Source organism: Nostoc flagelliforme FACHB-838 (assembly GCF_014698065.1).
Classification (GTDB): Bacteria; Cyanobacteriota; Cyanobacteriia; order Cyanobacteriales; family Nostocaceae; genus Nostoc; species Nostoc flagelliforme_B.
Window position 1 is genome coordinate 1 of record NZ_JACJSI010000047.1, and the last position, 51,187, is coordinate 51,187.

35 protein-coding genes and 2 pseudogenes are annotated in these 51,187 nt (G+C 42.3%); 16 read left to right on the forward strand and 21 right to left on the reverse strand.

The genetic code is table 11. From position 1 onward, the window contains the following. Positions 1–100: 100 nt before the first annotated feature. Positions 101–4,162: a calcium-binding protein gene (locus tag H6G97_RS54825; RefSeq protein WP_277883313.1), complete on the reverse strand. Its 4,062-nt coding sequence runs from the start codon at positions 4,160–4,162 to the stop codon at positions 101–103. Positions 4,163–4,268: 106 nt separating this feature from the next. Continuing rightward, positions 4,269–4,421, reverse strand: a complete 153-nt coding sequence (locus tag H6G97_RS51375) for a hypothetical protein (protein ID WP_199349521.1) — start codon at positions 4,419–4,421, stop codon at positions 4,269–4,271. A 513-nt stretch (positions 4,422–4,934) separates the two neighbouring features. Here H6G97_RS51375 and H6G97_RS21315 point away from each other — a divergent pair. Continuing rightward, positions 4,935–8,477 (forward strand): WD40 repeat domain-containing protein, encoded by a 3,543-nt coding sequence (locus tag H6G97_RS21315; protein WP_190942680.1) that lies wholly within the window; start codon positions 4,935–4,937, stop codon positions 8,475–8,477. Between the two features lie 152 nt (positions 8,478–8,629). Here H6G97_RS21315 and H6G97_RS21320 read toward each other — a convergent pair whose 3' ends face one another. The 3 genes from H6G97_RS21320 to H6G97_RS21330 form a co-directional block, all read right to left on the reverse strand. Further along, a complete protein-coding gene (locus H6G97_RS21320; protein ID WP_190942681.1) occupies positions 8,630–9,265 on the reverse strand; it encodes an acetoacetate decarboxylase family protein in 636 nt (211 codons plus the stop codon). A 373-nt stretch (positions 9,266–9,638) separates the two neighbouring features. Further along, positions 9,639–11,549 carry a molecular chaperone DnaK gene (dnaK, locus tag H6G97_RS21325; protein WP_190942682.1) on the reverse strand — a complete coding sequence of 637 codons (1,911 nt, stop codon included), beginning with the start codon at positions 11,547–11,549 and terminating at the stop codon, positions 9,639–9,641. Between the two features lie 422 nt (positions 11,550–11,971). Then, positions 11,972–12,790: an SDR family oxidoreductase gene (locus H6G97_RS21330; RefSeq protein ID WP_190942683.1), complete on the reverse strand. Its 819-nt coding sequence runs from the start codon at positions 12,788–12,790 to the stop codon at positions 11,972–11,974. Between the two features lie 381 nt (positions 12,791–13,171). Between H6G97_RS21330 and H6G97_RS21335 the strand changes: the two genes are divergently transcribed. Beyond that, the gene (locus tag H6G97_RS21335) at positions 13,172–14,659 is read left to right on the forward strand and encodes a histidine kinase dimerization/phospho-acceptor domain-containing protein (protein WP_190942684.1); all 1,488 of its coding nucleotides are present in this window, start codon (positions 13,172–13,174) and stop codon (positions 14,657–14,659) included. Positions 14,660–14,786: 127 nt separating this feature from the next. Beyond that, positions 14,787–15,056: an SAM-dependent methyltransferase gene (locus H6G97_RS21340; RefSeq protein WP_190942685.1), complete on the forward strand. Its 270-nt coding sequence runs from the start codon at positions 14,787–14,789 to the stop codon at positions 15,054–15,056. Here the strand turns inward: H6G97_RS21340 and H6G97_RS21345 are convergent, their stop codons facing one another. Continuing rightward, positions 15,057–15,284, reverse strand: coding sequence for a hypothetical protein (locus H6G97_RS21345; RefSeq protein WP_190942686.1), 228 nt, complete (start codon positions 15,282–15,284; stop codon positions 15,057–15,059). It lies immediately after the preceding gene. A gap of 120 nt (positions 15,285–15,404) precedes the next feature. Here H6G97_RS21345 and H6G97_RS21350 point away from each other — a divergent pair, with 120 nt between their 5' ends. Continuing rightward, positions 15,405–17,678, forward strand: coding sequence for a glycoside hydrolase family 10-like protein (locus H6G97_RS21350; RefSeq protein ID WP_190942687.1), 2,274 nt, complete (start codon positions 15,405–15,407; stop codon positions 17,676–17,678). A gap of 279 nt (positions 17,679–17,957) precedes the next feature. On the opposite strand, the gene H6G97_RS21355 is transcribed toward H6G97_RS21350, so the two are convergent. Then, positions 17,958–19,040 carry a peptidoglycan-binding domain-containing protein gene (locus H6G97_RS21355; RefSeq protein WP_190942688.1) on the reverse strand — a complete coding sequence of 361 codons (1,083 nt, stop codon included), beginning with the start codon at positions 19,038–19,040 and terminating at the stop codon, positions 17,958–17,960. Positions 19,041–19,341: 301 nt separating this feature from the next. Between H6G97_RS21355 and H6G97_RS21360 the strand changes: the two genes are divergently transcribed. Beyond that, a complete protein-coding gene (locus H6G97_RS21360) occupies positions 19,342–20,571 on the forward strand; it encodes a glutathione S-transferase family protein (RefSeq protein ID WP_190942689.1) in 1,230 nt (409 codons plus the stop codon). A gap of 193 nt (positions 20,572–20,764) precedes the next feature. On the opposite strand, the gene H6G97_RS21365 is transcribed toward H6G97_RS21360, so the two are convergent. Beyond that, positions 20,765–21,550: a DUF3598 family protein gene (locus H6G97_RS21365; protein ID WP_190942690.1), complete on the reverse strand. Its 786-nt coding sequence runs from the start codon at positions 21,548–21,550 to the stop codon at positions 20,765–20,767. 715 nt (positions 21,551–22,265) lie between these two features. On the opposite strand from H6G97_RS21365, the gene H6G97_RS21370 reads away from it, so the two are divergent. Together H6G97_RS21370 and H6G97_RS21375 are read left to right on the forward strand one after the other, a co-directional pair. Then, entirely contained in the window at positions 22,266–23,501 is a 1,236-nt protein-coding gene (locus H6G97_RS21370; protein WP_190942691.1) for a hypothetical protein, read from the forward strand. 100 nt (positions 23,502–23,601) lie between these two features. Further along, positions 23,602–28,293, forward strand: coding sequence for a response regulator (locus H6G97_RS21375; RefSeq protein ID WP_190942692.1), 4,692 nt, complete (start codon positions 23,602–23,604; stop codon positions 28,291–28,293). A 14-nt stretch (positions 28,294–28,307) separates the two neighbouring features. Here the strand turns inward: H6G97_RS21375 and H6G97_RS21380 are convergent, their stop codons facing one another. Beyond that, on the reverse strand, positions 28,308–28,724 hold the full coding sequence (locus H6G97_RS21380) for an ATP-binding protein (protein ID WP_190942693.1): 417 nt from the start codon (positions 28,722–28,724) through the stop codon (positions 28,308–28,310). 150 nt (positions 28,725–28,874) lie between these two features. Between H6G97_RS21380 and H6G97_RS21385 the strand changes: the two genes are divergently transcribed. Beyond that, positions 28,875–30,065, forward strand: coding sequence for a PP2C family protein-serine/threonine phosphatase (locus tag H6G97_RS21385; RefSeq protein WP_190942694.1), 1,191 nt, complete (start codon positions 28,875–28,877; stop codon positions 30,063–30,065). 43 nt (positions 30,066–30,108) lie between these two features. Here the strand turns inward: H6G97_RS21385 and H6G97_RS21390 are convergent, their stop codons facing one another. The 6 genes from H6G97_RS21390 to H6G97_RS21415 all read right to left on the reverse strand — a co-directional run bounded on the left by H6G97_RS21390 (position 30,109) and on the right by H6G97_RS21415 (position 39,135). Beyond that, a complete protein-coding gene (locus H6G97_RS21390; RefSeq protein WP_190942695.1) occupies positions 30,109–30,435 on the reverse strand; it encodes an STAS domain-containing protein in 327 nt (108 codons plus the stop codon). A 241-nt stretch (positions 30,436–30,676) separates the two neighbouring features. Then, positions 30,677–31,246, reverse strand: a complete 570-nt coding sequence (locus tag H6G97_RS21395; protein WP_242055052.1) for a PIG-L deacetylase family protein — start codon at positions 31,244–31,246, stop codon at positions 30,677–30,679. Between the two features lie 55 nt (positions 31,247–31,301). Then, a complete protein-coding gene (locus tag H6G97_RS21400; protein ID WP_190942696.1) occupies positions 31,302–33,281 on the reverse strand; it encodes a glycosyltransferase in 1,980 nt (659 codons plus the stop codon). Positions 33,282–33,348: 67 nt separating this feature from the next. After that, positions 33,349–34,950, reverse strand: coding sequence for a DUF3131 domain-containing protein (locus tag H6G97_RS21405; protein ID WP_199349522.1), 1,602 nt, complete (start codon positions 34,948–34,950; stop codon positions 33,349–33,351). After that, positions 34,951–36,009 carry a glycoside hydrolase family 26 protein gene (locus H6G97_RS21410; protein WP_190942697.1) on the reverse strand — a complete coding sequence of 353 codons (1,059 nt, stop codon included), beginning with the start codon at positions 36,007–36,009 and terminating at the stop codon, positions 34,951–34,953. 246 nt (positions 36,010–36,255) lie between these two features. After that, the gene (locus H6G97_RS21415) at positions 36,256–39,135 is read right to left on the reverse strand and encodes a DUF3131 domain-containing protein (RefSeq protein ID WP_338421808.1); all 2,880 of its coding nucleotides are present in this window, start codon (positions 39,133–39,135) and stop codon (positions 36,256–36,258) included. Positions 39,136–39,486: 351 nt separating this feature from the next. Between H6G97_RS21415 and H6G97_RS21420 the strand changes: the two genes are divergently transcribed. The 4 genes from H6G97_RS21420 (at position 39,487) to H6G97_RS21435 (ending at position 41,291) form a co-directional block, all read left to right on the forward strand. Further along, positions 39,487–39,777 (forward strand): hypothetical protein, encoded by a 291-nt coding sequence (locus tag H6G97_RS21420; RefSeq protein WP_190942698.1) that lies wholly within the window; start codon positions 39,487–39,489, stop codon positions 39,775–39,777. 208 nt (positions 39,778–39,985) lie between these two features. After that, positions 39,986–40,213: a hypothetical protein gene (locus tag H6G97_RS21425; RefSeq protein ID WP_190942699.1), complete on the forward strand. Its 228-nt coding sequence runs from the start codon at positions 39,986–39,988 to the stop codon at positions 40,211–40,213. Continuing rightward, entirely contained in the window at positions 40,213–40,641 is a 429-nt protein-coding gene (locus tag H6G97_RS21430; RefSeq protein WP_190942700.1) for a type II toxin-antitoxin system VapC family toxin, read from the forward strand. The genes H6G97_RS21425 and H6G97_RS21430 overlap by 1 nt, the downstream gene beginning before the upstream one ends. A 107-nt stretch (positions 40,642–40,748) precedes the next feature. Next, positions 40,749–41,291, forward strand: a complete 543-nt coding sequence (locus tag H6G97_RS21435) for a Uma2 family endonuclease (protein WP_190942701.1) — start codon at positions 40,749–40,751, stop codon at positions 41,289–41,291. Positions 41,292–41,390: 99 nt separating this feature from the next. On the opposite strand, the gene H6G97_RS21440 is transcribed toward H6G97_RS21435, so the two are convergent. The 4 genes from H6G97_RS21440 to H6G97_RS21455 form a co-directional block, all read right to left on the reverse strand. Continuing rightward, entirely contained in the window at positions 41,391–42,908 is a 1,518-nt protein-coding gene (locus H6G97_RS21440) for a DUF3131 domain-containing protein (protein ID WP_190942711.1), read from the reverse strand. A 142-nt stretch (positions 42,909–43,050) separates the two neighbouring features. Then, positions 43,051–43,845: an ABC transporter ATP-binding protein gene (locus tag H6G97_RS21445; protein WP_190942702.1), complete on the reverse strand. Its 795-nt coding sequence runs from the start codon at positions 43,843–43,845 to the stop codon at positions 43,051–43,053. A gap of 65 nt (positions 43,846–43,910) precedes the next feature. Continuing rightward, entirely contained in the window at positions 43,911–44,705 is a 795-nt protein-coding gene (locus tag H6G97_RS21450; protein WP_190942703.1) for an ABC transporter permease, read from the reverse strand. A 50-nt stretch (positions 44,706–44,755) separates the two neighbouring features. After that, entirely contained in the window at positions 44,756–45,793 is a 1,038-nt protein-coding gene (locus H6G97_RS21455) for an ABC transporter substrate-binding protein (protein ID WP_190942704.1), read from the reverse strand. Between the two features lie 592 nt (positions 45,794–46,385). Between H6G97_RS21455 and H6G97_RS21460 the strand changes: the two genes are divergently transcribed. From H6G97_RS21460 to H6G97_RS21470, 3 genes are read left to right on the forward strand one after another with little or no spacing between them, the layout of a single operon-like run. After that, complete coding sequence (locus H6G97_RS21460; protein WP_190942705.1) at positions 46,386–47,933, forward strand: FAD-dependent monooxygenase family protein; 1,548 nt, start codon at positions 46,386–46,388, stop codon at positions 47,931–47,933. Positions 47,934–47,954: 21 nt separating this feature from the next. Beyond that, complete coding sequence (locus H6G97_RS21465; RefSeq protein WP_190942706.1) at positions 47,955–48,659, forward strand: actin-binding WH2 domain-containing protein; 705 nt, start codon at positions 47,955–47,957, stop codon at positions 48,657–48,659. A gap of 42 nt (positions 48,660–48,701) precedes the next feature. Continuing rightward, complete coding sequence (locus H6G97_RS21470; protein ID WP_190942707.1) at positions 48,702–49,409, forward strand: actin-binding WH2 domain-containing protein; 708 nt, start codon at positions 48,702–48,704, stop codon at positions 49,407–49,409. A gap of 32 nt (positions 49,410–49,441) precedes the next feature. Here the strand turns inward: H6G97_RS21470 and H6G97_RS52755 are convergent. Next, positions 49,442–49,587, reverse strand: a pseudogene (locus tag H6G97_RS52755) (L,D-transpeptidase); the annotation flags it as partial. Between the two features lie 332 nt (positions 49,588–49,919). Here H6G97_RS52755 and acsF point away from each other — a divergent pair. After that, complete coding sequence (acsF, locus tag H6G97_RS21475) at positions 49,920–50,975, forward strand: magnesium-protoporphyrin IX monomethyl ester (oxidative) cyclase (protein ID WP_190942708.1); 1,056 nt, start codon at positions 49,920–49,922, stop codon at positions 50,973–50,975. Between the two features lie 99 nt (positions 50,976–51,074). Here acsF and H6G97_RS52760 read toward each other — a convergent pair. Beyond that, positions 51,075–51,187, reverse strand: a pseudogene (locus H6G97_RS52760) (IS630 family transposase); the annotation flags it as partial.

A 51,187-nucleotide genomic window follows, 5' to 3' on the forward strand; every position in this document is an offset into this window, starting at 1 on the left:
TTATGAGTTATTGCCCGAAACCTCTGAGACTTTTATCTACCTTTCCATGATCCGTATTATGGTGAGGCGACTTGCTTAAATTTTGACTCCCTAAAACTTTTCAAACACCCTCTAAGAGTTCACCATCCTGTTTACTGACTAGAGTATTGCTGGTATCAGTGCCAATGCCTTGGGTAATAGTGATCTGTTCAAAGGTCAGACCGTTCAATAGACCTAAATAATCGCTACCGACTGTAAAGTTGAAAATAGTGTCACTTCCAGACTCGCTCGCCAGTACAAACATATCACGACCGCTACAGCCGTACAATGTATCTTCACCTGTTCCACCATTTAGGACGTTGTCACCGCCACCTGTAAAATAGTCGTTGCCATCCCTGTCGTTGATTGGTTCCTCACCGTCATTACCGAAGAGATAATTATCTTCGTCCTGCGCTTGCGCGATATCAGCATAAAGCACGTCGTTGCCAGCACCACCCTCTAATGAGTTATTACCAGCGCCGCCGTAGATATAGTCGTCGCCGTCATTACCAAAGAGATAATCATCTCCTTCCTCTCCTTTTAGGATATCGGCATTGTCACCACCCTGAAGATTGTCATTACCACTACCTCCATAAAGAGTGTCGTTACCTTCTTGACCAAAAAGTTGGTCGTCACCCTCGCCTATGAGTTGGTCATCGCCCAATCCACTCTCTAGGTAGTCATTATCAGCGCCACCATCAAGAATATCGTTGTCTGCGCCGCCGTAGAGTTGGTCGTTACCCGATCCTGCTAAAAGTTGGTCATTGCCTAACCCGCCTTCTAGGTAATCATCGCTAGCACCCGCATTAAGGATGTCGTTCCCTTCTTGACCAGAGAGCAGATCGTTGCCATCGCCTCCTAAGAGATTGTCATCACCGACTCCACCATATATGTTGTCATTATCAGCACCGCCATTGAGGGTATCGCTACCGTCTTGACCGTAAAGGTAATCATTACCTATGCCACCAATCAGTTGGTCATCACCGTTTCCACCTTCAAGGTAATCATTGCCAACACTGCCATCAAGGATATCGTCGCCATCTCGACCATATAGTTGGTCATTGCCGTCGCCACCATATAATTGATCAGCGCCAGAACCACCATCTAAGTAGTCATTGCCAGTCTGCCCTAGCAGCTTATCAGCATCATCACCCCCATAAAGGAAGTCCTCGCCGATGCCGCCATCGAGGTAGTCGCGCCCTTGCTGCCCGAAGAGCTGGTCATCACCCGTACCCCCTTCAAGACGGTCATCGTCATTGCCGCCATCAAGATAGTCCTGACCGGCTTGACCGTAAAGGCGATCACTACCATCTCTGCCATAGAGATAGTCATCTTCGGTACCGCCATCCAGGAAGTCAGCTCCAATGCCACCATCTAGGATATCGTAGCCTTGCTGACCGTAGAGGCGATCGTTACCTTCATTACCATTGAGTTCATCATTGTCTAACCCGCCATCAAGGTAGTCATCGCCAGTGTTGCCGTTAAGTAGGTCGTCACCAGCTTGACCGTAAAGGCGATCGCTGCCTTCGTTGCCATTGAGTAGGTCATCGCCCGTTCCACCATCGAGGTAGTCATCACCCGCTTGCCCTAAAAGGGTATCTATACCAGTACCTCCATAGAGAGCGTCATTTCCGGCTCCACCATCGAGGTTATCATCACCAGCTTGACCGTAGAGGCGATCGTTACCATCGTCACCATAAAGTCGGTCGTTACTGTCACCTCCATCTACGAGGTCATTACCTAACCCACCCTCTAGAGTGTCTTTATCAGCCTGTCCATAAAGTTGATCGTCCCCGTCTCCTCCAGTGAGGTAGTCCTTGCCTATGCCACCATCGAGGAGGTCATCGCCTGTGCCACCTTGGAGATAATCATTGCCTTCCTGACCATAAAGTTGGTCATTGCCATTACTGCCATAAAGGTTGTCATCGCCTGTGCCGCCTTCTAGATAGTCATTGCCAGCATCGCCATTTAAGGTGTCTCTGCCGTCTTGACCGTAGAGCTGATCGTTGCCGTCTCCTCCATTAAGGTTGTCATTACCAGCTTCACCTTTGAGGAGGTCTTCATCGGCTTGACCGTAGAGTTCGTCGTTGCCGTCTCCACCGTAAAGGCGATCGCTTCCTGTGCCACCATCGAGCCAGTCGTCACCTGCTTCACCGTAAATTAAATCATTGCCACCCAAGCCACTGATGATATTTTTTCCAGCATCGCCGATGAGCAAATCCTCAAATTCTGAACCTTCTAGGTTTTCGATGGCTTCGAGGCGATCGCCTTTGGCATCTCCAGCCCAGCCTTTACCCGTTGTGAGACTAACAGATACACGCGTCGCTGAGGTGAAATAAGAAGCTGTATCATTGCCTTCTCCACCATTGAGGCGATCGGCATCCGTACCCCCAACTAGGAAATCGTCACCGTTTTCGCCAGAGAGAGTGTCTTTACCACCTTCGCCAAAAATGATGTCGTTGCCATTTCTGGCGTTAACAACGTCATCGCCATCTCCGGCGTGGATAATATTGGCTTTGGCATCGCCGATGATTTCATCATTGAAGGCAGAACCGATGACGTTTTCAACATTAAAGATTTGGTCAGTACCGCCAAAGCCGTCTTTAGCGTAGTTTTGCTCTAAGTTAACTATGACTTGGCTAGGATCGCGGCGATAACTAATAGTATCAATGCCATCGTTTCCGTCAAGGGAGTCATTGCCAGCATTGCCAACTAACAGATCATTTCCGACTAAGCCTGAGATGCGGTTATTTAAGTTGTCGCCAATTAAAACATCATCAAATCCAGAGCCGATGATATTTTCTAGATTTCGTAGGGTATCTATAGTGCCAAAGCCATCTTTAGCTGTGCCTGCGTTGATAGTAAAGTTTGGTTCTGTGTCTGTGGAGATAACAATGCTTGTAACTATGGTTGTATGGAGAAAGCCGCCGGGATTTTGATAGTTCAGTACTTCATCAATATTAACGACGACACTACTGGGGGAGTTGTCGTAACTGACGGTATCAATTTCGGTGCCTCCGTCAATTAGATCGCTGCCTGCTTCTCCTAAGAGTAAGTCATTGCCCGCATCTCCAGACAGGCGATCATTGTCATCACCACCTGCTAAAGCATCATTGCCAGCATCACCATAGAGTGTGTCATCGCCGCCTTCACCTAAGAGTTTGTCATTTCCTGTACCACCTGCTAGCTCATCATTGCCAGCATCACCTTTGAGAATGTCATCACCATCATCGCCGAAGAGTTTATCATTTGCTGCACCGCCATTGAGTATGTCATTCCCTGTACCACCTGCTAGCTCATCATTGCCAGTATCACCATAGAGTATGTCATCGCCGCCTTCACCATAGAGGGTGTCATTCCCCGCATCACCATTAAGGATGTCATTGTCCGCACCTCCGTAGAGTTGGTCACTGTCATCACCACCTGCTAGCTCATCATTGCCAGTATCACCATAGAGTCTGTCATCGCCGCCTTCACCATAGAGTAGTATGTCATCCCCTGTACCACCATTAAGGGTGTCATTGTCCGCACCTCCGTAGAGTTGGTCGCTGTCATCACCACCTGCTAGTTCATCATTACCAGCATCACCATAGAGTATGTCATCGCCGCCTTCACCGAAGAGTTTATCATTAGCTGCACCACCATTAAGGGTGTCATTGTCCGCACCGCCGTAGAGTTGGTCGCTGTCATCACCACCTTCTAGCTCATCATTGCCTAGACCACCATTAAGAGTGTCATTGTCTATACCTCCATCAAGTTGGTCGTTGTTATCACCACCTGCTAGTTTGTCATTGCCAGCATCACCTTTGAGAGTGTCATCGCCGCCTTCACCATAGAGGGTGTCATCCCCTGTACCACCATAAAGGATGTCACTGTCCGCACCTCCGTAGAGTTGGTCGCTGTCATCACCACCTTGTAACACATCATTGCCAACATCACCATAGAGTATGTCATCGTCGCCTTCACCGAAGAGTATGTCATTGCCAGCTTTACCTCTCAGAACATCATTACCACCCAAACCATTGAAGAAATTGTTGTATGCGTTACCAGTCAAATTATCCGCAAAGGCTGAACCATCGACGTTTTCAATAGACTGAAGTATATCTCCCTTAGCATCTCCTCCAGCGCCCGTACCCTTGGTCAAGTCTACTGACACTCCTGCACTGGAGTTGGAGTAAGAAGCTTTGTCTAAACCATTTCCTCCATTTAAGGTATCGGCTCCAGCCGCACCAACAAGGTAATCATTTCCATCACCACCTCCAAATAATTGGAGATGCTTTTGTGTAAGCGATCGGCAAAGAGGGCATGAAGTTGTAAGTAATCGTATTTGAAATCCAACGTGGTTTTCCTTGAGGAATTAACGCTTGGATATCTGCTTTATCTGCTTTGGGTGAATTTGGCATTTCTTTGATTCCTTATTAATTTGTGTTGTAGGATTTTGACTGTGATTAATAATTTGCCACTTGCTAACTTGTGACGCTCAAACTTCTAGAACTTCCATTGCAATCATAGAAATCAAGGCGATCGCACCCTTTCAAACCCCGATAACTTAAGTGCGTAGGCGCAGCCCGCCGTAGGCATCGCATCCCAATTCCAAACCATTAGTCAGAAAAAAGCAGCAAACGAATCAGCATCGTCGCTCACAACTGCTATAGCTCAACTAGATGCAAAATTTATCGCACTCGAAAATTTTCAGTATTTGGATAAACACTTTACCTGTGTCTAAATCATTGGGCAGATTCCTGTACTACAACTGAATCACGTCAATACTCTACAGCCTTGTATAAAGTTTGAAGGTCGGAAAAGGTCGGGAAAAAGTCGGATCTTCTTGATAGATTCACGTAAACTTTATAGAAAAAATGAAGTTTATGGTGCGAATATCGTAGTTAACCTGGTATTTCTACGTGGAAAGATAAATGACGGTTGAAGAAGCGATCGCACTAATCGAACAATTATTGCCACAGGGACGCTTAACAAAAGTTCAAGAGATTGTGTTTCGTCAGTCTTGGGCAGGACAGACGTATATAGACATGGCTGTAGAGTCCGATTACGATCCTGGTCACATCAAAGACGTTGGTTGTGAACTGTGGCGATCGCTCTCTCAAGCTTTAGGAGAAAAAGTTACCAAAAATAACCTGCACGGAGTACTGAAGCGAACCGCACAGCGACAAAACACAAATGCCTCCTCCAGGAACTACACAAACTGGGGGGAAGCAATCGACGTTTCCCAATTCTACGGACGTACTACTGAATTAGAAACTCTCAGCCGATGGATTGTGCGCGATCGTACTCGTGTAGTGACATTGCTAGGTATGGGTGGGATGGGCAAAACTGCACTCTCGGTGAAGCTAGCAGAACAGCTACAAGTCGAATTCGAGTATGTCATCTGGCGATCGCTCCGGCACGCACCTTTTTTTTCTGACAAGGTGACGGACTGCATCAAAATTCTTTCTCATCAGCAAGTTACCACATTGCCTGCTTCCCTTCATGAGCAAATTACTTGTTTAATCGAATACCTCCGCAAATTTCGATGCTTGCTGATTCTGGATAATTTCGACACATTATTGCAGCAAGGGACAGGCTGTTACCGTGAGGGCTACAAACCTTACGGTGAAATTTTGTGGCGATTGGGAGAAACTGGGCATCAAAGCTGTGTCCTGCTCACCAGCCGGGAAAAACCTACTGAAGTCGCCGCTTTGGAAGGTGATGGTTTGCCAGTTCGTACCCTTGCTTTATCAGGATTAGAAGTTGCAGCAGGACAAACAATTCTGACACTCAAAGGGCTATCAGGCTCCGAAGACGAAACCCGCCAACTAGTTGAGTGTTACCGTGGTAATCCCCTAGCTTTGAAAATTGCCGCCACCTCCATTCGGGACTTATATGAAGGCAACATCGCCAGCTTCTTTGCCGAAGGCACAACCGTATTTAAGGGCATTGGCAATCTCCTAGAGCAGCAATTCAAAAGACTCTCTACCTTAGAGCAGCAAGTGATGTATTGGCTGGCAATTAATCGGGAGAAAGTTTCCCTGACAGAATTGCAAACAGCCTTCACACTGACATTGCCTAAGCCTAAGTTAATGTCAGTACTAGAATCTTTACGCTGGTGTAGCTTAATAGAAAGCAATACTGGAGGATTCACACAGCAACCTGTCGTCATGGAATACGTGACAGGCTGCTTGATTGAACAAGTCTGCCAGGAAATAATCACAGAATCACCACAATATTTGCTGACTCATGCTTTGATGCAAGCCCAGGCAAAAGACTACATCCGCGATAGTCAAATTCATCTGATTGTGCGGCCTATCTTAAATCAACTACAAATAACCCTTGGCTCTGCTCATCAGCTTGAGCATAAACTTGGCAGGCTAATTATAAAGCTCCAAAATGAAGTTATAGATCCAGTTGGGTATGGTGGCGGTAATCTGCTGAATTTACTGGCACAATTAGAAACCGATTTAACTGGTTATGACTTTTCTCGTCTCACCATCCGTAACTGCGATTTACGCTTGCTCAACTTACATCGGGTCAACTTTACCCAAACAACGTTTCGAGAGTGTGTTTTTGCTGCGACCTTTGGCGGTATTACTAGCGTCGCCTTTAGTCCAGATGGCCGCTGCCTTGCTACCAGTGATACAAATGGTGAAATTCATGTTTGGGATGTTAGCAATAGTAAACAACTTTTTAGCTGTAAAGAACATAACAGTTGGGTTTGGAATATTGCTTTTAGCCCTGTGTATCCAGTTTTAGCTAGCTGTGGTCAAGATCATACAATTAAACTTTGGGACACTACCACCGGAGAATGTCTCAAAACGCTGTATGGACACACTAGTATTGTCACAGCGATCGTCTTTAATCCTGACGCAAAACTTCTAGCTAGTACTAGCTATGACCACACAGTTAAAGTCTGGCATCTAGCTACAGGAGAATGTGTGCAAACTCTCCAAGGACATAATGCTTGTGTGTGGAGTGTAGCGTTTCATCCCACAGGTCAAATCTTAGCAACGGCTGGTGAAGATAACACAATCAAGCTGTGGGATTTAGAAACTGGATGCTGTGTGCAAACCCTAGAAGGGCATCAGCACTGGGTAAAAGCGATCGCATGGAGTCCAGAAGGGCAAATATTAGCAAGTGGCAGTTTTGATCAAACTGTAAAACTGTGGGATTTACACACTAAGGTGTGTTTGATGACCTTGCAGGGACACGCAGGAGTTGTTACCTCAGTAGCGTTCAGCTCTCAGGGTAAACAGCTAGCCAGTGGCAGCTACGATCAAACCGTGAAGATTTGGGACATAGACACTGGGAAATGTCTCGATACCCTGGAAAAGCATACAAATCGGATTTGGTCAATTGCTTTCCACCCTCAAGGACACTTAATTGCTAGTGGTGGAGATGACCACGCGGCTAGAGTCTGGGAACTTCAGACTGGAAAGTGTACCAAAAGCTTCCAAGGACACAGCAATGCTGTTTATGGAATCGCCCACAGTTGGCAGCAAAACTTACTTGCTAGTGGACATGAAGACCAGACAATTAAACTCTGGGATGTAAATCTCAATGCCCCGCAACCCTTAAAGGCTGACCTCCAGCCTTTTCGTGTACTACATGGACACAAAAATCGTATTTTCTCTGTTGCCTTCAGTCCCAACGGAGAGTTTCTCGCCAGCGCCAGCGCAGATCGTACTATTAAACTTTGGAGTCCGCATACAGGGCAATGCCTGAAAACCTTGCATGGTCACGGTAGTTGGGTGTGGGCAATTGCTTTTAGTCCAGACAGTAACTTCCTTGCTAGTGGCAGCTACGACCATACAATCAAGATATGGGATGTGGCTTCTGGTGAATGTTTGCAAACATTGCAGGGGCATCCTGGCTCCGTGTTAGCGATCACATGGAGTCCTGACGGAAAGACTCTCTTCAGCAGTGGCTATGAAAAGATAGTTAAACGCTGGGATATTGAAACAGGAACCTGTCTTCATAGTTGGGAGGCAGACTCAAACCGTGTTTGGGCAGTTGCGGTGAGTCCAGATACTCAATACGTTGCTACTGGTGGTGATGACTCCTTGGTACGGCTGTGGGACATCCACACAGGGGTTTGTCTGCGTACATTTTCTGGGCATACCAGCCAGGTACTCAGTATTCTGTTCACCGCCGATGGCGATCGCATGATTAGCAGTAGTAGCGATCGTACCATCAAAATTTGGAATGTAGTTACTGGAGACTGCCTCGCTACACTACAGAATCATCTCAATTGGGTATGGTCGCTTAATCTGAGCCACGACGCTCAAACTCTTCTCAGTGGTAGCTGGGATGAAACAATCAACTGTTGGGATATTACTACGGGGCAATGTCGGCAAACTTTCAGACCAGTCCGCCCGTATGAAGGCATGATTATTACTGAAGTGATAGGGTTGACTGAAGCAGAGGTAGGAACTTTAAAAGCTTTGGGGGCGTTAAAAGTAAATTGATGCACAACTAGGCGCATTCTTTTTGCGCTGTCGTACCTATCCCCAACCTAGATATATCAAGCTTTTGGGTTTGGGTATAAAAATTTTTCTAACTTTTTTCTTATTTAGGAACTTCCAAATAATAAAAGTAGGCAAACTTCCGCCACAGTGGACTAGATAGCCATCTGCCCTACAACGTTTGGCGCATCAATCCGCAAACTCATCTGCTCACAACGCACAGTTAACCAAGGCTGACCTAAATCTATTCCAGAAAAAGGACTTTCGGCGGGAATTTCTAACTTAGAACTAATCAAACCCAACACAGACTCAAATTCAGCAGGGAATATCAACAAATCAGCACCCTTGACGCCAAAAGCAGAAGCACTTAACCACTGTCTCCATGCCAAGCTTTGCTGATTATAGTTAAGACTACACAATTTCCGGTTTCCCTGATGCACAGTAACATATTTTCCTTGTTTCCAACTAAACTCAGCTAATTCCTTTGGTAGTCCCCAAATTTCTCGACCGCCAGCCACCGAATCAGCATTATCTACATAAATGTGGGAAACCCAACCACCGATTTTGCTCTGGTAATTAACCACAGCTGGGGCAATAATTAACTCGCTGTACTCCAGTACCGAGCCTGACCCATAATGAGATAAATATACGCTAGCGAGAGTCTTACCAGGCCATACAGAAATAATTTTTAACTCTAACGGAATCAAAGGGCGCACTTGGTCAATATTTACCAAATGCAGAGTTTGGATAGCGTAGCCTTGAAGTGTCCAAGGTGCTTGTGGATATGGCATAAGGCAATACAACAGTTCAGTTAAACATTTCTTTCTTCTCTCGGTGTTCTCTGCGCCTCTGTGGTAGACTGCGGCAAGCCGCTGACGCTCCTTCTCTGCGAGACGCTACGACGCGAACGTCGCTACCGCTTCTCTACGAGAGGCTTGTCTGCGACACGCTCCGCGAACGCCAACGCTAATGCGTCTACGTTAAAAAAATTGACTTGGATAAAAAGTTTTAGCCTTAACCCAAGCGTATTGTGGCATAAGAGATTAACCAGACTTAATACAATTCCTAACTCATAAGTCTTAAAAAAAAATCCCCACTCAGGCATTTGTCTGAGTGGGTAATATGAGGTGGGACAAAACAATCTTCCCAAAAGAAGTAAGGGAATTATTTGCTCTCTGTAAAATCAGCATCAATCACATCGTCGCCACTTCCAGAGCTAGATGTGGAACCGCCATCGCCATCTTGAGGTTCAGCACCTGGTGCAGCACCGCCACCGGCTTGTTGATAGATATTGCTACCAACGGCAAATAATGCTTGTTGTAATTCTGGGGTGAGCTTCTTGATTTGCTCATCGTCTTCTTTAGCAACTGCTTCGCGCAGTTCTTTCACTAAACCTTCGACTTTAGTCTTGTCAGCATCGGGAACTTTATCGCCCAATTCTTGTAACTGCTTTTCAGCTTGGTATGCCAAAGAATCGGCTTGGTTCTTGCGTTCAATCTTTTCACGCCGCTCTTTGTCAGATGAAGCGTTTTGTTCAGCTTCTCTTACCATCCTGTCAACGTCATTTTTATCCAGGGTGGAAGCGCCGGTGATGCTGATAGACTGTTCTTTACCAGTGCCTTTGTCCTTAGCGGTGACGTTAAGGATACCGTTAGCGTCAATATCAAAAACCACTTCAATTTGAGGAACGCCGCGTGGTGCAGGAGGAATACCATCAAGGCGGAAGGTTCCCAAACTCTTGTTATCGTTAGAGAATTCGCGTTCACCTTGGAGAACGTGAATTTCTACGTTGGTTTGTCCATCCACAGCAGTAGAGAAAACTTCCGATTTCTTGGTGGGAATTGTAGTGTTGCGGGGGATAATTTTAGTCATCACGCCGCCCAATGTTTCCACACCCAAAGATAGCGGTGTCACGTCTAACAGCAAGATGCCAGTTACATCACCAGCCAGTACCCCGGCTTGAATAGCTGCACCAACTGCTACGACTTCATCAGGGTTAACGGTTTGGTTGGGGTCTTTACCCAATACCTGCTTCACAATTTGTTGCACAGCAGGAATGCGGGTAGAACCACCAACTAACACTACTTCATCAATATCGCCTTTGTTTAACTTGGCATCCCGGAGAGCGTTTTCCACAGGAATACGACAACGGTCGATTAAGTCAGAGCAAAGTTCTTCAAATTGAGCGCGAGTCAGGGTTGTATCCAGGTGCTTAGGCCCATCCTGGGTAGCGGTGATAAATGGCAAGTTAATTTCTGCTTGGCTGACGCTAGAAAGCTCAATCTTGGCTTTTTCTGCGGCTTCAGTCAGACGTTGTAAAGCTTGCTTGTCTTTCCGTAGGTCAATGCCTTCGGCTTTTCTGAACTTCTCAGCTAAGAAGTCAACTATTTTTTTATCGAAGTCGTCACCACCAAGGTGGGTATCACCAGATGTGGCTAGTACTTCAAAAACTCCGTCTCCTACTTCCAGCACGGATACGTCGAAGGTACCACCACCAAGGTCAAATACGAGGATGGTTTCGTTACTCTTCTTGTCAAATCCATAAGCCAAAGACGCAGCTGTCGGCTCGTTGATAATCCGTAGAACTTCAATCCCGGCAATTTTACCAGCGTCTTTTGTCGCTTGGCGTTGCGAGTCGTTGAAGTATGCGGGAACAGTGATTACAGCTTGGGTTACAGTTTCACCCAGGTATTTGCTGGCATCTTCAACTAGTTTGCGAAGAACTTTTGCAGAAATTTCTTCAGGAGCAAACGGTTTACCAGCTATCGGACAATCTAATTTGACATTGCCGTTGCTGCTGAGAACTTTGTAAGAAACTTCTGTAGCTTCGTTACTCACTTCATCGTAGCGGCGACCGATAAAGCGTTTGACTGAGTAAAACGTATTTTCGGGGTTCATCACCGCTTGGCGTTTGGCAATTTGGCCAACCAAGTTATCGCCATTTTTCGCAAATGCGACTACTGATGGTGTTGTCCGAAAACCTTCAGCATTAGCAATTACTGTAGGTTTACCACCTTCCATCACTGCCACGCAGGAGTTCGTTGTTCCTAAGTCAATTCCAACTACTTTTGCCATTTTAGGTGCTGGCTCCGTATAACTACAAATGAATGAATGAGAATATAAAGGACTAAATTTTGAACCAATAGGGTCAATAAATCAGCCAGTTCAGCATGAATACCTTTGTTTTGGCTTTTCTGGGGTTAAAACTCCAGATATGCTGATATATATACTGAAGCTTAGTGTTAGCCAGTCCATGAAGGGTGGTTTCCCGAACCTTACTTAGGACGGTTAAACTAACTAAACAGTTTTTTTAGTTATTTCATGGATTTATTGCCTTCACTCTGTCTAATGTATGGGAATTAATACTTTCAGTAATTAGGGTGAACCGTAACGTCCGAGTGGTGTTTGCCGTCTTTAGAGGCAATAAATTAGAGAAACACTGAGATTAGGGACTGGGAATTGAGGATTAGGATAAAATATGACTCAGCACTTAGCAGTTACTCAAGCGTAGAGAAAAGAGTTTGCCAGTCAATTACAGGTGGTCTTTGTCCCTGGTTGACTATTTCAAAAATTTTTCTAGAACTACTTGGCTGAAAAAGGCATTCTACACAAGTGTTTGCTACATCAATCCGGCTGGTATCACCCGAAAGTGTATCCCCAGTGCCGATGACGACACCGTATTTACCTCCTGTTTTTGCCTTCAAAAGCGTGTTGAGGTCGTATGAGGTATAGGGGCCGTCTATAAGCCGTCCTGGGCGGATGATGGTGTAGGGTAATCCTGAATTAATAATGGACTCCTCACCTTTTTGTTTGGCATCCAACACGCCAAAGGCATTAAGGATACTAAAAGGAAACTGATTTTTACGGAGAATTCCGCAGGAAGAGACGAAAATGAATCGCTTTAAATTCTGGGGTGCTGCTGCTACTAGATTCCTAACACCTTGAGCATCGACCTTTGCCGGACTGTTCTTTGCTTTTGCTTCACTAGATTTGGGGTTAAGGAAAGTGATTCCCCATTCAAGCAAGTTCGGGGTTTCGTCAAACTCCCATCGCGCAGAGGGAAAGGCAGTGGTTCCAGTACAATTTATGATGTGGGTGACATTCTGTGTTGCGGCTGGCAGTGTAGCTGGCTGGCGGATGTCACCAACGGCGATTTCCACTCTTCGGTTAAACATCTCTTCGGCTTTTGCGGCATTGCGTGTCAAGACACGAACTTTCAAACCCTTTTCTAGCAGTTTGCCTACCACCAGTTGCCCCACTCCACCAGTAGCACCAGCAACTAGTACCAAATCTTCAGCTGAATCAAAAGAAGTCATAAATTGCCTTTAAGATAGTCTATTGCTAATCTACTCAAAAAAATGCGTAGGCGTAGCCAGCCGTAGGCATCGCCTACGTCGAGGCGTAGCCCATCGCCAAAATAAACTCAGACTAAAGATTTGGCTAATGGCTGTACTGACAAGCATGGTGGATCTTTGCAATGTATTTCATCACCGGGACAAGGTAAAAAGTTTGTAATTACAATCCCGATTCGAGTAGCACAATCATTAATTTGTGATCGCACTTAGAGGGGAAATTGCGCCCGAATTGTTCGGTTCTACCACTGTTACAAGAACACAAATGGCTATAACCTCTTAGGTAGTAGTGAAATGTCTACCCTAGACGCTGTTAGTCGCTCTTGAATTAAGGGGTGAAAGCCTGTGTACCAATGGATATTGCCAAGTCTGAGCGAAATCTTGGCTGAAAATGAATCAAGTGTGGCAGAATGTTCACCTGCTAAAGCGGAGCAGCAGTGGCGTGTTAGCCTCGCAGCGACAGAACATTTGCTATTAAATACTTTAGCAGTTACTTCAGTTGACACAACCCAAGGATTAGTTTTAGCTGCACCAGCACCCTTATTTAGTCAGCCAAGACTGACTCAAAGTTTACAAACAGTAACTTTTACAGCTAAACCATTTAATCCATTGGCGCTAATGCCGTTTCAGATGCCTACGGCGGATTACATCAACGCATCTGTCAACGAAGAAATTGCTCCCCACGAATCGGTACTTCCCTTACTACCTGCCGATCCCCTCGGTGCAGAACAGTTTTGCTTAGTTTTTACAGATAAATTTAGATTAGTATTGGTTTTAGCAAGCCACAAAAACGGTAAAAAAACTTTTGCTTTTTCTTTTGAGCCAGAAGTAGTGCAGCAGGCTTGGCGATCGCTAGGGGCACGGGTAATGCTGGCTAATCCAGAATTTTTCGCCCGCTTGGACGCATTAGTAGAAGAGTATTCCCCGGTAGCACCAGACTACCGCATGATGATTCAGTTTAGTCAGTTGTTGCTTCAGAAATTAACAGAACCACAAGAAACTAGAGACTCTTCACTGGGAACTGCGGAAGAAGCAGGGGAGCAGGGGAGAAAAGTTCTTCCCAATCCCCAATGCCCAATCCCCAATGCCCAATCCTTAAATCCTGATGTAGAATTGCTCCAAGCTTTTGCTCACGAAGTTCGCACACCTTTAACAACTATTCGCACCATGACTCGTCTGCTATTGAAGCGGCGAGACTTGGATGCAAGTGTGATCAATCGCTTAAAAGTTATCGATCATGAGTGTACCGAGCAAATTGACCGCATGGAGTTGCTGTTTAAAGCGGCAGAACTGGAAACTACTGCTTCAGCAAAATCTTCAAAAACTCAACTCACACCGATGTCTTTAGATCAAGTGTTGCAGCAAAGTATTCCCCGTTGGGAACAAGCAGCGCATCGACGGAATTTAACTTTAAATGTTGTTTTACCCCAGCAACTACCAACAGTGGTGAGCAATCCCACCATGCTGGATCAGGTTTTGACTGGTTTGATGGAAAATTTTACTCGCAGTTTACCTGCTGGCAGCCATATTCAAGTACAAGTTATCCCGGCTGGAGATCAACTAAAGTTACAATTATCGCCTCAATTCGGGTGTAAAGATGCAAATAAAGCCGCTATCCCGGCAACGCCACCTATTCGCAAAGCCCTTGGACAGCTACTAATGTTCCAACCAGAAACAGGTACTATTAGTTTGAATATCGCCGCAACCAAGCATTTGTTTCAGGCGATCGGTGGCAAACTGATTGTGCGCCAACGTCCGCACTATGGGGAAGTTTTAACGATTTTTCTGCCTTTAGAAGTTAGCAATAAACAGAAACCAGCAGTTATCAGTTAGGAGTCATAGAGCAGTTTTATTTTACATCAAGTACTGACTATTTTCAAATTCAGAAATGATGGGAAATAGTAATGTCAAGATAAATTTGACTCGCTAGGATGGCATTAGAAATTTATCGCATTTGAGTATGACCAAGCAAGATACTCCACTTACAGGAGACGCGCTGATTAAAGAAGTTTGTCGGCGGATTCGAGTAGCCCGCAGTTATTGGGATGCTCACAAGAATGCTGCTTGTCGGGGTGAACGCGATCGCGCCTTAGCCCTTTACAATACCCTGAGTAAGGAACAAAAAGAACAGATTCCGCAAGTTTTGCGGGTATGGTTGCGTTACCGCAGTGAGAAATATTTTGGCGCACACCGAACGCCGCCAAAGTCAGCGCGAAAATCAAATTTATAGTCACTCACCTGAAGACCAGGTATAGGTTTGCTGATTGTTCGTACTGCTGCGATCGCGGCGGCTGACGCTATCCACGGCTCTACTCCGTGTTTCGTTTAGCGTTGCACTTTCGTGCGCGACTATGTTACGCACCCAAAAACCGCCCCCAATAAACAACAATCCCATTATCAGCCCAATATCTGCGCTTAGTTTTTCGTCAAAAGTGCTTTGGTGAGGTTTGAAATTCATCTGGCACTACTAACCTTATAACTGCGTCAACTATCTTGCAGTTAAATTACTTTACCAATTTTCCTGGTGTAGCAATTTAACGTTTATATGAAATGAAATATAACTAATTAAGCAGAAGTAATGAAAACTCAGTTTTGGGAAAGAAGCAAAGAAATTAATCCGACTCTAAATAACTTACTATTCAAATTTATGCGTAGACGGGTATTACTAGGTCTAAGTAAGATACATACAGAGACATCACCTTTGATTCATCAAGCTTGGTGGCTTTTGAGGAAACGTCTGCTGCCATTATTATGTCTGGTATCATTCTTGGCGGTAGTGCAACTCAACAGCTTTGCCCCTGTCGTTGCCCAACTACCTCCTCAACCTCGTCAGGAAATTCGGGGAGTATGGTTAAGTGGTAACGATTTTAGCGTTTTTAGAAATCGTTCACAAGTGCAAGCAGCTATGAGCCAACTACGGCAGTTAAACTTTAATACTGTTTATCCCGTAGTCTGGAATGATGGTTATACCCAATACCCCAGCGCCGTAATGCAAAAAAAGGGTGTTCCCTTTTTCTTCAAGGGAGTAGATGGACAAGATGTAATTGCAGACATTATTACCCAAGCTCGCAGACAAGGGTTACTTGCAATACCCTGGTTTGAATTTGGTTTCATGGTTCCTCTAACTTCAGAACTCGCATCGCAGCATCCAAATTGGCTAACACAAAAGGGGGATGGGACTCAAACTTCAATTAGCGCTGCGGGTGAAGTAGCGTGGTTAAATCCTTTTCACCCCGAAGTGCAAAACTTTATCCGCGAACTCGTCATGGAAGTTATCACTAAATACGATGCTGATGGCGTTCAATTTGATGATCATACGAGTTTACCCGTAGATTTTGGTTACGATAAATACACAATTGGTCTATATACTCAAGAAACTGGCAATCCTCCACCATCTAATCCCCAAGCCCAAGCATGGATAAAATGGCGGGCAGATAAAATTACTGCATTCATGGTAGACCTCCAGCAAACTGTGAAAGCTAGAAAACCGAATGCTATCTTCTCAGTTTCTCCCAATTACTATGATTTCGCTTACAAGCTGCAACTGCAAGATTGGCTCAACTGGGTACGCTTGGGTATTGTTGATGAGTTGGTTATGCAGGTATACCGTAATGATTTGGAAAGTTTTATCGCTCAAATTACCCGTCCAGAAATTTTAGAAACACAACAAGTTATCCCAACTGGTATTGGTATTATGGCGGGGTTACGAAATCGCCCAGTTTCCCTACCACAAATTCAATCTCAGGTACAAGCGTCGCAACAACGCGGTTTAGGTATCGGCTTTTTCTACTACGAAAGCCTTTGGAATGTTGCGCCTGAACCAGCAGCGCAACGCCAGGAGGCATTTGCGGCACTTTTCCCAAATTCAGCCTTGCGCGATATCTCTCAAAATACACCCCGCCAGCCAACTTTTAACACCATATCTTTACCTTTATATCCAAAACCTTCCCTCGGTCAACGTGTTCGCGGTTATTTTCTGGAAATGGCAATCGCAAATGGTCAGCCAAGACGTATTTTATTAGATACAGGGTCAGCAGGGCTAAGAGTTCCTAAAGAGTTTTTAGGTAATGCTCCGATTCAAAGAACAGGTCAAAATATCAAGGAAGTATTAGGTGATGGTACTATCCTGGAGGGAGAATTAGTTTATGCTAATGTCCGGTTTGGTTTAATTCCCGCCGCCGAACCTATTCCCATACAGATTGTTACTAGTCGCCAATGTACTCCCCAAAAACCTAATTGTTCAGCAAAAAGTGGTGCGCCATTTTCTGGTATTGTTGGTGTCAACTATTCGGAAAAATCACTTCTCTATAACCCATTAAGAAAATTACCAGGCAATCTAAGTAACGGATTTATCGTCACTGGAAATGGTGGTAGTAACAAGAATGGGAGCCTAATTCTCGGTTTAACTGCCGAAAATCAAGTGGGTTTCAAAATGGCTTCTTGGAATCAGCAACCGGAAATAAATGGTGTACCCGGTAAAAGGTGGGATTCTCGACTGAGCAAAGTTTGTTTAACTCTGGCTGGGAGTTCTGCTAAAAATTCTTGTAATAGCGCAATGATTGCTGATACTGGAACTATTAATGGTTTGACTGAATTTAAGTCAGCTTCTACAGCAGGTAAACTCAAACCAGGAGTATTAGGTTCAGCAAATGCTGTAAAAGTTGCAATAAATGGCATTTTTGATTACAGTCTGGTTCCAGGAAAGCGCGACGGATTTAATCGCTGGAATTTGGCTATCTCGCCACAGGCAGAACAAACTATATTTGTAAATCCGGGAATCGCATTTTTTGATAAATACGATGTACTCTTTGACCAAGTTAATGGAAGACAGGGTTTTCGCAGCCGACGATAAATCATAGAACGATAAACAGAATTCAGGAGTCAGGAGCCAGAATTCAGAATTAAATTCTGTGCGAGTGGCGGATAGCGCCGGCGGCAAGCGAGTCCACGATAGCGTAGCGGTAGCGAGTCTGCGAGCGTCGCGTCTGAATAAACGGCGTTTTTGCTCCCCCACTAAATCGTTCGCGCAGCGTCTCTGAAAGAGAAGATTTAGTGGTGCAATAATCAAGTGGTGGGTCTGAATCCCCACTCATTAATTCTGACTTCTGAATTCTGACTTCTGAATTCTTCTTCAATGTCCATCATTAGACCAATGGGGGCGATCGCTAGATAATTTAATTACACCGTAAAAACGGCCTACCTGCCATAAAGTAGAATTTTCATAGCTGGTTCGTGGCTGATTGATACTAACTACAGTTCCACTCGCGTTTTTGATATTTAAGGTTCCTGACCAAGTAATTTCCCAATCAATTGCTAATCTTTGAGTATGACGAGAGGTAAGAACGGGTCGAAAAGCGATATTATAAGCAGACACCATTTCTTTAGCAGCTTGGACAGAGGCGGCTTGAGTATAATGTAGCCAATTAACATCTACATTAGACATAGGTGGAACATCTTTGGCGGCAATTTCATTATTACTAATACGAAAAGAATAATGCATTAAATAAGCCCGTTCTGAAGGACGAAATACTGAAGTAATACTGATATTAGCTCCAGCATTTTTTAAGGCTTGCTCAAAAGCTTGTACTTTTTGACGGAAAGGAGAAGCCAAATCATCAATTGAGTCGCTATTTGGGAAAAAATTAACCCAGGCTTTTCCACTTAATCGTTGTCTTAATCTTTTGGCATATTCGGTGATGGTGTCTAGAGCCAAGTCCAAATCAATGCCAAGCTTGGTTTTTGTTGCATTAGAAAGCTGTTGAATTAACTCGGCTCGAAAATTGATGTCTCTTTTCTTATAAGTTTCGGTTAGTCCCCTGGTACTGTTGGGGCCAAAATCCCCATCAACCGCTAACGGAGGATTTAAAGGAGCGATCGCTGTTAAACTTTTTTGTAAGTCTTTGACCTCATTCTCGTCAAAGTTAAGATAAGCTAATAATTTTTTCGCAGAATCGGTATAAATAGCAAAATAAATGACAAAATCTTGCTCTAGCGCTTTTTTATAAGTAGCAGTATCTACAATTCCCGTTACCGTTAAAGCATTACGACTCTGAAATTCACGAGTTGCTCGATCTGTAATATTACCAAAATCTCCATCAACAGCAGCAATGGGGAAGTCATTATCTAAAAGAAATTTTTGCCAAGCGGTTACAATCAGCCCTTCAGATTGTTTCTTGAGAGTAGGAAGTTGCAAAGCTTGAAAGTTAAGGCTCATAGTTTTTATTTAATAAAACAATTGTTTTCAGCTTCAGAAGTGCTAAGTGACCCCATACTTAAAACTACAAGATTAATTGCTGAGTATATATGGGTATATTATCAATGAATATTACGCTCACTTAAAATCTATGCTACTTTAAGCACGTTTATACTTACAAAATAGTAAGCATTTATATCTGTTTGCTCTACCCAGATTTCTCACAAGTGAGAAAAAAACGCTGAGGTTAGCCAAACTTAAGATGATTTAATTAATACATTATCAAAATACATCCAGAACATTGCCCTACGCCATTCCCCCTATGACTACTGCACCCTTAAGCTGGGAAGAACTAGAAACCCTCACGGACTATCAAATAGATACCGTTAATGGTCTCACCAACGCTAGAGCCAGGTTGCGCTTGTTTGGTCAGCCAGAATCTGATGTGCGGGTAACGCTGTACCGCGATAACCACGCTTGGTGTCCTTACTGTCAAAAAGTTTGGTTATGGCTAGAGGAAAAACAGATCCCCTACCGCATCGAAAAAGTGACAATGTTCTGCTATGGGGAAAAAGAAAGTTGGTACAAACGTAAGGTACCATCAGGAATGCTCCCCGCGATCGAGCTAGATGGACGGATTATTAAGGAAAGCGATGACATTTTGATCGCTTTGGAAAAGGTTTTTGCTCCATTGAGCCAAGGGATGGAAGACTATACAGTGCTTCCTCTACGTCAATTAGAACGACTTTTATTTAGAGCCTGGTGCGTTTGGCTATGCTCTAAAACAGGTTCCTCTCAACAAGAACAACGCAACCGAGAACAATTTATCGGAGTGGTGGCTAGAGTCGAGGAGGCTCTTGGTCGCACCCCAAGCCCTTACTTTCTAGATAGGTTCGGCATCGTCGATGTCATTTTTACGCCATATCTTGAACGGATGAATGCGAGCCTTTACTACTACAAGGGCTACTCGCTGCGATCATCGCAAAACCCCCGCTTGAGCGCATGGTTTGCGGCAATGGAAAGCCGACCGACTTATTGCGGTACCCAGAGCGACTTTCACACCCACGTACATGATTTGCCGCCACAGATGGGGGGCTGTTGGGAAAACGGCGAAACCCAGATGCTTCTCAATAAAGCGCGGGTGGATAACGGCCCTTGGTTCGGGCTACCAGATGTTACTTATCCAGAACCCGAAAACTCCCGCATGGAAGCTCTTCAACGAACTATCGAACACCGCGTTAATATTATCCGAGTCAACCCCTTAGATGATAAATTGTTTGATCAAGCGCTACGTTGTGCTTTAACACACATGATGACAGGTGAGGACTGTGTACCTCCATCGGGATCTGATGTTGCTCTCCGATATTTGCGCGATCGCATTAATGTACCACGAGATATGTCCATCTACGCAGCCAAGCGATTGAGGGAATCCCTAGAGAAAACCGCAGCCCTTGCAGGTGATGGGCAGCCAGCCCCCATTCCCACTAAGCATCGACGAGATCAAGACCCGTCTAACTTTGTCAACAAACCGACAAACACACTCCCAGTTTGACCTTTAACCCAATCGACCCATCATGTAAATTTGGCTATTTCTTCAGGAGAAATAATTTTTTAGGGAGAGTTGAGGAAATGCTTGCTTGAAAAATTCTTCAAGTTTTTCTTTGGTTTCTAATTTCCATAAAATGCTCCCCTAATTAAAGCAAATTTATTAAGCTCTACTAATTAAATGTTAGTGGAGCTTAATATTAAACATTGGAGAGCAGGAATGTTTCTAGGGTCAGCGAAGAAAAGACTCCCATTTCATCATAATTAGCAATTAGTTGATGCATTTCGTAATTATTAATTAACCAATTAGCGATTATAGAAAATGGAGCGCCTATACTGATTGAACTAGGACAATTAACAGAAACACCGTCAGGTAAGTAGTAATATTTATGCCCTTCTCTATGCCAATTAAATTGAGTTACTATTGGCTCGGAAATCTTCAAATTGGGAGTAATAGTCATAGATATCCCTTGCCAATTACCACTGAAGTCCCGTTCTGGTAATTGATTTAATTCATCTGACCAATATTTACTAGGTAATTCATTAGAATCTTCACGAATATTTGCTATATGAAATAAGTTTCCCTTCTCGTCATAAACAATACCTACACTATGGCGTAAATCTTCATATCGAAAGAACAATTCTATCCCAAAATACGAGCTAGGTTGTAATTTCACTGCTGCCCAACTAGCATGACCGGAAGCAAAGAAATATCCTCGCATCGTCTCGCGTGATGGGTGAAAAAGTCCATTATATAAGCTATTTGACAGAAAATTAAATTCCCAGCTTTCTTGCTTGTTTTCGCCATTTGCATAAATATAAGTATTGGTATGGACGATTTCAGTCTTATCTGGATTGCTTTTAAAACTTCTCAGACTTTGAAAGGATTCTTTGACATCACCTTCTGGTGTATATCGCGTCCAAATTCCATGCCAATTAAGCAAATGGTTAGTAAAGTAATTCCAATTTCGTTCTTTTACATCCATAATATTTGTGTCCTTTGTATATTTAAAATTTCTTTGTTAAAAATAGTATTATGAAGTATATCAAATTACCAACGGCAATGAAATAATAGAATGAATGCATCAAAGTAAACTTTTTGACATTCACATTTGACAGCGAGACGGCGGGATTTGCGCTGATATCAAGCAAAACAACGCTTTTGCTGAAATCTCGCCACGGAAATTTTGATAGGTTACACCAGGGTTTTTCTTGGTAGGATCTGCGATTTTTAATGAATAATTAACTATTTGATTTTATTCTTTTTTACTCTTTGTTTTCCGTAGTTCCCCATTGTGATCACTATTGACTGCGGAATGGAAAATTAAGCTATTTTATACTATTGAATAATTTAACTTACAAAGAAAGGCAGGGGGCAGAAGGCAGGAGACAGAAGGAAAAAAATTTAGCTCTGGGTATAAAGCCCAGTCAAAAAAATAATTAGCTCAATACGCGTAGCACAAGATACAAAGTATCTTTACTATAATCCCATGTTTTGAAACATGGGTTCCTCCTGCCTCCTGAATTAAAACAGTCATACTTCCCTATCTCCTCCATTTCTGCCTTTTTTCCTTCGCTATGTCTTAACAACCATATATTTTGGGCATCATAATTCCAAGCCGAATAGATCAGCTAGCAGCCAGAAAACTTTTTGGCAGCAAGTTTTTTTATTTACAACTATAGTATCGACAGTATCGACCTATGGCAGATAGTTTTATACTTTATCTCTTTATTTCTCGACATAGTTTTTACACTCGGTTGATTTGGGGATGCCTACAGATTCAATTGGGATTAATCTCGAGCGTAGGGATTTGGACATTTTCAGAAGCTAAGTTACAAGCTGCCCAAGCACATCAGACCTGGCAATCACCTTCAGAATTGACTGAGGGTATACCCAAGGTAAATCCTAAGCCAACACCTATTTTGATGGCGGCACCTGAAAACTTCAATCCTGATTTGCGATTACCGCCACCGCCAGTGCTACCCGAACCACCCCAAAATTCTAGCCCACCAAAAACTTCCACCGAACTAAGAACCCCGGATGCAGTTTTGGAAAGCATTCATACAAACTATCGCTATGACACAGATAACTTTGGCCAAACCAACTTCTTTTTTGAACCAACGGTTCAGTTTCGATTGAGTAATGGCAATAAAATATTTTTCAAGACAGGTTATAACTTCTTTGAGCAACGCGGTGTTGAATCAGTAACGAATTTTCCCTTACAAGTTGGATGGCAGGGAAAAATTGGGCAAGTAACTCTGCAAACAGCAGCCGGAGTAGATGTGTTCAATCGTTTACCTACAGCTATCAATCTCAATGCTAAGGTCGATGTTCCCATTTCGCCGCCGCAAGTTTCGTCATCTGGTCAATTGCTATCGGCAGTAGTACTGTCAGGTAATTTAGAACAAGGGCCTTATAAATCTAATGCCCGAACTTTAGACAATCAAATTACTGCTTGGCGATTTGGGCCTGATTTATACTGGCAGATTGACCGTAACACCAGTTTGTTTTCATCATTGCGTTTGGGTAGTTACAACGATAATAATTCCGAGGTGCAATCATTTAGTAGGTTAGAGCGCAAGTTCGGACAGTTTTCTCTGGCAGCTAACTTATTCAGTTGGAGTTTCGATCGCGATTTAGAACGCACAAGTGGCTATTTTTCCCCACCAGATTTTCTAGTTTACAACGCTGAGGTGGCTTGGGAAGGAGATATTGCTAATTTTTTACGTTGTCGCCTCGCTGCTAACTTAGGACAGCAGCGACTTAAAGGAGAATTTGACAACGCCTATACCTATCAAACGCGGTGTACAGCAAAGGTTTCACCAAATATAGAGGCAGACCTTGGCTATAGCTTTAGTAATGTCCGAAATCAAGAAACGGGGGGAAGTGCCTATGGTGGTAATTCTTTGACAGGACAGTTACGGGTCAAATTTTAGGAGGCAGGGGGCAGGAGGCAGGAGGCAGGGGGCAGAAGGTAAACCCTATAAATAATCCAAAATCCAAAATCTAAAATCTAAAATTGTATAAGCCTGAAGAATGAAAGCACCATTACCTGATAACGAAACACAGCGAATCGAATCTCTTTTGGAGTATAAGATCCTCGATACTCCTTCGGAAGCTGCCTTTGACGATCTCACCCGTTTAGCCTCATATATTTGTGGAACTCCCATTTCCTTAATCAGTTTAGTTGATAGCGATCGCCAGTGGTTCAAGTCTAAAGTTGGTTTGGATGCTCTAGAAACCCCCCGAAATGTGGCATTCTGCGCCCATGCTATTATGCAACCTGAAGTTTTTATTGTGCCTGATGCCACAGTAGACGAAAGGTTTGCTACAAATCCGCTAGTTACCTCTGGCCCGAATGTTCGGTTTTATGCTGGTATCCCATTGACTAACCCTGAAGGATATGCACTAGGAACACTTTGCGTAATTGACCATGTACCAAGAAACCTTTCTCCCGAACAAGTTGAAGCATTACGAATTCTAGTCCGTCAAGTAATCAAGCAACTAGAAATGCGGCGCACTTTAGCAAGTTTAGTATTGGCGAGTGATACAGGCAAACAGGCACAGAAGGGACGTAAACAATTTTTTAAAAAAATAGCCGGAGGGTTTGGGTTAGCATCGGCAATTTTAGTTTTGATTGGCGTGATTTCTTATCAAAATACACGTATATTGATTAATACAAGTAATCAGGTACGAGAAACCCAAGAGAAAATCAATAAACTGGAAGAATTACTGTCCGAGATGAAGGATGCTGAGACTGGACAGCGCGGTTATATCCTCACTGGACAAGAAACTTATCTGGAACCTTATCAAGCAGTAGTTGGAAGCATCGATCCAAAAATTGCAGAATTGAAGAATTTAATTGCAGATCAACCTAGTCAACAAAAGCAGTTTGCCACCCTTGAATCTCTGATAGCTGCAAGACTTGCCATACTCAAGCAGACTATATACCTGCGTCAAAATCAGGGGTTCGAGGCGGCGTTGCAGGTAATCCAGACAAATCAGGGAAAACATCTCATGGATGATATCCGCAAGATCATTTATGAGATAGAGAATGAGGATAAAAGGTTGCTTCAACAGCAGTCACAAGCTGCAAATGCCAGTGCTAAAAACACGATTTTGACACTTGCGCTCGCTATTTGTCTAAGTTTTCTCATTCTGGCTATAGTCTACTATTTCATTTCTCGTGAGGTCAGCGAGCGTAAATTAACAGAGGAAACACTAAACACAGAACGCAACTTTATCTCCGCAGTCGTTAATACAGCCAGTGCTTTGGTAATAGTTCTTGACACACAAGGGCAAATTGTTCGCTTCAATCAAGCTTGTGAACAAACAACTGGTTACTCATTTGATGAGGTAAGAGGAAGGCATTTCTGGAACCTGTTTTTACTTCCTGAACAGGTTGAGCAAGTTAAAGCAATTTTTGAGCAGTTGCGCTCTGGTGAAGCGCCCCAAGAATACGAAAACTATTGGGTAAGCAAGGATGGCAGTCGGCGGCTGATTGCCTGGACTAACACTACCTTGCAAAATTATGAGGGTTCTGTTGAGTACATTGTTGCCACGGGTATTGACATTAGTGATGTTCACCAAGAGCTTCGTTTACGCAAACGAACTGAACAACATTTGAAAGCACAGTATTCTACAACCCGCGTCTTAGCAGAGTCAACTACAATCAATGAAGCCATGCCCCAAATCCTGCAAGGAATCTGCGAAAGTTTGGGATGGAATTTTAGTGAATTTTGGATAGTAGATCAGCAAGCCAATCTACTACGTTTGCTAAATACATGGTATGAAATTTCCTACGAAATGCAAGAATTTGACATCTTGAGTCGGCAGACTACGTTTGCACCAGGAATTGGGCTGCCTGGTCGGATCTGGGCTAGTGCCGAACCTGTGTGGATCGCTGATGTTGTTAAAGAACAGTATTTTATGCGCTCTCAAATCGCTGCCCAAGCAAAACTGCATGGAGCTTTCGGCTTTCCAATCCGTGCAGGTAAAAAAATTCTTGGTGTCATTACCTGCTTTAGCCATGAGATTCAGCAAGCTGATCCAGATTTAGCAACAGTCATGAATTCTATTGGTGAGCAAGTAGGGCAATTTATTGAGCGCAAGCAGGCAGAAGAAGAACTCCAACGCCAAAACTTGCGATCGCAACTATTTACGGAAATCACCCTCAAGATTCGTCAGTCTTTGCAAATCAAAGAAATTCTCCAAATCACTGTTACGGAGGTACAAAAAATTCTCCATAGCGACCGAGTTTTGATTTATCAACCTTTGGCAGACGCTTCTGGAGCCACCATCGTTGAGGCAGTAGTTTCTGGCTGGCTGGCAATCAAAGAGAAAAAGCTAGTCGATACTTACTTTCAAGCAGAATATACACAACAGTACTATCTACAGCAGTATCGTCAAAAACGGAATCTGGAGTTTGCTGACTTAGATATGGTTGAACTCCAAAAAAGCCACATAGAATTACTGCAACAATTTGGAGTTAAGTCCAATTTGGTCATACCCATTCTTGTCAAAGAAGAACTCTGCGGTTTGCTGATTGTCCATCAGTGCGGCAGTTCTCGCCAATGGTCTAGCTTTGAAACTCATCTTTTACAGCAAATCGCTGACCAAGTAGGTATTGCCTTAGCCCAAGCCCAAATGTTATACGCCGAAACTCAACAGCGACGAGAACTTGAAGTAGCCCGTCATCAAGCTGAATTAGCTTCTAAAACCAAAAGTGCTTTTCTGGCGAACATGAGCCATGAAATCCGAACTCCGATGAATGCTGTGTTGGGCATGACAGGATTAATGTTAGAAACTCCTCTAAACCCGGAGCAACAGGATTTCATTGAAACAATTCGCATTAGTGGAGACGCTCTCTTAAGCTTAATCAACGAAATTTTGGATCTATCCAAACTTGAAGCTGGGGAAATGGCACTAGAAACTCTAGATTTTGACTTATCTACCTGTGTGGAAGAGGTATTGGAATTGTTGGCTCCCCCAGCCCATAATAAAGGATTAGAAATTGCCGCGTTAATCTATCCCAATGTCCCCACCCATCTGCAAGGTGATGCTGGCCGCCTGCGGCAAATTCTCATGAATTTAATCAGCAATGCGATCAAGTTCACCAGTAATGGAGAGGTAGTATTACGAGCAGAATTGCGATCGCAAAGCTCGACTACAACCACCATTTGTTTTGCCATCACAGATACCGGTCTTGGCATTACTTCTGAAGACCAATGCAAACTCTTTACGCCATTTACCCAAGTAGATGCTTCCACCACCCGCAAATATGGCGGCACAGGTTTGGGATTAGCCATCTGCAAGCAACTGGTGAGCTTAATGGGAGGAGAAATCGGTGTAGAAAGTCGGTTAGGCAAAGGATCTAAGTTTTGGTTTGAAGTAACTTTTGCCAAGCAACTTCACCCTATTTCCTTAGAAAGCGAAGGCGGACTTCTGACTAATCGGCGCTTGTTAGTAGTGGATGATAATACTACTAATCGCAAAATCATCTACCATCAAGCTACTCGTTGGGGAATGCTGGTAGATCAGGCTGCTTCGGCTGCTACTGCCCTCCAAGCTATTCAGGAGGCTGCCCAGCAAAATAATCTCTATGACGTTGCTGTGATTGATATGCAAATGCCAGAAATAGATGGCATGACTTTGGGAGAACAAATTAAGGCAGATTCAGCGATCGCAGAGCTACCTTTGATTATGCTTACCTCTACTAATCAACGTGATGAAATCCAACGGGCGCTAAAAATAGGATTTGCAGCTTATTTGGTCAAACCCGTTAAGCCATCCCGACTCCTCGATACCATTATGACTGTTTTAGGAACGCAGATGGAGCAAGAGGAGTCAGAATGGGCTATGCCTCATGCTAATAGGAGTCAGGAGTTAAAAGCCAAAAAGTACGAAAACAACAAGAACTATCATCCTCCTCTCCCTGACTCTCCTAAACTTAAAATTCTCTTAGCTGAAGATAATCTGGTGAATCAAAAAGTTGCCTTGAAGCAACTCCAAAGCCTGGGTTATAGCGCTGATGTCGCTGGTAATGGGAAAGAAGTTTTGCAGTTATTAGAACAAATATCCTACGATTTAATTCTGATGGATTGCCAAATGCCAGTTCTCGACGGTTTCGAAACCACAAAAGAAATTCATCGTTGGCAAGAAAGTAGCTTTGTCAGTGGTCGTCGTCCTGTAGTAATTGCGATGACAGCTAATGCCATGAAAGAAGATCAACAAATGTGTCTAGATGCCGGAATGAATGACTATCTAAGCAAGCCTGTAATTAAAGATAAATTGGCTGCGGCGCTGGAGCGTTGGGGAAACGTGATATTTATGGAAAAACAAACAGTTGTCTTAGAGCAGAAAGCTTCTACAACAGTTGTAGATTCAGTTGACCTGCCAATTCAATGGGAACGTTTGCATCAACTCTCGGAGAATAATCCAGAATTTGAATTGGAACTACTGCAAATATTTGTTGAAGATATTCAGCCTCGGATAGAGCTAATTAAAATAGCGATCGCTACTAATGATTTTGGAAAATTAGCGCAAGAAGTCCATCAAATTAAAGGTGCTAGTGCTAATGTTGGAGCGACAAAGATGCATCTAGCCGTAGAAAAGCTAGAAGAACTAGCCCGCAATCAAGAGCGTCGAGGTACGACTAACTTAATTTCAGACTTAGAAGAGCTTGTTAAACGCATTCAAGAATTTTTAATCAGGAGTCTTGACTCATAACTGCTACTGTAATTTTAATAATATTTACTAATAAATAAACAGTAACGATTATCTCCCGTCGGCTCATAACTCAGCTTGTCGGCAATAACAGACATGATTTTTAAACCACGACCGCGCTCTTGCTCATTATCCTCAAATTCAGACGTTTGTTGCAATTTTCGCTCTAAGTCAAAGGGTTCGCCTTGAGACCAAATACGAATTTCTATGTATTTATCTAACCGCACAGCTTCTATCTCAATAGGAGTTTCAATTGGTAATTTTCTATGGGCATGTTCAACAATGTTAGTAAAGCCTTCCATCATCAGAGTTTGACATTGCCACCAAATTTTTTTATCGGGAATAGGTGGTTGATTCATCTGCTCGAACCAAGACAACACTTGAGGCGACGCTTTCAAGTCTGTATTTACTCTTAGATAAATTTTATTTTTCACTTCTTAACCAATAAAATATTTTGAGATCATCATATTCGCTAATGAATTTACTTAATTTGAGTAATTTCACTATACATTCTCAACTAAATTGCATATAAGTTGAATTAGAGCAATTACTTAATTCTCATTCTAGTTAGCAAAATTTAATTTATGTTTAAAATTCTGGTTATTGATGATGACCCTATAGTGCGGGCAGTACTGAAAAGAACACTCCAAAACCAAGGTTATGATATCACTGTAGCCAGCAATGGCGCGGAAGGTATTACACAAGCACAATTATTACATCCTGCTCTGATTATCTGTGACTGGATGATGTCCCAGTTAGATGGGTTAGAAGTGTGTCGTCAAATTAGAAAAGATCCAGAGTTGGCAACTACTTTTTTTATTCTATTGACGGCTAGGGGAGCAGCTCGAGGAGAGGAGGAAGATAGAGTTAAGGGACTTGACGCTGGAGCAGATGAGTTTATCTCTAAACCAATAGAGATGAATGAATTGAAAGCACGGCTAAGAGCAGGGCTAAGATTACACCAGGTAAATCAGGACTTACAAAGTCAAAAAAAAGCTTTGGAGACACTAAATCAAGATTTACAAACCCAAAAGCAAATTTTGGAAGCAGAATTGTCAGAGGCTGCTGATTATGTGCGATCGCTTCTACCCTCACCACTTGTAGGAGCAGTAACTACAGAAAATCTGTTTATTCCCTCAGCACAGCTAGGGGGTGATTGCTTCGACCATCATTGGATCGACGAGGATAATTTAGCAATTTATTTGTTGGATGTATCAGGCCACGGCGTAGGTTCAGCCCTCCTATCTGTATCCGTGCTGAATGTTTTGCGATCGCAATCTCTACCGAATACTAACTTTTGCCAACCTAGTGAAGTCCTAAAAGCCCTCAATCACGCCTTTCAAATGACGCAGCACGGTGATAAATACTTCACAATCTGGTATGGAGTTTATCACCGCCCTAAACGTCAACTCATTTATGCCAACGCTGGACATCCACCAGCTTTGTTGTTATCTAATACCTCTACAGCCAGCATCCAAGTTGAACAGCTAAATTCCTTAGATTTACCAATTGGCTTTTTACCTAATGTGCAATTTGAGGATGCTGTTTTGGAGATCGAAGAAAATAGCACTTTATACATCTTTAGTGATGGTACTTATGAAATTAATCAGTCAGATGGTAAAATTTGGGGTATTGATGCTTTCATTGACTTACTAACTGAATATAGCCTGAAAGATAGCTGTAACCTAAATCAACTATTAGCAAAAATTCTCACCTTAAATGCTCAAGATAATCTTGAAGATGACTTATCTCTGGTAAAAGTTAACTTCGGTTAACATAGTCGAATGTGCGTATTCATCTTTTGTCTGACCTAGCTGCTTATTGTGTTGCCAATATTTGGCGATTAAATTCATCTTGGTCAGCAAAAGTTTGAAAAATTCTATCCATTTTAGTCAATTCAAACAACATCCTGACTTGATCGCTAATAGAACAGACAAAAAGTTTAGCATTAGCATTTCGTGTCATTTGCATTGCTGATACTAAAGCACCCAAACCTGAGCTATCGATAAAGTTTACTTCTTTCATGTCAAGCAATAGAATATCGGCTCCATTTGCCAGAATACCGCTAACTTCACGACGTAGTTCATTACCTCTAATTCCGTCTAAAATTCCAGATAGTTCTAGTACTTTCACGCTCATATTCATGGTTTTTACCTTATTATTTGATTTGAAAATATGTATTTATATTTTGGCATTGGCCTAAGCTAAACTGCAAGAGAGATAATAATAATTTTGCCATTTATATATAATTAGCTGTTTTTTATTGCTTGGCGATTATTAGCTATTGCAGTAAAAAAGCTAGCATCCACGCATTGTCGGGAAATTTCAAAAGCTTCAAAATAACCGTCTTTTTGCCCTAACTCTCGCGCCCAAAAACGAGATAAAACTAGTATGCATCAAGTTGCATAAATGCCTTATTTGACTCTGATTCATAACAACCGATAGCTGCAACTTTTTCCTCAATTACAGAGGTAATATCTACAAAAAAGTTGGGTTCAAAACCACGTAAAAAAACAGGTGGTGCTGAATACCATAAAGGTATGTTTTTGCGAGTAGCAACATTAGAAACTGCGATTGCACACACTTCATGATCTCTATGTCCATATTTTTCAGGTTGTGGTGCATGAGTAATAATCAGATCCGGTTGGCAACGCCCAATAGCTTCTTCAGTAACTTTAATCACTGCTTGGGTTGAGAAATTAAACTCCTCAAGTGCATAAAACTCGTAAGTTGCACCGATGATTTTACCAGCTGCATCTGCTTCTTGATGACGTGTACCCTTAACAGGCGAACTGGAAAAACTGCCATCAGTCAAAATTAAACAACGAACATTCCATCCTGCCTTAGACATCAAACTGAGAGTGCCAGCGGCAGGTAAGACTTCATCATCAGCATGAGCATAAATTGTTAAGACAGTTTGTTGGTCAAAGTTCTTTGAATCTGAATTTATGTTCATGGCTGCTTTCTAGATTGAATTTATAAGGGAATTAAGAGTTGTCCCTACGTTCCTCTTAGACCTCTTTCGGAGGTTGCCAAACAGATGCGCGGATGATAGCCCACAAAAGTAACAAGTTATAAATAGCCCATGCACCATTTAATAGGTGAACTAAAGGATTATTTAGATGACCAATTGCAAAGCGGTAAAGACTCCATAATATACCCAATATAGTAAGGATGAAGACAGCTAACTGTGGCCAAACCAACCGAATATAAATACCAAATTGGCGTTGTTTAGGTGTTACTTGAAAATTTATTTTTTGTCCTGTAAACACACTACATACAGCTTGGATTAATAAGGGGAATAAAGCGATCGCATATTGTTCAGAGCGCCAAACTTCTCTAGCTGGAATACCCCAAGTAGCTGCTAGAAAAGTGAGGCGGTTGATAATAAAAGCTGGGAAAAAGTGTATGGCAAAATCAGAACCGTAGGTTTTAACTGGAACAATATCCGTAAAAAAATAGATTATTGGACAAGAAATAAAAACCAGAGTTGCAAAACCAGAGAAATAACTATACATCGTCTTAAAATATTGCAACCTTTGCCAAAAGCTTAGACCTGATTTTGTCAGTGGGTTTTCCCTAACTAGCACTTGAATCGTTCCTTGTGCCCAGCGTAGCCGTTGTTTAAGAGTAGAACTCAAGTCATCTGGCGCTAAACCTTCTGCCAAAAGTTCATTGTGATAAATTGATTTCCAGCCAGCACTATGCAGACGCATGGCTGTATTCATATCTTCGGTTATGCTATTACTCGATACCCCACCAACTAAATCAAATTCATCTAAACGTTTTTCATCTTTGGCAAATTCATCAGCAAAATTTTGCAGTCCTACGCTAACTAATGCCTCACGCCTCAATATCGCATTTGTGCCCGTATAGAACGCAGCATTCATGCCATCTTTACCTTGCTGAAGTGGCCCATAAAATAAATTTGCTCTATGTCCAAAAGGATCGCCTGGAGGAATATTGTAAAAATCCTGGCGAGTCTGTACAAAAGCAATTTGATTCTGGTCGTATTTTCCTGTTGAAAGATTATAGGTGTAGAAATAAGGCACAACTCGCTTGAGAAAATTTGGCTTGGGGATGTGGTCGGCATCCAGAGTAACAATAAAATTTCCTGCCGTTTCTCCAGAAAAGATTGCATAATTGATGTTGCCTGCTTTAGCGTGATGCGCTACACCAGGGGTCTTGGGACGAGCAATGTAGCGAAACCGGGAGAGTTCGAGCAGTTCTAGTTCTTTTTTGCGAATAGCGGCTTCTAAGGCCTTTCGTTCGGTAGTTAAGCGATCGCTAATACTTTGATGCTGTGGAGGTAGCCAAAGAATAAACTGTCGCAGACTTTGGACAAATTCGCTAGCAAACTGCTTCACCTCTGATTCTGATGATTGCAACCATTGTTCAGCAGCTTGAGTATTAGGTGTCAGATTTTCCAGTTGCTTTAGGCGCTCCAACAAGCTAGAGTGTTCTGCATCAATTCGATTTGCTTCTCGCTGTAGTTGTGGTGATTGCAAATCCTCGATACACAATCTTTCTGTCATAGCTCGCATATCAGCCGAGTTACCATCATCCAATACATAAACTCGTAACTTTGTTGGCGGATAATCTATCGCTAAAGTAGCTTTGGCAGTTTCTTCTACAATTTCCGGCGGCTCGTTGTAGCAGGTGAGAAACACATCCACAGTTGGCCAGTCGGATCTGGGTATAGGTGGGATCATCTGGTCGAGAGACTTAACCTGTCGCACCAAAGGACGCCACAACCCAATTACAAACATTACGCCGCCGAAATAGCTATAAATTTCTGCTATCAGCAAAGGAATCGAGATCCAGAGCGCATCAAAATTGATGGAATGGGTGATGCGCCATTGCAAATACCAGATCCCAAAAATTAAATTTATTTCTGCTAGGTAGCGAAATAACAGCGTTCTTTTTTTGAGCGATGAGCGACTGTTGCCGGAAAAGTTTGAAGAATTATCAATAAGAGAAACTGAAGTCATGTTATACCAGTAATTAAGATGATTAAGAATTGATGATTAAAAATTAAAACTTAAATTGCTTTAATTTTCAATTTTTAATTTTTGAAAGGTCAAGCACTAGTGGATGTCTACCTCTGGCTTGGTAAAGCAAACTTTCTAAAACGATCGCATTCGTATTAATGTCAACTGAAGCATTAATACCTAGTTTGGAATTTTCATACTTTCCTGAAAAATAGCCGCGATTTTTATCGGATAAATTTTGAGCGAAGTCTCGCAGTTTTTTCGTATAAGGCTCATTTGGCATGAGCGCAAACCAAGAAAATGCTGCTTTGGTACTGACAAACCGTAATTGGGGATAGGTTTTTCCACTGGTGTTCACAGCTTGCCAAGATTGACCATTGGAGTAGACGCTGTAATACAGAAAGTAAGGAGGACGATCTAAAGAATCTTCATTTACAGCAGTTAAAATTCCAGTGCGTTTAAACCTTTGTTGTTGCACTTTTAAAAGGTTTTGCACTTGAGATTTAACAGCATCATTCCAACCTATTTCTAAACCCCAGAGTAAATAAGGGTCATTTGTCAAGTAGTTAGTAGCTCCAGAATTTTTGAAATTACGCTCGTCAATTTGCAGCGTAACACCATCAACCTTAACCATCTTGGCTGGTGGATTAGAGAGAGCATTAGTGGCTGGAAGATTCCACAGCTTTAAACTGTGAGCAGCATATTGCTCGTAGCCTAATCGCCCTTCTTGCACTTCGAGAAGTTTACCTGCTCTAGGAATAGCACCGTTTAACCAACCATCTTTGACAAGTTTCGATGTATGCCAACGAGTTACGATGCGATTAATATGATCGCTATATTCTGGATAATGCGATCGCATAATATGCAATCCTAATAAAAATCGCGCCATATCCAAAGCTGACCAACCACTTGTACCCTTGGGATCGGGTGTGTCATTGAGATGACGCATCTGGGCAGTATGGGTGCTATAAGCTTTGTTGGGCAAACCAGTTGCAGGTAGCGGCAGTTTTTCCAACGTCTGTAGCAATGTGTTCATTCGCTTTTGGAAAACATCTTGCGGCAATAACCCTAACTGGTAAGCCGCATGAATTCCTAATAAGGCGCTACCCTGATCCCACCAAGTTGTCCAAGGCAAGTTGTCTACCGAATTTACTAAACCTGTTTGGGGATTCCAGTTACGCTCAAAATATTTCCAAGCCCGCGCGGCAGCAATTTTATCCGCTTCTTGGGTTAACCGTGGGAAAGAAGTTGTGGGCGTTGGAGTAGCAGGTTTTTCTGGCGTAGCAGTTGGTTGTGGTGGTGTCGGTTTTGGTTTTGGCGGTAATGGCGTGATTATAGGAGCAGTAGGTTTTGGAACGGTTTGTGACGGTGGTGTTGGGATATCAGGGTTAAAGTTATCAGGGGCAGCAATGATTATAGATGGGGCAATACGGTTCGGATAATCAGGGGAGGCAAGAGAGTTATTATTAAGCAATTTCTCTTCCCCTGCTTCTCTTCTCCCCCTGCTCCCCCTGCTCGCCTCAACAGATGACTTTGTTAACCGAACCGTATAGATAGATGGGGTAGCATATTGCCATGCCGCAGGACTCGGACAAAGCAGGGGTTGTTGATTTGTTGTTGCGTACAAAACTGATTGCAAAATCATGCTTTTGATGCCGCTTGTTGCCATTTATATCTTCTTTGCCAACTCAGCAGGCGATAAATAGCCGAAAGCCGGATTATTTACCGCATCTTTATAACCAGGAGATTTACCGCTATTACTGTTAATTGCCCAATCACATTCCTTATTAATATTGAAGTAAAGAATGCCTCGCACGCCCATCGCAGCTAGCTGAGTGTAAGAGTCTCGTAACCATTGGTCTTTGGCAGTGTTGGGCAAACCATTTTGTGTATTACTGGTACTAGCTGTTTGAGCGATGAAAATCGGCTTACTGCCAGCCATAACCTTCATCCGCTTGATGTATGGTTCAAAAACTTCTTTTGGGCTACTCCAGTGTTTCCAAGAAGAATTACTACAATACCCCCAGTTGTAGGCGCTAAAGGCAACGACATCTACCGACTTGTCCCCAGGATAGTAGTTTTCAAAGCGATGTTCATTGTTTTCACTCCAACCATTAGGTGCAAATACCCAACGGATTGCTTCTGAAGATACACCAGCTTCTTTAAATATCTTTTGGATACGTTGGTAAGCTAACTTGAAGTTCTGCGGATCTTTGCTGTATATTTCTCCAGGAATGTTCATCTCTTGTAATGGAGCAATAAACGCAATACGGTTATCGCCTTGTTTTGCCCAGTCAGAGTACGCTTTTGCCACTTTTTGCAGAGAACTATCTATGTCTCCCCTAGCAATCTGCGCTGCTGAACGAGTGGATTTGAGATTAATAAAGGCTGTGTATCCGTTACGCTTCAGTTGTTCTAAGGAAACTGGGATGTTGTAGGCAGGATTTGAGTCTTCGATATCAAAGAAAAATCCAGCAATAGAATGGCGCTTACCAACCCATTGATCGATTTGACGCAATTGGTTGTCAATTGTACTTTGACTTCCGATGTAATCTGGAGTGTATAGCCCCAGGAGTACAGGAGTATTGGAAGCTGTTTGGTTGCGAATTGGGTTTAATTTTCGGTTTTCGAGTTGCTTTGAAGGATCAGCGATCGCCATGAGATTTTTACTCGCAAAGATGCTTCCTAGTAAAATCAGCATCGTCAGCGCCAGTCGTACCTTGTTCATAGATTTGAAGGAATAACTAGGGATTTTGAATCGAGATATCTGTTACTCGTGCAAGCTACTAACTGCATCATGTACAAGTATTCCCAAATACAACTGATTAATAACAAACATGGCTTTGTAATTACAGCGAGTTGCATTTTAATGAAAAGACAGGAGGAAGTGACTCCTTCCTCCTGCCGTTGCCCACTTCACAAGCGTGGTTCTCGTACCCTACGAGAAGCTAGCGCAACAGGTGGGGTCGAATCCTCATTCTTTTCCATTCCCTCTGTTCGCTGCTTCCTGCTCCCTTGCCTCGACTTTTGTGCCAGTTACTAGTGGAGTATTTTTGCTACCCGAAACCCAGTAACTTGCAGAATTATCAGAAATTAACTTGGTTTGTTGTATGGCAGTACTAGGTAGACCTCGCCCAGAATCTCCTTTGGTAACAGCCTGCCACCAAGGAGATTTCATGTTGGTAGCCGGACGAATTAGGGGTTGTTGATTCATCACCTTGTACAGCAAGGATTGCAAAATCATACTGTTGGTGCTGCTGGTGAAACCAATTGCCGTTTTACCTGTGGCTTCATAGAAACCCTCATAAAATCCAGTTAATGGATTGTATAAGTCAGTCGTTCCTTGCAGTAACTGTTGACTATACTTGTTTTCTGGAAGCAAGGCATGATAGGCGAAAGCGACTGCTGTACTTACCAATCGCCCCTTTGGTACAGGTTGACCGTCATCTCCTAAAGCGACCCAAGGCTCACCCTGTCCAGTAATTGTGCTGTGGACAGTGTAAGGTTTACGATCAATCAAGGTGGTAGCCGAGGCTGTAAGAGTTCCAGTGCGGCGGTAACGTTCAGCTTGCGCCTGGAAAATTGGCTCAAAGAGCGATCGCATTTTCGGATCTAGTCCAAACTCCAGTGCATAGAGTAAGAAAGGATTGCTAACTGTGTATTGGTTAACTTTGGAGTTAGTATCCGTGCGACGGCGTTGAATTGGGACTTTCACCCCCTCCACTGAAGCTGTTTGATATTCACCGCCAACAGCAGAACGCTCAACATTAAATCCCCATAATTGAAAAGCACGAGATGCATATTCCTCATAACCCAAACGGGTTTCGGGGTTAACGCGAGTAAGCGATCGCCCATCTTCCTCTTTGGTAACGGTAGCACTGGAGAGAATACCCTCGCGTACCACACGCAAGTATGACCAATCCAGGACAATTTTATCTACAGCGGCCGTATATTCTGGATGACAGGTTTTTAAGTTGTAAAGCGCTGCCAGCATTCTACCTAAATCTAAAGCTGACCAGCCGTTTCCTTCTGGAATCGGATTTCCACCGTAATCTACAGATTGTAGCGATCGCGTATCGTAACCCCGACTCGGTAACTCTCCTGCAAATAATGGTAATTTTGTCAAGGCTGCTAAAAGATGTCGGGTGCGTTTGTCAAATTCTTTGGGGGTAATTCTATCGAGCGATCGCGCTGCATGAAGCGCTGCCAGATAATCTCCCAATCCCCAGAGAGTTGCGCCTTTGAAATCACTGCGATCGTTTATCAGCCCACTTTTGGAGTGATAATTCGCTTGGAAGTATCGCCAAGCTGCCTCTGCATAGCGGCGTTCAATTACTGAGAGCGATCGATTTAGTTTCAGGTTAGATGATTTGGGACTATCCACCGGTGGAATAGGTGCAACGGCCACTTCTGTAGGTTTAGAAGTATCCGTAGGGGTTGCGGTAGGAGCCGTAACAGTAGAATCTGGTTGATTTGCGGTAGGAGTCGTAACAGTAGAACTTGATTGATTTGAGGGGGTTGCAGGAGAAGCCTCTTCACTAGGCTTACCAGTAGACACACTCACAGAACCAGAAGTAATCAAAGGGCGATTTCCCTTAGCTTTGTAGTATAAAATCTCCAAAATCAGCCCATTAGTATTACCTGTCAAAGCCTTATTGGGTTGTTTTGATTCTTCATAAATACCAGCATAGTAACCACTGTCATCAGGACTGCGAAGATCCTTGACTGCATCAAAAAGTTTTTGGGCGTATGCATTCTCTGGATAGAGATAGCGCCAACCAAAAGCAGCTTTTGTGCTGATGCTGCGAAACTGTGGATAAGGTTGATTGGTATCCGTGATTGTTGCCCAGTTTACACCGTTTGCATAAACGGTGTTGTAGAGAAAATAAGGTGCTTGGTCAATATTATCTTCTGTTACCGCAGTTAACTGACCCGTGGTATCATAGCGCCGTTTTTGCACCTCTAAAACTCTGGCGGCAAAATCAGCTAACTCACCTTGCAAACCAAATTCAATCCCATCAAGGATATAAGATTCACTAACAACGTAATTATTAGCGTTAGTGTTTTGAAAGTCACGGGTATCAACGGGAATTTGTACGCCATTAATTTCGACTAGCTTAAATGGCTCAAAAGCAATAGCTTTTGGTGCAGAAAAACCCCAAAGTTCATAGCCTCTAGCGCCATATTCTTCGTAGCCGAGTCGTCCTTCTTGCACCAGTAACGTTGTGTTGTCTGGGAGAACAGTAGCACCAAAAAGTTGTCCATCTTTGAGCGATCGCGCCACCTGCCACTTCGCTACAATTCCTTTGAGCCAATCATTATATTGCGGATGACAAGTACGGATCACATCAAACGCAGCCAGGATTCGCCCAATATCCAAAGCAGACCAGCCAATACCCCGCTCCAGTGGATTATTGCCATAATCAACCATTTGTCCATTGGCTACGTTATAGACTTTATTGGGCAAGGTATCTTCAAATAACTTTAAGCTGCTGAGAGCTGTCAAAAACTTGTTGAGGCGTGTATCAAAGTCTGCTTGGTCAGTGAGATTCAACCAGCGTGCAGCATTCAACGCCATTAGGTAATTACCCATATCCCAGAGTGTACCAGAAGGATAACCCCCAGTAGAATTGGTAAATCCTGTTGCTGGCTGATAATTTTTGACAAAATACTGCCAAGCAGAACGAGCATAAGTTTGTTCTTCAGGTGTGAGTGGGGCTGTAATATTGCTACAGCTATTGGAATTTTGGGATAAGACTGGTGTCGGGATGTAAAACAACAATTGCAGAAATGTCCCAACTAAGAACAATGCAATCCATCTCAACAGCTTTTGCTGACGGAGTTTGTATATCATAATGCAAAGAAGAAGTTATCAGTTAACAGCGTCATAGCGCATCTTTACAGTTATATTCATAAATCGAGCTTTATCAATTCAGTGGAGTAGCATCATGTTATGCAGAAAATTTTTGGATATCAGCCAGGAATATACCGAAAAGACTATACTTACTTACAAAAATACGTAAGTATACGGAATATTTTTGCCTATTAGAGATTATTGATGAAAATTTCTTGATATTAGCTCAAAACAAAATATTTATAGGGAAAATTCGGTATAATAGCCCCATATTGACGATATATAGAAAATTTATTGATATTTGGAAAGTTTCAGTCTAATAACTAGTTAGTCCCAAAGGAGATTAGCAGCATGACTTTGTTTGTGCGCGTCGAACCCAGTGGAAAAAAAAGGAATCGGCTGTTGATTGAAAGCAACGGCATATTCATTGGTGAATACGAGAAATCGCAGCAAGCTGATATTGACAGAAAAATAGAAGAGATAAATGCGGCAGAAACAACGCTTCTGTCAATCTATGAGAAGCATGGAGTGTTTCTCGTTCGGTGGGATGGAAAAGCAAGAAAGAAATCCATTCGAGTTAAAGACATTGAGGTTGGTAGTATCCCCAAAGCAGCATGGCGGCGTCCGTCTTGGCAGAAGTAGCAAATGCTTTGTTGAATTTGGCGGTTATGAGTTGATAACCACTTTAGACATTGCTCCCGCGATCGCTGATAATTTTTGAGATGGGGTGCGATCGCAAAATAAAGATAAGACCAGCACTTGGGAACTGTAGCAGGGTCAAGAAATCTGGTCATAGAAGGCGCGATCGCCCATACTAGATGGTAGACACCTTCGACTATAGGAGCCGTCTATGTTGCTACAAGAATTGAAGGAGCAAGTATTAAAGCTACCACCAAGCGATCGGCTTGCACTGGTGAGTGCCATCATTGAGTCCTTGCAAGACACGCCAATTTCTGAGCCTGAGCGCTCTAGCGCGATTAGACGGATGCGAGGCTTGCTAAAAACAGACCAGCCAGCACCGACTGATGAAGAAGTGGCTGCAATGTTAGAAGAGCGGCGAGTAGACAAGTATCTTTAATGAAAGTTTTAATTGATACCAATATTATTTTAGATTTTCTGTTGCAGCGATTGCCATTTTTCCAAGACGCAGAACTGTTGTTTCAGGAGATTGATTCTGATCGTGTCGTTGGATATGTCACAGCAACAACACTTACAGATATTTTTTATATTTCCCGAAGACACACGCGCAGCATTGAGCAAGCACGGCAAGCAGTTTCAGAAACGCTGACTGTTATAGAAATTTGTCCCGTTAATCGAGCCGTCTTGAAATCAGCGTTCGGATCTGGTTTAGCTGATTTTGAAGATGCTGTTCAAATCGCTTGTGCTATTGCTCAAGGTTTAGATGCTATTGTGACACGCGATACGCAAGGTTTTTTGAGTTCAACCGTACCCGTTTTGTCAATTCATCAGTTGTTACAGCAGTTAGGGGCGCAAGATAGCAAGTAGTTGGTTGTCAGCCAAAGATGGCGATCGTATTTTCAGATTGTCACAAACGCAATTCAACAACTATAAGATTGAACTAGGTCTATCACAAGAATGTGAGCAGTTCTGCTATGAAGACGTTGGCTAAATGGTCTGTAGACGACTATCATCGCATGGTTGAGGCGGGCATTCTGCGTGGTCGTCATGTGGAATTGCTAGCAGGCGAAATTGTTGAAATGAGTCCAGAAACCCCAATTCACTACACCACAACAAAACGGGGTGCAAAATATTTAGAAGAATTGCTATCAGGTAAAGCTGATGTCCGCTTCAATGGGCCCATTACACTATCCGACTCGGAACCCGAACCTGATATTGCGATTGTTCGACTTCCAGAATCATCCTACAGCGATCGCCATCCTGCTCCTAAAGATATTTTCTGGATTGTAGAAGTTGCCAACACAAGCTTAAACAAAGACTTGGAGATTAAGGCTGCGATTTATGCGACGGCTGAGATTCAAGAATATTGGGTTTTAAGTTTATCTGCTAAACAGATGATTGTGTTCAGAAACCCTCAAAATGGTAAGTATGTTGAAGAATATACTATTAAGCAAGGAACGGTTACACCGTTAGCATTTGCAGATGTTTCAGTATCCGTTCAAAGACTTTTGCCCTAGGGTGGCGTTGCTGAATCTAGTGATGAATAGATTTATATAAATACATTTCTTCCGATATGCAACGCCAGTTTTGTACTACCTGAGAATCTTAGGTGCAACTTACGGTGTTTTAATAGCCCTCTGGGTTAACTTCTGACTTTTAACTCCTGCCCAAACGATAAGTGGTTGTCCAACCTTTTTATACAGCAAGCTTTCTAAAATTACGCCATTGTTATTGGCGGTGAGAGCTTTATTCGGCTGACGCAGGGATTCATAGAAACCGTTGTACCAGCCATCTTTTGACTTGAGGTTGTCTTGGACAAAATCAAATAACTGGCTAGTGTAAGTAGTATTGTAAAGCACATACCAGCCGATCGCAGCTTTGGCACTAAGAAAACGCAAATCGTTGTATTTTTGTCCGGTATCTGCAATGGTTGCCCAAGGTTCACCGTTGACAAACAAGCTGCTGTAAACAAAGTATGGAGGGCGATCTAAGTTGTCTTCGGTAACAGCAGTTAATTGTTTTGTCGCTTTATAACGCGCTTCTTGAGCAGCTAAAATCCGATCGGCATAGGCTTTGGGCAAAGCTTGAAACCCAGTTTCGATGCCATCTAAAATATAGGGTTCGCTAAGAACGTAGTTATTAGCTCCAGAGTTTTTAAAGTCGCGGCGATCGTAAGGAATTCCCTGTCCGTAAAGATCAACAAAGGCAGCATGAGATTGATAGTCCAAGGCTTTCTTAACATCCAAGCCCCAAAGCTTTAAACCATAGGCAGCATAATTCTCATAGCCCAAGCGACCTTCTTGGTTGTACTGTTCTTTGCCTTTGATCACGGCAGTACCGTACATTTGTCCATTGTTGGTTAGACGCTTGACTTGCCAATGTTTCCAAATTGCTTCTGTTTCTAGCCGCATTTTTGGATACTTTGTCCCGACAATCTTTAACCAGATTGCCATTCTTCCCAAATCGATAGCTGACCAACCAATTTCTTCGCGCTTTTCTAGTTGACCATAATTGACGGGTACGAGGGTTTTGGCATTATAAACCTTGTTGGGTAGTTCCCCTTTATACAAAGGCATTGATGCCAGTGTTTTCAACATTTTGCTCATTTTGGCTTCAAATTCAACCGCAGGCACGATATTGAGTTCTTTAGCACTGACTAAGGCTGCGATCGCTGCTGCCTGATCCCACATACTGACCGAGGCAAAGCCATCAACGGAATTGACTAAGCCAGTTTCATCGTTCCAGTTGCGCTGAAAGTATGACCAAGCTTGACGGGCAGTTGCCGTTTCCTCTGGAGTCAGTTTTCCAACTCCAGGAGCAATGTATGGAATTATGGCTACTGTTAGTTGGTTCTTAGGAACAGGTTGACCTGGCAAAACTAAAGATTTAGCATCAAGACTGGCAACTATTTCAGCTGCTTTAGCATCAGAGGCAGGGCTTTGGGGTTTCTTGGGTTCTACCAAATGCTGTGAAGCAGTTTTGGATGTTGATATTTCAGGTTTTTCTATAGAAGTTTTGGAAAGATTCTTAGACCAACCATTTAAAATTGTGATCGCCATAACAGCCGTAACTACTCCTCCTACAGAAGCTAGTATGGACAAGTTCTTAGGTGGTGGTTGAAAATCAGAACTCATACTGATTAAAGCCTTGTTTTGTAAGTAAGCGTGTTTGCGTAGTTTCACCAAATACATTCTTCCCAACTTTGGAATCTAACTAACACAAAGTCCACCTGACTATTACTGGCGATCATCAGTTAAGTAAATACACTCATCTTAATTATCCTAAGTGACTTTCGCCCTCTGTGCAGAAAACTGGGATACTCTCATCAGTTAATAGACTCATCACTTGATCCTTATATTTTTGAAATATCTGATAACGCTTAATTTGAGGATCAGATTTGTTTGGCAATTGGATTTGCAATTCTTGCTTAATTGTGCCTGGCCGGGCGCTTAACACGTAGATGCGTTGAGATAGAAAAATTGCTTCTTCAACATCGTGAGTAATCATCAAAATTGTAGTATTTGTGGTACGCCAAATTTCTAGGAGAAATTGCTGCATTGATTCTTTTGTCTGCACATCCAATGCACCAAAAGGTTCATCCATAAGTAAAATTTTGGGTTTTGATGCTAATGCACGAGCGATCGCTACCCGTTGCTTCATTCCACCAGATAGTTCTTGTGGTAGCGCTTTCGCAAATTCTGACAATCCCACTACTTCTAAATAATAAGCGGCTTGTTGCCGTCGCTTGGCTTGAGGTACACCTTGCAACTTTAAGCCAAATGCGACATTTTCCATAACACTCATCCAGGGATAGAGAGTGTAGCTTTGAAATACCATCCCGCGATCGCACCCTGGCCCTGTCACGCGTACCCCATCAACCAAGATATTTCCCGCAGTCGGAGTATCTAATCCTGCAATTGACCGTAGCAAAGTTGATTTACCACAACCACTTGCTCCCACTGCACAGACAAACTCACCCTCTTCTACATACAAATTGATGTTTTTTAATACAGTCAACAAACCGCGTTTAGTTTGAAATTGTTTGTGGAGTTGATTAACCTCTAGATTCATAAAAATCTCATTTTATATATTATTTTTCTGTGAGGTGAAATAAAAATTACTAATTACAAATTATTCTAATCTTTAGCCCACTTACAAGATACACGTAATAACAACCTAAACAACAGATCAATTCCTAAACCAATCAAGCCAATTACAATCAAACCAGCAAAAATTTCATCTGTTTTCAGATATCTTTGAGCCACACTAATCCTACGTCCTAAACCTTCTGTAGCTGCTACTAATTCTGAAACAATCACTAAGTTCCAAGATGCTGCCATATTAACGCGGCAAGCATCAATAATATTAGGCAGAATAAAAGGTAAAATAACTTGTAATAAAACTTGTTTTCTTTGACCTCCTAAAGTATAAGTAGTTTCCAATAAATGCTGAGGAACAAATTTGACTGCATCCATTACCATTAAGGTATTAAAAAACAGTGTGCCGATAAAAATCAGCATAATTTTAGGTATTTCTCCTAGTCCCAGATATAAAATTAGTAAGGGTATAAAAGCTGGGGCTGGCATATAGCGCACAATTCCAATAATCGGTTCTAACAATGCCCTGATACTGGGAAAAGTCCCCATTAAAGTACCTAAAGGAATAGAAACAATTGCCGCCAGGGAAAAACCAGCTATGACGCGAAACAAGCTAAAGGCAATATCTTTTTGTAAATCGCCACTTGCTAAAAGCCTTTGAAATGCACCCCACACTTCAGTAGGAGTAGGAAGAAATAATGATGGTATTAATCCAGTATTAGAAATAACCCACCACAGAAGAATAGGAATAGCGATGGACAAGAACATTAAAGTCCAAGCTAATTTTTTAGGTATCTCTTCAGCAATGCGCCAAAAAACAGTTTGTGATAACATTTTATGAGAATGTTTGGAGTTTATTTTTTACAAATCGTCAGCAGATTGATTCATGATTTTTGCTTTGCAGCATAGGCTTTGACAAAGCGATCATCAAAAACTTTTTTAAGATTAGGTGCTTGTTTTGTCAAACCCGCTTCAACAAGAAATTTACTAATTCTCTCAGCAGCGTAACTTAGCGATTTCATGTCTTTACCGGGACTAAAAGCTTGCAAATTGTCTTCTATTGAAAATATTTTCGTGCCGGAATTGTATGCTTTATATTCTGCAACTGACACACCAGCGCGTTTCGCCATAATTTCGTAAGCTTTGTCTGGGTTAGTTTTGATAAAATCTAAAGTAGCGAACCAAGTATTTATTAAAGCTTGTACATCTTGCGGACGTTCATTAATGAGTTTGCGAGTCACAACTAAATGGTCAGGAATCGCACCAGGAAAATCTTTAGAACTAAATAATTCTTTGCTGCCAGAACGTGATAAAGCCTTTGTAGTGAAAGGTGCAAAAACTCCGACAGCATCGACTTGACCTGCAACAAAAGCTGCTGATGCTGCACCTGTTTCTAATGGCTGAAACTGAATATCAGCTTGGGTTAAACCTGCTTTTTGCAAACCTAGTAATAATAGGAAATGGTCAACTGTCCCCTCTTCAACAGCAACTTTTTTACCTTTGAGGTCGGCAATACTATTTATTCCTTCTCGGACAATAATTTTATCGTTCCCTGTAGAATTATCGTTGATTAAAACGATTACTTGATCTGAGCCTGCTGCCACTGAGCTAATGGTATCATTCAGGGTTTGGGTATTGGCGTTTAGTTGACCTGCTCGTAAGGCGTTGATAGAATCTAAATAGCCGTCAAACCACTTTAAATCTACATTAACTTTATTCGCCTCAAATAATTTTTCTTCTTGAGAAACTTGCCAAGGAAACCAACCTGGCCAAGCACTAAAACCAACAGCAATTGGTGCAGTTATGACTGAAGTATTAGGATTTTGTGGTGTAGAAGTCTGCTGGATAGGAGTACAACTAATGCTGATAAAAAGAGTGAGTAAAAAAGCTGTGAATAGAGATGATAACTGGCGAATAATCATTATATTTAGCTCTAATTTACGTTTTTTTAGAATAAAATAGATTTGCTTCTATTTGTAATAAGTTAACCAAACTGAAAAAAAGTTCGTAAATAAGTAAATAATACTCATCTATAATGAGTAGAGAAAACAACATTGAGAATTTATGCTGTAAATAGAGAATTTTGGTGTTGCTGAAAAACTTGCGATCGCACTCAATTAAACCAAACGCCTGTAACTTCAATGTGACAGATTAAACCGGGATTTTAAAAGCTATTAATTTTTTACTCAATTGCTAGTAATTGCTTTTGCTTTTAGTTTTTTATACTCAAGTTTATACATATCAAAATGAGACAAAAAGTATTGTAAGTTACAAAAATCTCTAAATTATCCAAATAAGGCGTTGACCCCCGCGCGATCGCTTTTAGTTGCAACATGAAGTCAGAGACTCAATGAATCCATAGCCAGTCGGAGACTAAAAACGAGTCAAGCTAGGCTTTTAGGAGTTGTGTGTAACATCGTAGCCAAGTCGAAGGAAGAAGGTTTTGTGTAGTAAAACCTTTAAGTGGTCTTTTGATTAAGGTAGTTTTGGAATGTAGAGTTAAGTTTTTCCAAAATGTCTTTAACTGAAGAAATCCTTTCCCAATTACCCGGCGATGTTTTAGGAGGGTTGCGCCAAGGCGATCGCCTCCTCACATCTTTGCGAGAAAACTCTGCATCTGTCCCAACGTTGGTTAAAGAAAGTCAACAGCCTTTAGGGGGTGTAGACTGCGATGTCATTATCTGCGGTGGCACTTTGGGTATTTTAATTGGTTGCGCCTTGGCGGTGAAGGGACTGCAAGTAACGTTGATGGAACGGGGAATTTTGCGGGGAAGGGAACAAGAATGGAATATTTCTCGTAAAGAATTAGATGTATTTGTGGAATTAAACTTGCTAACAGAAGAAGAATTAGTAACTGCGATCGCAACTCAATATAACCCAGCGCGAGTTAGTTTTGATGGCGGTACAGAAGTTTGGGTAGAAGATGTTTTGAATATCGGTGTAGATCCAGTTTATCTATTGGCTACCTTAAAAACCCGATTTCTCGCCGCTGGTGGAAAGTTGCTAGAAAACACACCCTTTACCGAAGCGGTAGTTCATCCAGATGGGGTGATGGTAAATAACCAATTTAAAACTCGGTTATTAATCGACGCAATGGGACATTTTTCACCCATCACTCAACAAGCACGTCAAGGAAAAAAACCAGATGCCTTGTGCTTAGTTGTCGGAAGTTGTGCCCAAGGTTTTCCAGAAAATAACTCAGGCGATTTGTTATTGTCATTCACATCTTTGCAGAATCAATGTCAATACTTTTGGGAAGCTTTTCCAGCCAGGGATGGCAGAACCACTTACTTATTTACCTACATGGATGCAGATCCTCAACGTTTGAGTTTAGAAGCTCTATTTGAGCAATATTTGCGTCTTTTACCAGAATATCAGGGAGTGGAATTGAGCAAGCTGAAATTTCAACGGGCGCTATTTGGTTTTTTTCCCACCTATCGCCAAAGTCCGCTAAAAACTCCTTGGAATCGCATTCTACCAGTAGGAGATAGTAGTGGTAGCCAATCTCCCTTAAGTTTTGGTGGTTTTGGGGCAATGGTGCGTCACCTGAAGCGCTTAACTTATGGCATTTACGAAGCGCTGGAAACAGAACAATTATCTGCAAAAGCTTTAGCACTGCTGCAACCCTATCAGCCAAGTTTGACTGTCACTTGGTTGTTTCAGAGGGCAATGAGTGTTGGTGTAAATCAGAAAATTGCCCCAGATCAAATTAACCAACTACTCTCGGCGGTATTTCAGGAAATGCAACAGTTGGGTACACCAGTGTTAAAACCGTTTTTACAAGATATAGTGCAGTTTTCGGCATTAACGCAAACACTGTTAAAAACTGCTTTATATCATCCGGTATTAGTTGCCAAAATAATTCCGCAAGTAGGTTTGGCAAGTTTGTTAGATTGGATGTTACATTACAGTAGTTTAGGTGTATACACTACCTTGTTTTGGTTAAGTCCAATGTTAGAAACATGGATCAAGAATCAACCAGATGAACAACAATATTATTGGCATCGTTTAATTGATGCCTGGAAGTATGGATCTGGCGGTGATTACTCAGATGAAACTTGAAAATACCTGTGTGAGGATAAGATGATTGAACGAAAATCTTTAGGAATAAAATACTTTGCGGTGCTGATTGGGTTTTTGCGCGATCGCCAGGGATTTCTAGAGGAAGTTCGCCAAGGTATAAGATTACCAAATAAAATCATTTCGCTGCTGGTTTGCAGTTCCTTATTTATCGCTGCTTATGGCGGAATTATTGGTGCATATCATAGCTGGATGCAAGCTTTGTCTTCCGCTATTAAACTCCCAGCCCTTTATTTAATCACACTTTTGATTTGTATCCCGACATTATACTTTGCTAATATTATTTTTGGCTCCAAGCGGACTTTTGGACAGCATTTAGCATTAGTTTTAACTGCGGTTTCAGTCACAAGTGTACTTTTATTTAGCTTTGCACCAATCACACTGTTTTTCTTAATCACTACCAATAATTACCAATTTTTAATTTTGTTAAATGTCTTTATCTTTGCCCTAACTGGATTTATTGGTGTTTCGTCTTTATATCAAGCTACAAGTTTAGTTTTAGAACAAGATGATGAAGGTACCAAGACACGCCAAAAGATTTTGAAGTTTTGGCTATTTCTTTACGCTTTCGTAGGCAGTCAGTTAGGATGGACTCTCAGACCATTTTTTGGTACACCTGATTCTGTTTTTCAACTATTCCGCGAAAGAGAAGGGAATTTCTATTTGAGCGTCATTCAAGCTATTAGCTATCTCTTGGGAATCCGTTAATTGTCAATTAGTAATAACACAAAATATACAACATATAAATATATGCTAAAAAAGCAAAATCGGGGAATTCAACAATTTAGTGTCTTGGTTAATTTACTCCGCGATCGCCAGTTATTTTTAGAAGAAATTCGTCAGGGAGTAAGATTAGAAAATAAGATTAGTTCTCTGTTCGTAACTAGTTCTATCTTCTTTGCTCTTTATGGAGCAATTATTGGTGCATCCCACAGTTGGGCACAGGCACTATCTGGTGCGATTAAACTTCCGGTATTCTATTTAATCACATTGATTATTTGTTTTCCAACTTTATTCTTTTTTAATGTTTTATTTGGTTCCCGGAGCAGTATTCAACAGCATTTTGTTGTATTGCTTACATCTGTATCCGTGATTAGCGTGCTTTTATTCAGCTTGGCACCAGTTACGCTATTTTTTCTAATTACTACACCCGATTCTTATCAATTTTTTAAATTGTTGAATGTGTTAATTTTTGGCATTACAGGCATCTTTGGCGTTAAATTCTTGTATGAAGGAATGCAATTACTTTCTCAACAAGATGAAGTAGGCAAAAAAACCCGCACCACTATTTTAAGATCCTGGTTATTGCTTTATGCTTTTGTTGGTATGCAGTTAGGATGGTTTCTCAGACCATTTTTTGGTGCGCCTGACTCTAAATTTGAATTGTTTCGGGCAGTCAAAGGCAACTTTTATCTGGATATTATAAGGGCTATTTCCGAAATTTTAGGTATGCGTTAATCTAATAGCTACACCTGTTTTATATAGCAATCCTATCTGATCGGCTGCACTACAGTAACTGGTGTTCCCACACTAACCTGAGTGAATATAGTTTTCTAACATCGTTATTGTACATCCGAAGATAACCGTGTGAGGCAGCCTTACCAACTGAATCAGGATTAGGCGTACCGTGAAAACCTCTAAAACTTTAAGTGAAGGTCTTTCTCGCCATATAACTATATAGTGATTAATGAAGCTTAGAGAGAGAAGTTTCAAAACTTAATAAATTATCTAAACCCCACTCCTCAAAGGCTTTCCCTTTGTATTTTCGCGGTTATAGGGGATTTCCAAATGAAAAATAGCCCAAATTTTTTTGGCGGGCGAGATGCTCGTCCCCCAAGATAGATGGTTTATTTATTGGAAATTAGGGATTTCTGACTTGACTGAAGGATTGTAAAAAGGTCTAGCAAAATAATTGCATTTGTCATAACTTGATAGTTATAGAACTATTGACTCCTCGCCGCATTACTCATGGTTAACACCCTACCCAAGCCAGAAATTAAAACCCCCAGCAAAGAAACTGTACTCACCCCCCGGTTTTATACTACAGATTTCGAAACCGCAGCCAACCTTGATTTGTCTGCCCAGGAAACTCAGTTGCAGGCGATGTTGACAGAAATGCGGACAGACTACAACCGCCACCATTTTGTGCGCGATGAAGAGTTTGAGCAATCTTGGGAACACATTGATGGTGAAGCAAGGCAGGCGTTTATTGAGTATTTGGAACGCTCTTGCATTTCTGAGTTCTCCGGCTTCTTGCTATTCAAGGAATTATCCCGCAAGCTGAAAAATCGCAGTCCACTGCTAGCGGAAATATTTCAACTGATGGCGCGTGATGAAGCCCGCCACGCCGGATTTCTCAACAAAGCAATGGCTGATTTTAAACTCTCCCTTGATTTAGCCACTGTCACCAAAACCCGCACCTATACGTTTTTCCCAATTGAATGGGTACTTTACACCGTTTACCTATCAGAAAAAATCGGCTACTGGCGTTACATTATTATTTTCAGGCATTTAGAAAAGCACCCGGAAAACCAGTTTTACCCGATTTTTCGCTACTTTGAGAGCTGGTGTCAGGACGAAAACCGCCACGGGGACATATTCAAAGCATTATTGCGTTCTCAGCCGCAACTCTGGAACAACTGGAAAGCTAGGCTGTGGAGTCGCTTTTTCTTGCTATCAGTATTTGCTACCCACACCCTGACAGTTCATGAACGTTCCGGGTTCTACAAATCACTGGGACTTGATGCTACAGAATTTGATCTCCAAGTTGTCCGCAACACCAATGAAACCGCAGGGCGGGCTTTTCCTGTGATGCTGAATACCGAACATCCCAAGTTTTTCCCACGTCTACAACGCTGTGCAGGTTACAACCTGAAAATTGCAGATATTGAGCGCAGTTCTGGGCTGAAATTGGTGAAGCTAATTCGCAAGCTACCTCTGATTGCAGCAATTGTTTGGAATCTACTGTTACTTTACCTGATCAAACCCATTGATACTGAAGCCCTGTTGGGAACGATTCGTTAGGGACTTGCAAAAGCCCCTAAGTACCCTGCGGGACGCTCCGCGTTCGCGTAAGCTTCCCGCAGGGATGGAATATTTTTTTTATAGCAACAGACAAGGCGGTTAGGACGCTAGGCGAAGTACATATTCCATAGCATCCCTGATACAGTCAAATTGAATAAGTTGTTGACGAATTCGACTCTTCAACCATGACCAACATCGCTCAATTTTGTTCA

Excerpts from the sequence above, each read along its gene's own strand:
- H6G97_RS51375 (WP_199349521.1), bottom strand. The coding sequence starts at position 4,421 with ATGCCAAATTCACCCAAAGCAGATAAAGCAGATATCCAAGCGTTAATT.
- H6G97_RS21315 (WP_190942680.1), top strand. The coding sequence starts at position 4,935 with ATGACGGTTGAAGAAGCGATCGCACTAATCGAACAATTATTGCCACAG.
- H6G97_RS21320 (WP_190942681.1), bottom strand. The coding sequence starts at position 9,265 with ATGCCATATCCACAAGCACCTTGGACACTTCAAGGCTACGCTATCCAA.
- dnaK (WP_190942682.1), bottom strand. The coding sequence starts at position 11,549 with ATGGCAAAAGTAGTTGGAATTGACTTAGGAACAACGAACTCCTGCGTG.
- H6G97_RS21330 (WP_190942683.1), bottom strand. The coding sequence starts at position 12,790 with ATGACTTCTTTTGATTCAGCTGAAGATTTGGTACTAGTTGCTGGTGCT.
- H6G97_RS21340 (WP_190942685.1), top strand. The coding sequence starts at position 14,787 with ATGACCAAGCAAGATACTCCACTTACAGGAGACGCGCTGATTAAAGAA.
- H6G97_RS21345 (WP_190942686.1), bottom strand. The coding sequence starts at position 15,284 with ATGAATTTCAAACCTCACCAAAGCACTTTTGACGAAAAACTAAGCGCA.
- H6G97_RS21350 (WP_190942687.1), top strand. The coding sequence starts at position 15,405 with ATGAAAACTCAGTTTTGGGAAAGAAGCAAAGAAATTAATCCGACTCTA.
- H6G97_RS21355 (WP_190942688.1), bottom strand. The coding sequence starts at position 19,040 with ATGAGCCTTAACTTTCAAGCTTTGCAACTTCCTACTCTCAAGAAACAA.
- H6G97_RS21360 (WP_190942689.1), top strand. The coding sequence starts at position 19,342 with ATGACTACTGCACCCTTAAGCTGGGAAGAACTAGAAACCCTCACGGAC.
- H6G97_RS21365 (WP_190942690.1), bottom strand. The coding sequence starts at position 21,550 with ATGGATGTAAAAGAACGAAATTGGAATTACTTTACTAACCATTTGCTT.
- H6G97_RS21370 (WP_190942691.1), top strand. The coding sequence starts at position 22,266 with ATGGCAGATAGTTTTATACTTTATCTCTTTATTTCTCGACATAGTTTT.
- H6G97_RS21375 (WP_190942692.1), top strand. The coding sequence starts at position 23,602 with ATGAAAGCACCATTACCTGATAACGAAACACAGCGAATCGAATCTCTT.
- H6G97_RS21385 (WP_190942694.1), top strand. The coding sequence starts at position 28,875 with ATGTTTAAAATTCTGGTTATTGATGATGACCCTATAGTGCGGGCAGTA.
- H6G97_RS21390 (WP_190942695.1), bottom strand. The coding sequence starts at position 30,435 with ATGAATATGAGCGTGAAAGTACTAGAACTATCTGGAATTTTAGACGGA.
- H6G97_RS21395 (WP_242055052.1), bottom strand. The coding sequence starts at position 31,246 with ATGAACATAAATTCAGATTCAAAGAACTTTGACCAACAAACTGTCTTA.
- H6G97_RS21400 (WP_190942696.1), bottom strand. The coding sequence starts at position 33,281 with ATGACTTCAGTTTCTCTTATTGATAATTCTTCAAACTTTTCCGGCAAC.
- H6G97_RS21405 (WP_199349522.1), bottom strand. The coding sequence starts at position 34,950 with ATGGCAACAAGCGGCATCAAAAGCATGATTTTGCAATCAGTTTTGTAC.
- H6G97_RS21410 (WP_190942697.1), bottom strand. The coding sequence starts at position 36,009 with ATGAACAAGGTACGACTGGCGCTGACGATGCTGATTTTACTAGGAAGC.
- H6G97_RS21415 (WP_338421808.1), bottom strand. The coding sequence starts at position 39,135 with ATGATATACAAACTCCGTCAGCAAAAGCTGTTGAGATGGATTGCATTG.
- H6G97_RS21420 (WP_190942698.1), top strand. The coding sequence starts at position 39,487 with ATGACTTTGTTTGTGCGCGTCGAACCCAGTGGAAAAAAAAGGAATCGG.
- H6G97_RS21425 (WP_190942699.1), top strand. The coding sequence starts at position 39,986 with ATGTTGCTACAAGAATTGAAGGAGCAAGTATTAAAGCTACCACCAAGC.
- H6G97_RS21430 (WP_190942700.1), top strand. The coding sequence starts at position 40,213 with ATGAAAGTTTTAATTGATACCAATATTATTTTAGATTTTCTGTTGCAG.
- H6G97_RS21435 (WP_190942701.1), top strand. The coding sequence starts at position 40,749 with ATGAAGACGTTGGCTAAATGGTCTGTAGACGACTATCATCGCATGGTT.
- H6G97_RS21440 (WP_190942711.1), bottom strand. The coding sequence starts at position 42,908 with ATGAGTTCTGATTTTCAACCACCACCTAAGAACTTGTCCATACTAGCT.
- H6G97_RS21445 (WP_190942702.1), bottom strand. The coding sequence starts at position 43,845 with ATGAATCTAGAGGTTAATCAACTCCACAAACAATTTCAAACTAAACGC.
- H6G97_RS21450 (WP_190942703.1), bottom strand. The coding sequence starts at position 44,705 with ATGTTATCACAAACTGTTTTTTGGCGCATTGCTGAAGAGATACCTAAA.
- H6G97_RS21455 (WP_190942704.1), bottom strand. The coding sequence starts at position 45,793 with ATGATTATTCGCCAGTTATCATCTCTATTCACAGCTTTTTTACTCACT.
- H6G97_RS21460 (WP_190942705.1), top strand. The coding sequence starts at position 46,386 with ATGTCTTTAACTGAAGAAATCCTTTCCCAATTACCCGGCGATGTTTTA.
- H6G97_RS21465 (WP_190942706.1), top strand. The coding sequence starts at position 47,955 with ATGATTGAACGAAAATCTTTAGGAATAAAATACTTTGCGGTGCTGATT.
- H6G97_RS21470 (WP_190942707.1), top strand. The coding sequence starts at position 48,702 with ATGCTAAAAAAGCAAAATCGGGGAATTCAACAATTTAGTGTCTTGGTT.
- acsF (WP_190942708.1), top strand. The coding sequence starts at position 49,920 with ATGGTTAACACCCTACCCAAGCCAGAAATTAAAACCCCCAGCAAAGAA.